Source organism: Paenibacillus barengoltzii NBRC 101215, assembly GCF_004000745.1.
Classification (GTDB): Bacteria; Bacillota; Bacilli; order Paenibacillales; family Paenibacillaceae; genus Fontibacillus; species Fontibacillus barengoltzii.
On sequence record NZ_BILV01000050.1, the window covers coordinates 1 to 49,417 of the forward strand.

The 49,417-nt window shown below is 52.3% G+C and carries 43 protein-coding genes and 1 other annotated feature; of the genes, 30 read left to right on the plus strand and 13 right to left on the minus strand.

Annotated features, from left to right (window positions below):
• The first annotated feature begins 93 nt into the window (after nt 1-93).
• Complete coding sequence (locus PBA01S_RS14445) at nt 94-768, plus strand: potassium channel family protein (RefSeq protein ID WP_016310905.1); 675 nt, start codon at nt 94-96, stop codon at nt 766-768.
• Between the two features lie 59 nt (nt 769-827).
• Nucleotides 828-1,619, plus strand: coding sequence for a TrmH family RNA methyltransferase (locus PBA01S_RS14450; protein ID WP_127576240.1), 792 nt, complete (start codon nt 828-830; stop codon nt 1,617-1,619).
• 49 nt (nt 1,620-1,668) lie between these two features.
• Here PBA01S_RS14450 and PBA01S_RS14455 read toward each other — a convergent pair whose 3' ends face one another.
• A complete protein-coding gene (locus tag PBA01S_RS14455) occupies nt 1,669-2,031 on the minus strand; it encodes a hypothetical protein (protein ID WP_085170296.1) in 363 nt (120 codons plus the stop codon).
• A 231-nt stretch (nt 2,032-2,262) separates the two neighbouring features.
• Between PBA01S_RS14455 and yunB the strand changes: the two genes are divergently transcribed.
• Complete coding sequence (gene yunB, locus PBA01S_RS14460) at nt 2,263-3,153, plus strand: sporulation protein YunB (RefSeq protein ID WP_127576241.1); 891 nt, start codon at nt 2,263-2,265, stop codon at nt 3,151-3,153.
• A 27-nt stretch (nt 3,154-3,180) separates the two neighbouring features.
• Here the strand turns inward: yunB and PBA01S_RS14465 are convergent, their stop codons facing one another.
• Nucleotides 3,181-4,221, minus strand: coding sequence for a M23 family metallopeptidase (locus PBA01S_RS14465; protein WP_304363572.1), 1,041 nt, complete (start codon nt 4,219-4,221; stop codon nt 3,181-3,183).
• 123 nt (nt 4,222-4,344) lie between these two features.
• Here PBA01S_RS14465 and lipA point away from each other — a divergent pair, with 123 nt between their 5' ends.
• Together lipA and PBA01S_RS14475 are read left to right on the plus strand one after the other, a co-directional pair.
• Nucleotides 4,345-5,283 (plus strand): lipoyl synthase, encoded by a 939-nt coding sequence (lipA, locus tag PBA01S_RS14470; RefSeq protein WP_371859533.1) that lies wholly within the window; start codon nt 4,345-4,347, stop codon nt 5,281-5,283.
• Nucleotides 5,284-5,303: 20 nt separating this feature from the next.
• Complete coding sequence (locus PBA01S_RS14475) at nt 5,304-5,666, plus strand: YutD family protein (protein WP_028538797.1); 363 nt, start codon at nt 5,304-5,306, stop codon at nt 5,664-5,666.
• Nucleotides 5,667-5,698: 32 nt separating this feature from the next.
• On the opposite strand, the gene PBA01S_RS14480 is transcribed toward PBA01S_RS14475, so the two are convergent.
• From PBA01S_RS14480 to spoVV, 3 genes are all read right to left on the minus strand, one after another.
• Nucleotides 5,699-7,192, minus strand: a complete 1,494-nt coding sequence (locus PBA01S_RS14480; protein ID WP_255315365.1) for a S41 family peptidase — start codon at nt 7,190-7,192, stop codon at nt 5,699-5,701.
• Between the two features lie 57 nt (nt 7,193-7,249).
• Nucleotides 7,250-8,053, minus strand: coding sequence for an NAD kinase (locus PBA01S_RS14485; protein ID WP_028538795.1), 804 nt, complete (start codon nt 8,051-8,053; stop codon nt 7,250-7,252).
• 111 nt (nt 8,054-8,164) lie between these two features.
• Nucleotides 8,165-9,388 carry a dipicolinic acid transporter SpoVV gene (gene spoVV / locus PBA01S_RS14490; protein ID WP_127576244.1) on the minus strand — a complete coding sequence of 408 codons (1,224 nt, stop codon included), beginning with the start codon at nt 9,386-9,388 and terminating at the stop codon, nt 8,165-8,167.
• Nucleotides 9,389-9,781: 393 nt separating this feature from the next.
• On the opposite strand from spoVV, the gene PBA01S_RS14495 reads away from it, so the two are divergent.
• Together PBA01S_RS14495 and PBA01S_RS14500 are read left to right on the plus strand one after the other, a co-directional pair.
• Nucleotides 9,782-10,159 (plus strand): globin domain-containing protein, encoded by a 378-nt coding sequence (locus PBA01S_RS14495; protein ID WP_016310916.1) that lies wholly within the window; start codon nt 9,782-9,784, stop codon nt 10,157-10,159.
• Nucleotides 10,160-10,214: 55 nt separating this feature from the next.
• Entirely contained in the window at nt 10,215-10,913 is a 699-nt protein-coding gene (locus PBA01S_RS14500) for a DUF2225 domain-containing protein (RefSeq protein ID WP_028538793.1), read from the plus strand.
• A 93-nt stretch (nt 10,914-11,006) separates the two neighbouring features.
• Here the strand turns inward: PBA01S_RS14500 and PBA01S_RS14505 are convergent, their stop codons facing one another.
• Together PBA01S_RS14505 and PBA01S_RS14510 are read right to left on the minus strand one after the other, a co-directional pair.
• Nucleotides 11,007-11,237, minus strand: coding sequence for a hypothetical protein (locus tag PBA01S_RS14505; RefSeq protein WP_016310918.1), 231 nt, complete (start codon nt 11,235-11,237; stop codon nt 11,007-11,009).
• A complete protein-coding gene (locus PBA01S_RS14510) occupies nt 11,234-11,437 on the minus strand; it encodes a YycC family protein (RefSeq protein ID WP_028538792.1) in 204 nt (67 codons plus the stop codon). Before PBA01S_RS14510 ends, PBA01S_RS14505 begins: the two co-directional genes overlap by 4 nt.
• 109 nt (nt 11,438-11,546) lie before the next feature.
• Between PBA01S_RS14510 and PBA01S_RS14515 the strand changes: the two genes are divergently transcribed.
• Complete coding sequence (locus tag PBA01S_RS14515; protein WP_127576245.1) at nt 11,547-13,349, plus strand: M3 family oligoendopeptidase; 1,803 nt, start codon at nt 11,547-11,549, stop codon at nt 13,347-13,349.
• Between the two features lie 220 nt (nt 13,350-13,569).
• Nucleotides 13,570-13,986, plus strand: coding sequence for an O-methyltransferase (locus tag PBA01S_RS14520; RefSeq protein WP_127576246.1), 417 nt, complete (start codon nt 13,570-13,572; stop codon nt 13,984-13,986).
• Nucleotides 13,987-14,065: 79 nt separating this feature from the next.
• Here the strand turns inward: PBA01S_RS14520 and PBA01S_RS14525 are convergent, their stop codons facing one another.
• Both PBA01S_RS14525 and PBA01S_RS14530 read right to left on the minus strand, forming a co-directional pair.
• Complete coding sequence (locus tag PBA01S_RS14525; protein ID WP_016310922.1) at nt 14,066-14,293, minus strand: alpha/beta-type small acid-soluble spore protein; 228 nt, start codon at nt 14,291-14,293, stop codon at nt 14,066-14,068.
• A gap of 166 nt (nt 14,294-14,459) precedes the next feature.
• A complete protein-coding gene (locus PBA01S_RS14530) occupies nt 14,460-15,449 on the minus strand; it encodes an aldose 1-epimerase (protein WP_085279621.1) in 990 nt (329 codons plus the stop codon).
• Nucleotides 15,450-15,570: 121 nt separating this feature from the next.
• Nucleotides 15,571-15,853 (plus strand) — a binding site (T-box leader).
• Between the two features lie 80 nt (nt 15,854-15,933).
• On the opposite strand from PBA01S_RS14530, the gene trpS reads away from it, so the two are divergent.
• The 3 genes from trpS to PBA01S_RS14545 all read left to right on the plus strand — a co-directional run bounded on the left by trpS (nt 15,934) and on the right by PBA01S_RS14545 (nt 18,697).
• Nucleotides 15,934-16,917, plus strand: a complete 984-nt coding sequence (gene trpS / locus PBA01S_RS14535) for a tryptophan--tRNA ligase (RefSeq protein WP_028538789.1) — start codon at nt 15,934-15,936, stop codon at nt 16,915-16,917.
• 226 nt (nt 16,918-17,143) lie between these two features.
• Nucleotides 17,144-18,082 (plus strand): heme o synthase, encoded by a 939-nt coding sequence (gene cyoE, locus PBA01S_RS14540; protein WP_127576247.1) that lies wholly within the window; start codon nt 17,144-17,146, stop codon nt 18,080-18,082.
• A 15-nt stretch (nt 18,083-18,097) separates the two neighbouring features.
• Complete coding sequence (locus PBA01S_RS14545) at nt 18,098-18,697, plus strand: SCO family protein (protein WP_028538787.1); 600 nt, start codon at nt 18,098-18,100, stop codon at nt 18,695-18,697.
• Nucleotides 18,698-18,709: 12 nt separating this feature from the next.
• Here PBA01S_RS14545 and PBA01S_RS14550 read toward each other — a convergent pair whose 3' ends face one another.
• From PBA01S_RS14550 to PBA01S_RS14560, 3 genes are all read right to left on the minus strand, one after another.
• Complete coding sequence (locus tag PBA01S_RS14550) at nt 18,710-19,069, minus strand: toprim domain-containing protein (protein WP_028538786.1); 360 nt, start codon at nt 19,067-19,069, stop codon at nt 18,710-18,712.
• Between the two features lie 128 nt (nt 19,070-19,197).
• On the minus strand, nt 19,198-21,276 hold the full coding sequence (locus tag PBA01S_RS14555) for a serine hydrolase domain-containing protein (protein WP_127576248.1): 2,079 nt from the start codon (nt 21,274-21,276) through the stop codon (nt 19,198-19,200).
• Between the two features lie 432 nt (nt 21,277-21,708).
• Nucleotides 21,709-22,878, minus strand: coding sequence for an MFS transporter (locus PBA01S_RS14560; protein ID WP_009224750.1), 1,170 nt, complete (start codon nt 22,876-22,878; stop codon nt 21,709-21,711).
• Between the two features lie 319 nt (nt 22,879-23,197).
• Here PBA01S_RS14560 and PBA01S_RS14565 point away from each other — a divergent pair, with 319 nt between their 5' ends.
• The 9 genes from PBA01S_RS14565 to PBA01S_RS14605 all read left to right on the plus strand — a co-directional run bounded on the left by PBA01S_RS14565 (nt 23,198) and on the right by PBA01S_RS14605 (nt 33,980).
• Nucleotides 23,198-23,641 (plus strand): hypothetical protein, encoded by a 444-nt coding sequence (locus PBA01S_RS14565; RefSeq protein ID WP_028538783.1) that lies wholly within the window; start codon nt 23,198-23,200, stop codon nt 23,639-23,641.
• A 44-nt stretch (nt 23,642-23,685) separates the two neighbouring features.
• Nucleotides 23,686-24,846 (plus strand): transglutaminase domain-containing protein, encoded by a 1,161-nt coding sequence (locus tag PBA01S_RS14570; RefSeq protein WP_016310931.1) that lies wholly within the window; start codon nt 23,686-23,688, stop codon nt 24,844-24,846.
• A gap of 187 nt (nt 24,847-25,033) precedes the next feature.
• On the plus strand, nt 25,034-27,070 hold the full coding sequence (locus tag PBA01S_RS14575) for a peptidoglycan D,D-transpeptidase FtsI family protein (protein ID WP_051416917.1): 2,037 nt from the start codon (nt 25,034-25,036) through the stop codon (nt 27,068-27,070).
• A gap of 99 nt (nt 27,071-27,169) precedes the next feature.
• Nucleotides 27,170-29,170, plus strand: coding sequence for a peptidoglycan D,D-transpeptidase FtsI family protein (locus tag PBA01S_RS14580; RefSeq protein ID WP_127576249.1), 2,001 nt, complete (start codon nt 27,170-27,172; stop codon nt 29,168-29,170).
• 197 nt (nt 29,171-29,367) lie between these two features.
• Nucleotides 29,368-30,342, plus strand: coding sequence for a metal ABC transporter solute-binding protein, Zn/Mn family (locus PBA01S_RS14585; protein ID WP_127576250.1), 975 nt, complete (start codon nt 29,368-29,370; stop codon nt 30,340-30,342).
• 21 nt (nt 30,343-30,363) lie between these two features.
• On the plus strand, nt 30,364-31,122 hold the full coding sequence (locus tag PBA01S_RS14590; RefSeq protein ID WP_085279626.1) for a metal ABC transporter ATP-binding protein: 759 nt from the start codon (nt 30,364-30,366) through the stop codon (nt 31,120-31,122).
• A gap of 4 nt (nt 31,123-31,126) precedes the next feature.
• Nucleotides 31,127-32,080, plus strand: a complete 954-nt coding sequence (locus PBA01S_RS14595) for a metal ABC transporter permease (protein WP_127576251.1) — start codon at nt 31,127-31,129, stop codon at nt 32,078-32,080.
• A 1-nt stretch (nt 32,081) separates the two neighbouring features.
• Nucleotides 32,082-32,975: a metal ABC transporter permease gene (locus PBA01S_RS14600; RefSeq protein ID WP_028539802.1), complete on the plus strand. Its 894-nt coding sequence runs from the start codon at nt 32,082-32,084 to the stop codon at nt 32,973-32,975.
• Between the two features lie 165 nt (nt 32,976-33,140).
• A complete protein-coding gene (locus PBA01S_RS14605) occupies nt 33,141-33,980 on the plus strand; it encodes a prohibitin family protein (protein WP_028539803.1) in 840 nt (279 codons plus the stop codon).
• A gap of 115 nt (nt 33,981-34,095) precedes the next feature.
• On the opposite strand, the gene PBA01S_RS14610 is transcribed toward PBA01S_RS14605, so the two are convergent.
• Nucleotides 34,096-35,133, minus strand: a complete 1,038-nt coding sequence (locus PBA01S_RS14610) for a LacI family DNA-binding transcriptional regulator (protein WP_028539804.1) — start codon at nt 35,131-35,133, stop codon at nt 34,096-34,098.
• Nucleotides 35,134-35,567: 434 nt separating this feature from the next.
• Here PBA01S_RS14610 and PBA01S_RS14615 point away from each other — a divergent pair, with 434 nt between their 5' ends.
• The 9 genes from PBA01S_RS14615 to PBA01S_RS14655 all read left to right on the plus strand — a co-directional run bounded on the left by PBA01S_RS14615 (nt 35,568) and on the right by PBA01S_RS14655 (nt 48,726).
• Nucleotides 35,568-36,527: an ABC transporter permease gene (locus PBA01S_RS14615; RefSeq protein WP_028539805.1), complete on the plus strand. Its 960-nt coding sequence runs from the start codon at nt 35,568-35,570 to the stop codon at nt 36,525-36,527.
• A gap of 68 nt (nt 36,528-36,595) precedes the next feature.
• A complete protein-coding gene (locus PBA01S_RS14620; RefSeq protein WP_028539806.1) occupies nt 36,596-37,477 on the plus strand; it encodes a carbohydrate ABC transporter permease in 882 nt (293 codons plus the stop codon).
• 53 nt (nt 37,478-37,530) lie between these two features.
• On the plus strand, nt 37,531-39,138 hold the full coding sequence (locus PBA01S_RS14625) for an ABC transporter substrate-binding protein (protein WP_028539807.1): 1,608 nt from the start codon (nt 37,531-37,533) through the stop codon (nt 39,136-39,138).
• Between the two features lie 125 nt (nt 39,139-39,263).
• Nucleotides 39,264-40,718, plus strand: a complete 1,455-nt coding sequence (locus tag PBA01S_RS14630) for a glycoside hydrolase family 32 protein (protein WP_028539808.1) — start codon at nt 39,264-39,266, stop codon at nt 40,716-40,718.
• A gap of 79 nt (nt 40,719-40,797) precedes the next feature.
• Nucleotides 40,798-41,688 carry an ROK family protein gene (locus PBA01S_RS14635; RefSeq protein ID WP_028539809.1) on the plus strand — a complete coding sequence of 297 codons (891 nt, stop codon included), beginning with the start codon at nt 40,798-40,800 and terminating at the stop codon, nt 41,686-41,688.
• A 108-nt stretch (nt 41,689-41,796) separates the two neighbouring features.
• Complete coding sequence (locus PBA01S_RS14640) at nt 41,797-45,624, plus strand: GH32 C-terminal domain-containing protein (protein WP_127576252.1); 3,828 nt, start codon at nt 41,797-41,799, stop codon at nt 45,622-45,624.
• Nucleotides 45,625-45,800: 176 nt separating this feature from the next.
• The gene (locus PBA01S_RS14645; protein WP_028539811.1) at nt 45,801-46,544 is read left to right on the plus strand and encodes a Cof-type HAD-IIB family hydrolase; all 744 of its coding nucleotides are present in this window, start codon (nt 45,801-45,803) and stop codon (nt 46,542-46,544) included.
• 10 nt (nt 46,545-46,554) lie between these two features.
• Nucleotides 46,555-47,040 carry a DUF456 domain-containing protein gene (locus tag PBA01S_RS14650; RefSeq protein ID WP_036645012.1) on the plus strand — a complete coding sequence of 162 codons (486 nt, stop codon included), beginning with the start codon at nt 46,555-46,557 and terminating at the stop codon, nt 47,038-47,040.
• Between the two features lie 51 nt (nt 47,041-47,091).
• Nucleotides 47,092-48,726, plus strand: coding sequence for a putative polysaccharide biosynthesis protein (locus PBA01S_RS14655; protein WP_127576254.1), 1,635 nt, complete (start codon nt 47,092-47,094; stop codon nt 48,724-48,726).
• Nucleotides 48,727-49,417: the final 691 nt, after the last annotated feature.

A 49,417-nucleotide genomic window follows, 5' to 3' on the forward strand; every position in this document is an offset into this window, starting at 1 on the left:
GCATTTCTGAGTGCATCTAGACTGTCTTCGTCCATGCTCCTTCCTGGATTGTGGTATACTAAATCGGATGGATAAAATATGGGTGGTGAGAACATGGCAAATGCAGCTAAAAAACAGTTTGCCGTGATCGGTATGGGCCGTTTTGGGTTAAGTGTGGCAACCTCACTTAGCAGCATGGGCTTTGACGTTCTGGCGATCGATGCGGATGAACATCATACGCAGGCCGTGGCGAATCAGGTCACGCACGCGGTAACCGCGGATTCCACCGATGAAGATGCGCTGCGCGCACTGGGAATTCGAAATTTTGACGTCGTTGTTGTAGCGATTGGTGAAGATATTCAGGCCAGCATTTTAACCACGCTGATCCTCAAAGACATGGGCGGGCCGCTCATTGTGGTGAAGGCGCAAAATGAATTGCATGGCAAAGTGTTGCAGAAAATTGGGGCCGATAAGGTCATTTTCCCGGAACGGGATATGGGGCTGCGGGTGGCGCATCATCTGACCTCCCCGAACGTCTTGGATTATATCGAATTGTCCGACGAGTACAGCATTGTGGAGATGCGTGTCAGCTCGGAAATGGTTGGCAAGAACCTGAAGGAGCTGGATATTCGCGCTCGGTTTGGCTGTAACGTGATGGCGATTAAGCGGGGCAGCAAAATGAACATCTCCCCGGCAGCGACGGTTCCGTTGACGGAGGAGGACGTGCTCGTCATCGTTGGCGAGAAGGGGGATTTAACGAAGCTGGAGCTGGCTTATGCTGAGGAATAAGACAAGCCGGGCTTCGTGAGCGACGGATCTTTTTGAAACCAGAGTAAGGATGGAAGAACATGGAAATCTTGTCTGCACAGAATCCCCGCGTCAAGGAATGGGCGGGGCTGCTTGAGAAGAAAAATCGGGACAAGCAGGGAAAATATCTGATTGAGGGCATTCACCTCGTGCAGGAGGCGCTTGAGGCGCGGGCAGACGTGGAGTGCGTCTGCTACGATATTGAAGGCGGCATCCCAGCCGAACTGCAGGAGGCCGCGTCCGCAGGGCTGGACGTCCATTGGATCGGCGTGTCCGCCGCCGTGATCGCCAAGTGCAGCGATACGAAGTCGCCGCAGCCGGTGTTCGCGGTCGTCCGCAAGGACCGCGGGACGGTCGCTCCGCTCCTGGCGAAGGAGCGGAGCTTGGTGGTCGTGCTCGACGGTGTGCAGGATCCCGGCAACGTCGGCACGATCATTCGCAGCGCCGATGCGGTCGCTGCGGACGGGGTCATCGTCGGCGCTGGCTGCGCCGACATCTACGGGCCCAAGGTGCTGCGCGCCACCATGGGCTCGCTGTTCCACCTGCCGGTCATGCATGCCGACCTGGCAGAGGTGCTGCCGCAGGCGAAGCAGCGGGGCATCCGGCTGGCCGGCACCAGCCTGCAGGCGGCGGCGAACTGCTTCGCCTACGATTTCACGCAGCCCGTGTGGCTGCTCTTCGGCAGCGAGGGCGGCGGCCTGAGCCCGGCCGTTCGCGAGCTCATGGACGACGGGCTGCTGATCCCGATGCGCGGCCAGGCCGAATCGCTGAACGTGGCCATGGCCGCCTCGGTGCTGCTGTATGAGGCGATGCGGCAGCGATATTATCGCTAGCGCGAAAAAATCAAACCCCGAACCAGAATCTCCGGTTCGGGGTTTTTATTTACGTAAAGCCCTTGATAGCCAGCTTGGAGCCAAGGGCTTTTTTGTTTAGTTCCAGATCCTTCATATAGTTATTAATTTTGGAGTCGAGCTGTTCGATCAAATGCTTGCGGATCTCCTCGATATGGTCTTCTTGACAGAAAGCGGAAACCGCCAGGGTCCCATCGCAATAATGTTTAGTTTCATGAACGGCGATATTCAGCTTCTCTTTGTACAGACGTTTGACTGCTCCTGGTCCTGTAATGGGTTTGATTTCGTAATAACGATTTGTTTCCACAAGCAGCTTCCATGGTATGACTCTCGATGCCAGTTGATCTTTCCTTAATTCGATGGTGACTTGGTACAGCGTTTTTAAGCTGTTCATGTTGCAGGTCCCCTTGTATATTTATGCACTGTGATGAATATTATAGCATGGTTCATGTCAGCTTTGAAATTAAGTTTCATTACAAAAATTTAATCCTAAAGAACTATACGAAATTGACCTCAAAAAATCAAGGGCAAAACCATGAAAGTGTGCCTTTTCATTTCCATTCGTGCATCCTTCTTTTTTGGCCATGTCCCGCATAACTTTGTAGAGAAGCAGGGGTGATAGAACATGCGGATACGACGACGACGCGGATGGCGAAGCCGAACCAGGCGGCCAAAGCATAGACGAACGATATGGATCGTCCTTGTGCTCGTTACGGTGATCGGCCTGCTGCAATTTGTACAGTATGTCGAACGCCGGATGACAGGGCCTATCATTCATCTGGCGCAAATTCGAGTCAAGCAAATCGCGACAGAATCCATTAATGACGCCATCACCGCGCAAGTCGCAATTCAACAACAGGTCGAAGAATTGATCGACTGGAAGATGGACGATAACGGAAAAATCACCGGGTTTATGCTCAACTACTCCGCCCACATGAAGGTCACGTCTGAAACGATTCAAACGGTGCGGCATACGCTGGTGGAGGTCGCCCGGCTATCGGAGTCCATCCCGCTGGGGCAGGCTCTCGGCAGTCCGATTCTGGCTTCCTTTGGTCCCAGTATTCCAATCAAGATCGAGCCCAAAGGGGATGTGAAGGTTGATCTGAATACACGGCAACAAGATGCCGGGATTAACATGATTCTTGTCGAAGTGTACCTTCGGGTAAAAACGGAGCTGGCCGTCGTCGTCCCGTTTGACATGGAGTCACAGACGGTTGAAACGGAAATCCCGGTGTCCTACTTGCTCGTGGTTGGAGATGTGCCGATGTACTACTATGACAGCAAAGGCAAACCGGTGGGCGAAGGCCAAGCTAATGCACCTAACATTGCTCTTCCGGTGCTGCCAAGCGAGAAGGATTCCACTGAGCCGCTGACCAAGGACAAAGGGAATCTGCCAGATGGAAATGGAGGAACGGGGAATTCCAATTCCGCTGGGAATACAGAGGCCGGGAACAAGGGATCAAGCTCGGAGGAGTCGGAAAGCTCAGAGACATCCGATACGGGGGAACATGAATAAAAGGGCGCCGACTATTTGGTCGCCCTTTTATTTTTTTTTGGAGCGTTCCGCTTGTTCCCATTTCTTCAGCAGTGGGTATGGATCAAATGCCCATTCCGTGCTTCCCGTATCCCGATAGATCCCGTAATGCAAATGCGGCGGGAATTTCCCCGACGTTCCCGGCGGGCCGTAGCCGCTGCTGCCCACCCAGCCGATCGTTTGTCCAGGCTCGACGAAATGACCGACCTCGATTCCTTTCTCATAACCTTGCAGATGTGCATAGTAGTGGTAACGGTTCTGGATATCCCGGATGCCGATGCGCCACCCCCCGTAGGGGTTCCACCCTTTCGTTTCTACAATCCCGTAGCAAACGCTGCGTACTGTGACGCCCATCGGGGCAAAGATATCCGTGCCCTCATGGATTCGGAGACCGCCCCAGCCGCGCCGATCCCCCCAGGTGTCGCGATAGGTATAGGAGCTGCGCAGCGGAAGCGGAAAGGCGCTGTCCGATAAGTCCAGCTTGCCCCAGTGTTTATACATTTTCGCGAATTGGCGAATCCGTTCGACCGCAGCATCATGTTGATAGTAACGCCATAAGGCGATGCGAAAATCATCTTCTGTATAGCCGAAGCTGGTTAAATAAGAAGCCAAGGTGTACAAGGCGTCCCGATCGTTCGTCGGGTCGGCTGCGCCATCTGCGGTGGCATCCTTCCCAACGCCGCCAAACAGTTCGATGGTGGCCGGATTTCGATCCTCAGGATCGGGATTGAGCGGCCCGGACCAGAACGCTTCCTTGAAGCGAAACCCGGTTACGCGCTGCACTTGCTGTTGCTGTTCCTTACGCGGTGTGATGGTGCGTTCATATTGATCTACAGCCGCAAGCCAATACCAGGGAACACTCGTCAACAGTTCCATCTCTTCGTACAAGGTGCGTCGTTGCTGGAATACGCTGACTAACGGCTTCTCTGTTGTTCCTGGAGCGTTCGCCTCTGCAGCTCCTATGCCTAAGATCGGTCCAAATGAGGTAATCAGCATCACACAGGCGATGCACCAGGCCGCTTTGCCGCGGGCAAACCGTTGAGACTTCAAGGCAAGTATTCCTCCTTCGCCTTTATTTTGCACGCGATTCGTGACCCTCTTAGAGTGAGGCAAATGCTGTTTTTTTATTCCATTTGCGAAGTAGGTTTTTCCAGCGGATTCATGATATAATAAATGGCGCTACAGCTTAAATCACAAGAAGGAAGGTCTTGCGCTTTGGCTAAACAAATCCAGGAACCGAAACCGGATTGGATTCGTATTAAATTGACGACAGGTGACAACTACCAAGACATCAAGCAGATGATGCGCTCTAAAACTTTACATACCGTTTGCGAAGAGGCGCGTTGTCCAAATATATATGAGTGCTGGGCCAACCGGACGGCAACGTTTATGATTTTGGGCGATATTTGTACACGGGCATGCCGCTTCTGTGCGGTGAATACGGGGATGCCAACGGAGCTCGATTTACAGGAGCCACAGCGCGTGGCGGAAGCAGCGGAGCAGATGAATTTGCGCCACTGCGTCGTGACCAGCGTAGCTCGGGATGATTTGAGGGACGGCGGGGCAAGCATTTTTGCCGGGACGATTAAAGCGATCCGGGAACGCTTGCCGTTCTGCAGCGTCGAAGTGCTGATCCCAGACTTTCAGGGGGATGCGGATGCGCTGCGGATCGTGATGGATGCGAAGCCGGATATTCTGAACCATAACATCGAAACGGTGGAACGGTTGTCTGACCGCGTTCGTGCGAAGGCGAAATACCGGCGCTCCTTGGAGCTGCTCCGGCGAGCGAAGGAAATGCAGCCGGAGATTCCAACGAAGTCCAGCATTATGCTGGGGGTTGGAGAAGAATGGGACGAGATCTTGCAGGCGATGGACGATCTGCGGGCCGTGGACTGCGATATTTTGACGATCGGACAATATTTGCAGCCTACACCGCAGCATTTGCGCGTAGAGAAATATTATAAACCTGAGCAGTTTGCAGCGCTGAAGGAAGAAGGCATGAAGCGCGGCTTCAGCCACGTGGAGTCCGGTCCGCTTGTGCGCAGCTCGTATCATGCGCATGAACAGGTCCAATCGGCCAAGAAACAAGCCGGCGCACCTGTTTCGCCGTAAACCGAAAGGAGGATGGGGCTTTGATTCAAATTGGCGGCAGAACCTACGAACTGATTAAGAATTATCGGGATGCGTGGGATCCTGAAGCGTTTAAGCAGCGTTACAGCGAAGTGCTTGACCGCTATGATTACATCATTGGGGACTGGGGTTATGAGAAGCTCCGCCTCAAGGGTTTTCTGCGGGACAACCATCCCAAGGCTAATCGGGATACCGCGTATTCCGGCATCACGGATTATATTAACGAATACTGTAATTTCGGCTGCGCTTATTTTGTTCTTCAGAAGGTGCGGGATAACCATAAGGATAAGGACGCAGCGAAGGACAAAGATGCCGGAAACGGTAAAGACGTGCAAACCCAGGAAACAGAAACGGCCCCCGAATAATCGGGAGGCCGTTTTTTTGGGGGCTTAAGGAATTATTTCATAAATAAGTTCAGTAAGCCTTGTTTATAGCTCCATGTGAGCTTCGGATATTTCTTCTGGAACTCATGCAGTTCGAGATAAGATTCACCATCGACCACTTTGACGGTTTTGGCAGCTAAGGTGAATCCGGTTTGCTTTCCTTGCAAGTCGGTGATGGTCAGCTTCCCGTTCTTGGAATTCCAGACCGGCGTTCCTTGAATCAGCGACGATAATAAACGGGAAGGGGCATAGGTGAGTTGGCCGTCCTGAATCACATCGATATATCCCGGGAAAGCCGTTCCGTTAATGTTGAGCGAGGCCGGCCCTCCGGATACGCTGATCTGCCGTACACCGGCTGCATACATCCCGGTAATTAACTGCGCTGCGGCATTGTTCTTTACTTCGATGTCCGGCTTGAGCCCCACATGGTTGAAATCCAGCTTGTTTGGCGTGAAGTAGGCTTGAACCGTCAGCTTCAATGAGCTGCCATTGGACAACGGGAATACGTTCTGAATGCGCGCCTTTCCGTAGGTTTGTTCCCCTACGACCTTAGCGATTCCGTTGTCGCGCAGCGCCCCTGTCAAGATTTCCGATGCGCTGGCGGTCAGGCCGTTGGTTAACACCACAACCGGCATCCCGATGTCTTGGCCGCCCGTGATTTCTACGGGCTGCATTTCCCCGCTCTGGCCGGAGGTGTACATTAAGATTCCCTCTTTCATGAACTGCTTGGCGATATTAGCTGCCGATTCAACGTAACCGCCAAGATTGTCGCGCAGGTCCAGAACAAGTGCACCAATTCCTTCTTTGCGAAGGGAGGCTAATTTTTGCGCAAATTCCTCATCCGCAGTATCGGAGAAGGAAGTCACGGCGATGTAGCCGACTCTGCTGGAAGGGATAACCTTGCCAGTGACGGAAGGCAAAGTGAAATGCGCTCTTGTAATTGGATATACCAGAGCCTGTCCGTTCCGGTTGACCGTAATGGAGACCTGGGTATTTTCCTCCCCTTGAATCCGGGCGACATCCTCACTGCTGGTGACCGGCTTTGCATCCACCTTGGTAATAATATCCCCTGCGAGAAGCCCGGCTTTGGAGGCTGGAGAATTAGGCAACACGTCGGTTATGTACAGTTTGTTGTTAAAGAAGCGAAGTGTAACACCGATGCCAACGAACTCCTGATTGACGCTGTTCTCGAAGCTCTCCAGTTCATCTTTAGAATAGTAATCGCTGTAAGGGTCGTCCAGCGTATAAACCATGCCGCGTATCGCATTATCGAGAAACTCTTGACGCTCAACGCCTTCGATGTTGTAGGCTTCCAGATAGTCCAATACTTCTTGAAGCGCCTGCAGGTCCGTGGAAGTTTCCGATGTTCCCAGTTGAATGATTGTCCCGGCAGCTGCGGCATCAGATGTGCCTGCCGTCCCGGCCGCTCCAACCATCTGGGGCAAGCCCAGCAAGGCGAGGGACAACACCGGGATGAATGCATACTTGCGGAATGAGCTTAAGATCATATTCAGTTCTTCCTTTACAATATTTTCGTGATCCATTGAGCTTGTCAGATCTGCCGATTAGTCCAGGAATGCATTACGGACCCGGTTCCAAAACGGGAATGGACGATAACGGACAAAGCTGATCTTCTGTTCCGATACCTGACAGCGCACGGACACTAAATCGTCCATCGGCAGGTTGACGTGGTCAATGGTCAACAATAACCGTTGTTCCTTGCGCGAATAAATGTCGCAATGATGATGCTTGGGCAGCACGAGCGGAGAACCCAACGTCCGGAACACACGATTGTTGATCGAAGCGATCTCTGTAATCTGCAGCGCTTCAATCGTGGGGTGAATCATTGCTCCCCCCAAGCTCTTGTTATAAGCGGTACTGCCGGAAGGGGTGGAAACGCAGATGCCGTCGCCGCGGAACATTTCGAACATTTGGTCATTAATGTCCACTTGGGCAACCACCGTACCATCGACGCCCTTCAGGGTAAATTCGTTTAAGCAAATGTAGGAAGAGCTGCCCGACTTCTTCTGAATCTCCAGATCGATTAAGGGGTAACGGACAATACGCGGTCTGAGCAAGCCAGGATCCGCATGACCGCTCATCATTTCCACCAGCTCGGGAATTTCGTCGGCTTTCCAGTCGGCGTAGAAGCCCAGGTGGCCTGTATGAATCCCTACGAATGCGATGGATTGAATCTGGTCGATAAACGTATGGAAGGCATGAAGCATCGTGCCGTCCCCGCCAATGGAGACGACGATGTCCGGGGATTTCGCATCCAGCTCAAGCCCATGCTGCGCAGCAAGCTTATGGAAGGTTTGGCTTAATTCCACGGACAGCTGATCGCCGCGGTCAAGTACAAAGTATCTCAAGTTGACAAGCTCCTTTGAAAAAGACTGTTCAAAAATGAACAATATTTTGAACATGCGCTTGAATGTCCTTTTGTAAAGATCATAATCAATTCGTCCGCAGAACACAACGTTTCATTTTCGATGCCGCTGGCGGCGAATGATTTCGGCCAAAAATGACAAAATAAGCAACATGGTCAGGGTCACTAAGAAGAGCCGGAACGCTCCCGGAACCGCACCCCAACCGTATAGCATCTGTCGGCCCCCAAACGCAGGGGGGTGAATTGCCCACGCCGGTGAGGCTCCCATCAAGGGGTTCCAGAGCAGCAGCAACAGCCCGGCGGAGATCACGGCATGAAGGAATCTTGCAATGAGAAAAGGCAAATAACGCAGGTCAGCGCCATTTAAGATGCTGGCCACTTGGGCATGAACCGATAAGCCGCCCCAAGAGAGAATAAAGGCGGCCGCTGCAGCTTTGAATTGCAACGGAATCCCCTCTGGCGATGCGGATGCTTTTGCGCCCAAGGTGACCTCGAACAAGCCGCCCATAAGCGGCTCAGCTAACTGGCCGGGCAGCCCCAGCAGCGGCAGCAGCTGTTGGAACCCGGTATAGAGGAAGCCCATGAAACCCGAAGCGGTGAGCACCTCCAGGATTACGGAGAAAAATACAACTAGGCCGCCAACAACGGTCATCAGCTGCAGGGAAGAAGCAACGGCCTGCCGCAGCAGTTCTCCGAGACTTCGTCCGTCTTGGATCCGGGCTTCATGCATGGCTTTAAGCGCCAGCTTCAGGCTGAAGCGCCCGGATTCATCGCCTTCACCGGGATCTGCCGGCAAGTTTCGGTCCGGACGGTAGAAGCGCATGACCAGGCCGATCAGCAGGGCCCCTCCATAATGGGTCAAAGCGAGCACCCCGGCCAGCTTCGGATTGCCAAAGAAGCCGACAGAGACCGCCCCGATGAGAAAGATGGGGTCGGATGACGTGGTGAACGAGACCAGCCGTTCTCCCTCTACTCGGGAAACGAGCCGTTGCTCGCGCAGCTTGGTCGCCAGCTTGGCGCTGACGGGGTAGCCCGAAGCAAACCCCATCGCCAGCACAAATCCTCCGCTGCCGGGGATCCGGAATAAGGGCTTCATCAACGGGTCTAGCAGTTTGCCGAGAAAATGAACAATCCCAAAGCCCAGCAGCACTTCGGAGATGACGAAGAACGGGAAGAGGGACGGGAACAGCACGTCCCACCAGATGGCGAGCCCGCGAACCCCGGCTTGCCAGGAAGCTTCCGGGTAGCAGGCCATAAGAACGGCCAGCATGAGTGCGGTAAAGAGTAATAACACAGCCGTTAAGCGTTGGAATTTCATGGGTACGCCTCCACAACAAATCATAGTGAAGTGTATGAAATGATTGGGACAAACAGCACAAAAAAATTGAGGAAGCGGTTTCAAAAAAGGGCTGATATTTTTGAGCTTCTATGCTAAAATGATGCTTAAGACTAATAATAGAACTTTAGTACCAGCTATTTGATCAAACATGGTTTGCAGCCAAATTTTGAGGATGGAGTGATGTTCATGAGCATTGTCGCAGGGATACTTGTCTGTGCTTTTGTTTATGTAATTCGAGCCGCTCTCGTCCATCCCGGCGAAGAGGATTGGCGCAGCTACTGATAGATGGAAAGACCGCAGCGAATAGAAGCTCCTTGGTAGGAGCTTTTATTTTTTTTTGATATAATAAGGAAAAACGGAGGCGGTGAACAGATGAATCCAAGCTTAAGTCTATATGACAACCTCGGCGGAGAGAAGACGATTCGGCGGTTGGTGGAAGCCTTCTATCCGCGGGTTCAACGTGATCCGTTGTTAGGACCCTTATTCCCGGAAGACATTACTCCGGTCATGGAGAAGCAATTTATGTTCTTATCGCAGTTTTTTGGAGGCCCGTCCCTTTATTCAGATGCCTTTGGCCATCCGATGATGCGTGCCCGGCATTTGCCGTTTCCCGTGACGACGGAACGCGCTGAGGCTTGGCTGGCCTGCATGAAAGCTGCGCTGGAGGAGATTGGCGTCGAGGAGCCGCTGCGAGGGATCGTGCTGGAGCGTCTGTCCGGCCCGGCTTTTCATTTCGTAAACACACCTTAGACCGATGAACTTAATGTGCCGGGCAGGGCAGATTACTGAAAGGAAGTAGGACGTTTTGGAACTTGAACCGCTTTATCAGATCAAGGTTACTTGCATCCATTGTCAGAATGAATTTTCGACCTCGCGTGTGCGTCCGAGCTTTAAGCGGGCTGTACGTACGGACACGGATTTCTGCAGCTATTACCAGAAGGAGAATCCGGATTATTACGTTGTTCGGGTATGCCCGTCCTGCGGTTTTGCTTCGACGGAGAATTCGGTACCACGATTGACCGACCGGCAAAGAACCCTATTCCAAGAGGCGATCGGCAGCCGATTTAACCAGAAGGACTATGGCGGGCGACGGGATTGGGAGACCGCGCTGGAGACGTACAAGCTGGCGCTGATCTGCGCGCAAACCATCGGCGAAACGGAACGAATTATTGCCAGCTTGCTGCATCATATTGCCTGGTTGTACCGGTACAAGAACAACGTCGAACAGGAGAAGCGTTTTCTGCAGTTTGCTCTGGAGGCTTACATCCGTGTTTACGAAAAAGAAGGCGTCGGCGGCAGCGATGCAAGGCTGATGTATTTGATCGGCGAGTTGAACCGTCGGGTCGGCAAGTACAACGATGCGGTCAAATGGTTTGGGCGCGTCATTAATGACAAGAAGATCATGGATGCGGCGATGATTCGGGCATCCCGTGAGCAGTGGGCGCTGCTTCGCGAAGAAATGATGAATGGCGGACATGAGCTGCCTGAGGAAATGCGCGGTTGACGGAACGGACAAGCAGACATCGAAGAAGGCATGACGAAGGGCCGGTTCCAGAAGGAAACGGCCCTTTCCTGTATCTTGAGCGCTAAAGGCGACCTAACGGACCACCTTATCCGTTAACAGGTAATCATTGTCACAGTCCAGGACATGAAGCTTGTTCCCGCAGCAAGGGAAGACGAGCAGCTTCTTCTTCCCCTCGTGGATCGTTTTTAACTCGCGGGGCTTCAGCGGCAGCAGCACGTTACGACTGGAGCAAAATGGGCATTCATGGACATACACGTCCCCCATGACAAGATCATAAGGCCATGTTTGGTTAAACGGGATCATGAAGGCTCCGATTCGTGACCGGCTTGATTGTCATTTCCGGGTTCTGATGGTGCGGAAGGCTGGCTTGCTTCTTCTTTGGCCAGTTCTGCGATTTTTTGCATTAAAATGTGCTGCGGCATATGCATAAGGTGCTCGACCGGCACCTTGAGTTTTGCGGCTAATTTCACGGCGGTATCCGCCGATATTTGCAACGGTTTCATGGAAATCCCCCCTGTATTTAGACAAGCGTGATAATAGAGCATCCTCTACTAGCATACACTGTTATCCCATAAGGCATCAATTCTAAACGATACGGAAAGGAAGCGAACTATGTCAAGATTCGTAGGAACCCTTCAACAAACTTGGGACTTGGAAACCATTTTCTCTGGAGGTTCTGCCTCTACGGCGCTAAGAGATCATCTGGATGCTCTGGAACGGGATATTGCCGCCTACCAGGCGAAGCTGCAAGAACTGCAGGCTCCGTCCACTGTAGAAGAGACCAAGGCATTGGACAACCTGATTGAAGATCTGCAAGCGGCCGACAGCCGTCTGTCCGAAGCCGGCTCCTTTATCGGCTGTTTGACCGCGCAAGACCAGCATGACAAGAAAGCTCTCCAGCTTGACGCGAGAGTCACTTCGTTAAACGCTGCATACAACAACGTGATGACTTTATTCTGGAACCTGCTCCGCTTGACGAGTGATGAGGTGTGGGAAGCCTGGATGCAGCGGGAAGAAATCGCTCCGATCTCCTTCCTGCTTCGCGAGAAACGGGAGCAAGCGCGGGAGAAGCTGGCGCCGGAGCTGGAAAACCTCGTGTCCGACCTGGCAGTAGACGGTTATCACGGCTGGGGACAGCATTATGATACGATCGTCGCCAAAGTAGGAGTCCCTTTTGAAGAAGAAGGGGGCGAGGTTCAAATGCTGTCTGTCGGTCAAGCAGCTAACAAGCTGGATCATCCAAACCGCAATGTGCGCGAGCGCGTGTTCCCGAAATGGGAGGAAGCCTGGACAAAGGCGGAGGACTATTGTGCCGATACGCTGAACCGCTTGGCGGGATTCCGCCTTAAATTGTACGAGAAACGAGGCTGGGACGATATTTTGAAGGAACCGCTGGACATGAACCGGATGTCCAAAGCTACGCTCGATGCGATGTGGCAAGTGATCGTCGAGAACAAGCCGAAGTTTGTGGCTTATTTAGAGCGCAAAGCGAAGCTGCTTGGGGTGGAGAAATTAAGCTGGACCGATGTGGATGCCCCATTAGGCCAAGCCTCAGGCAAAATTTCGTACGAACAGGCAGCCGAAGACATCGTCGAGCAGTTCGGCAAATTTAGCCCGAAGCTGGCGGAGTTTGCCACCATGGCGTTTAATAAGCGTTGGATCGAGGCCGAGGACCGTCCTGGTAAACGCCCGGGTGGTTTCTGCACTTCTCTGCCGCTGAGCAAGCAGACACGGATCTTCATGACATATGGAGGGAACGTATCCAACGTATACACGTTGGCGCATGAGCTGGGACACGCCTACCATCAATACGTGATGGAAGAGCTGCCGAGATTCAGTCAGGATTACGCGATGAACGTGGCGGAGACCGCTTCGACCTTCGCGGAAATGATTCTAGCTGACGCCTTCGTCAAACATGCGGAAGATGATCAACAGAAAATTGTTCTGCTCGCCGATAAGGTGCAAAATTCAATTGCCTTCTTCATGAATATCCATGCTCGCTTCCTGTTTGAAACCCGGTTCTACGAGAAGCGCCGGCAGGGCTACTTGGATGCTGCGGAATTGTGCGAATTAATGGAAGAAGCGCAGCGTGAAGCGTTCCAGGGGGCGTTGGGCAGTTATCACCCGCATTTCTGGGCATCTAAGCTGCATTTCTATATCACCGATGTGCCTTTTTATAATTTCCCTTACACCTTTGGGTACATGTTCAGCACGGGGATCTACGCACAAGCGCTCCGTGAAGGCCAAGGCTTTGCGGCTAAATATGATGCGCTTCTGCAAGATACCGGCCGCATGACGGTAGAAGAGCTGGCTGCCAAGCATCTGGGCGTGGATTTGACGAAACCGGACTTTTGGCGTGACGCGATGGCCGTATGTGTGGCCGACGTTGACGCATTCTTGGAATTAACCAAATAAACCGGGCGCTACCAGCTTCATTCTGTTACACTGTTTTAGGTCCTCGAGAGGGGACCTTTTTTGTTGAAGAATTTTGTCGGAAGAGGAAAGAAAATGTTGAGAGAAACAGACATAATTAGTCAGCTTATATCATAATGTTGATATATAGGAAAATTTAACCTATAATGTGACATAAGACCTATTTCATAGGTTGCATTCTTTGGGGGAAAGGTGGGAGAATATGCTGAAAGCCGAGCAACTATCGCTGGTTAGGCAGATCGACATGGTTTTTAAGGAACTGGAGGAGGAGCTGTCGGGGTTAACTTCGGGTACCGTATTTCTGCAGATCCGGAATAACACCATCGGGAAATTTGGCATCCGCCACAATCCGATTGCGGGTCGAAATGGGCAGCTTCGTGAAGAACCTTACGGACTTAATGCAGAACAGATCCATTCTTTTCGAAAAATGGCGATTGAAGCGCTGAAGTACAAGCGGTACTGGACACATGGCGAGATCAGCTATGAATTCGCCCTGCGCCAAGGGGCAGTCGTCGTGGATGCCATCATGGAATCGAATTATAACATGGCCAATTTGCTGATCCAACGGTATCCGCAGAAGGAGAAAGGCGCTAGTACATACCGAAAGCTGTCTTCCTAAAGGGTTCAACATTCAAGGGAAACAGGCGATCTGCTAAGCAGACCGCCTGTTTCTATAGAGGGTAATGGGAGGATGCAAGTTACAGGTTCGAACGACCCGACAACTGTTGCTCCGCCATTTGAACCAAACGTTTCGTGATATAGCCCCCAAGAGAACCGGTTTCACGGGAAGTATAGTTCCCATAGTAACCGTCTTGCGGAATTTGTACGCCCAATTCCTGAGCTGCTTCCATTTTCAGTTGTTGCAGCGCAGCAGTTGCTTGAGGAACAATAAGGTTATTACGGCTTCCGCGGCTTTGACCTGCCATGTTTGTCACCTCCTTTGGCGTTTGTGATGTTAGTATGGTTCGTAGGGTGCAAAATATGCGGGAGGCTTCAAAACTATAGCGGTGGTAATTATTTCTTCTCGCAGACAAGCTGTGGAATCATACAAAAAAACCGCCTTCTAAAGGAAGGCGGAAATTTTGAAAAAGGTTAAGCTTCGTTCTCATCGCCGGTATTCGGATAAATCATTTCTAGGGAAAGATTTAATTCCAACGTTTGTTGCGGCGTCAACTCGATCAGCCCCGTCTCACTGGCGGGTAGGTTCAAATTTGGAGCGTCCGGCAACCAAGTGTAAGGTTCAATGCAGAAGAATTGATCAGCTTCCCCCTTGGAGTAGATCACCCAAAATTTAAAATACTCAGGATCCGCTGCGTAGCGAAGGCCATAGCCGTCATCGCGCAGCATCAACGCTTCGACCGGCTTATCTCCGATTCGCAGCATGGTATCGCAATTCACGCCTTGCAGATTCATCCCTGTGTTTAATGCATCCCAGATTCCTAGCGGAGCGGTCTTCCCGGTAGGAATGTTCTCCTCGTCCAAATCGTAAAGCTCCGTCACGGGCAGCTTCACATTCCAGCGACCAGGTTCGCCGTCAATGAGAAACCAGGTATGCAGCCCCAAACCAAAGGGGGCTGGGTTTTGACCCAAGTGCGTAATTTTGAAGGTTTGCGTTAATTTTGCCCCCTGCAATCTGAGCGTCATTTCCAGCTTCAAGGGTTCGGGATACTGACGGATCCAATTGGGATCGTCAGAGGTTTTGAATTCTGTGGTGATCGTGCAGCCTTCGTCGTCTTCTTCAATATCGCTCACGCACCAGCTTTGCGTACGGTGCAGACCGTGGATGTGGTTGTCATTTGCCGTATTGCGATCAAATTGATATTCTTGCCCGGCATACGTGAATTTCCCTCTGCGAATGCGTCCGGGGGGAGTTAAGAGCGGGATGCCGAAATGATATGGCTTCTGCAGGTAGAAATCAAGTTCGTTCTCTTCTGGATGACGCAGCACATCGCGCTGCTGGACATTGTCCCATATACGAATGACGTTATTTCCTAGGCGAGGTAGCAGCGTGACTTCAAGCTCTCGGCTATGTAAGATGTACGTATCGTAACCGTTCCATTGCCCTTTGGTCACCTTTTTCATATCGTTGCTCCTTTTCCCACATAATCAGTTCCTTAGACTAGACTAATCATAACACTTTTTGCGTAAGACGAAAAATAGATTTGACACCAACGCTGGTGTTATTTATGATGATAGGCATAATGAGAAAGCGTTGATGAGGGGAAGTAAGCGAAGTTTCCGTTCCTCAGAAAGCCGGTGGTTGATGCGAACCGGTGAAGGAGCTTGTGCCGAATGGGCCTCGGAGCGCCAGGTTGAACACAAGAGGCGATGAGCCTGTTGCCAGTAGGCCGGCCGGGTCATCCACGTTACGGATTGGAAAGGCTGATCTTGTTGCGACAAACGCATCAGCGTCTTAAGTTGACTGCGTAACATTCATGCTCCAACATCAGCAAAGAAGGGTGGCACCACGGTCTCACGTCCCTTGCGGGCGTGGGGCCTTTTTGCATTTTACAATAAACCGGGATCTTACTTATGCAGAAATAGAATTAAAGGGAGGATTTTTGTTATGAAGAGAGTATTATCGGGCATTCAGCCCAGCGGCAAACTGACACTAGGCAATTACATCGGGGCGATTAAGAACTTTGTGAAGCTGCAGGATGATCATGCTTGTAACTTTATGATCGTGGATTTGCACGCGATCACCGTTCCGCAGGAGCCGGCTGCACTGACGGAGCAATCCGAAGCGGTGGCGGCGCTTTATCTCGCAGCTGGTATCGATCCGAATAAAGCGAATGTTTATCTGCAATCCCATGTGATGCAGCATGCCCAGCTCGGATGGCTGCTGACGACGCTCACCTCGATGGGCGAGCTAGAACGGATGACGCAATTTAAAGACAAATCGGCCGGGAAAGAATCCGTTGGGGCCGGGTTGTTCGTTTATCCTGCTTTAATGGCGGCGGATATTTTGATTTATAATGCGGATCTGGTGCCGGTTGGAGATGACCAGAAACAGCATTTGGAATTAACCCGTGATTTGGCGGGACGGTTCAACCATCGGTTTGGTGAATACTTTACGCTGCCGGAACCGTACATTCCTGAGGTTGGGGCACGGATCATGTCGCTGGACGATGCCTCCAAGAAAATGAGCAAAAGCAATCCGAACCCAGGCAGCTACATCGCCTTGCTGGACACGCCGGACGAAATCCGCAAGAAGATCAGCCGGGCAACGACGGATTCCGGGCGCGAAGTAAAATTCGATCCGGCGACGAAACCGGAGATCAGCAACCTGATTACGATCTACAGCCAATGCTCGGGACTGACCATCGCGGAAGTAGAGAAACGGTATGAAGGGCAAATGTATGGTCCGTTCAAAAAAGACTTGGCTGAAGCGGTCGTCAGTGTGCTTGAGCCGCTCCAACAGCGGTACCGTGATATCCGCGAGTCGGGCGAGCTGCGCAACATCTTGCGCCAAGGGGCGGAACGCGCTTCCGAAATGGCTGAGAAAACGCTGCAGGATGTTCAACGTCTGATGGGGTTTGTCGGAAAATAAGCGATATGTCAAAAGAAAGCCGCCGGCTGTGCCCGGCGGCTTATTGTGTCACTAAATTGTCATAGTTAACGCGCGATATTCCAGCGATTGTCAAACACTTCTAGCTTTTGATATGATAAAGTTTATAGCGTAAGGGTAAAAACGTTGAATTTTATGAATGATCGATAAAGGTAAGCCTAAACCTAAACTGAACTTTATTTCAAAATATAGGAGGAATGAATCGCGCGTGGACAAACCATTAAGTGTTCAGGCTTCTTCGGAATCCGCTGCGTTGTCCGTGAGACCTACTCCTCCGGGAGAGACGGCGACTTGGAGAGATTTTATCGCCTTAACGAAACCGGGCATTCTGCGTTCGAATCTGATTGCTGCGTTTGCCGGGTTTTGGGTGGCTTCCCGCTGGGAGCTTGATTATATTCAATTAGTTGTCATGTTGCTGGGAACGATGTTGGTGATGGCATCGTCCTGTGTCTTTAACAATTACTTCGACCGGGAGATGGATACGAAGATGGCCCGGACGAAGAACCGAGCCCTCCCTACGGGGAAGCTGGCTCCGAGGACGGTGTTATGGTATGCCGTTATCTTGGGAGTGCTGGGCTTATCCGTCTTGTTTATCTTCTCTGGTCTGCTGGCCGGGTTGTTTGGTGCGGTAGGGATGTTTGTCTACGTGGTGGTGTATACGCTGTGGCTTAAGCGTAGCTCGACCTGGAGCACGTCGGTTGGGGCCATCTCCGGCGCAATGCCGCCGGTCATTGGCTATGTTGCGGCTTCCGGCCGGATCGATTTGGGAACTTGGATGTTATTCGCCCTGTTGTTCCTATGGCAACCGCCTCATTTCTGGGCGCTGGGGATTCGCCGTACCGAGGAATATCGGGCCGCGGGCTTCCCGTTGTTGCCGGTCGTGAAGGGCATTCCGCGCACGAAGTTGCAGATGATCCCTTATCTGGCATTGCTGATTCCGATACCGATTTTGATGTATGTCTATGGCTATACGGGCGTTTGGTTCCTCATCATCGGCACCCTGCTGTCGGTGGCTTGGCTGCTCATGGCACTCCAAGGGTTCCGGGCTGGGGATAACGACGCTTGGGCGAAACGGGTATTTATTTTCTCCGTGAACTATTTAACCATTGCTTTAATCGTGATGATCTTGGATACGGTTAGGTTGTAATTAGGGGGATGGGAAATGGCGGTTTTGAAGAAATATAAATGGACATGGATTCTGCTGGCCATCTGCGTGATTTTAGCCGGCTATCTGCTCTGGGATACGTATGCGAAGCCTAAGCTTCCCGTGATCCGCCCTGTTGCGGATTTTAGCATGGAGAACGTAGACGGCAAGACGGTCTCGCTGCAGGATACCAATGGCAAAGTCCGGCTGTTTTATTTCTTCTTCACCAACTGTCCCGATGTTTGCCCGATCACAACCTTCCGGCTGAGCCAAGTCCAGGATATTTTGAAAGAGAAAGGCTTGTTCGGCAAGGATGCGTCGATCGTCTCGATCTCGTTTGATCCGGAACGCGATACGCTGGAGAACATCAAGGCGTTTGGGGATAAATTCAAAGCGGATTATTCCGGTTGGTATTTCCTGCGGGGGGATCAGCAGAAGACGATCGACCTGGCGATGGACTCCTTTAAAATTCTGATCGATAAGGACGCGGATGGAAACTACGTGCATATGGATCTCATCGGTCTCGTTGATCGCAAAGGCCAGCTGCGGGAAATTTACCGGCCAGAGGCGACGCCGGATGAAATCGCCGCGGGTGTGATCAGCCTCGCCAAGGAGTAACTTCATTCACAATCAAAACTTGTCATAGGTAGCCGGTGTTGGGGGATAGATGATGTATTCCTCCAGCCCGGCTTTTTCTAATTGAGCGATCAGGTATTCATCGGGTGTTCCTTCGACTCCGGCATATCCCCGTCTTGTGTAAATTTGCTCCGCATCGGGAAAAGCATCCCGAAGTACGCCGCGAATTCGTTTGCCGGAAGGATCGTTGTCGAGGAACAGAAACAACTCGTCATCCTTGACCTTCTTCCGCAAGCTCTCCAGTTTCTCATGATTTAATGTCCCAAACGTACAGTAAATGCGGACTTCTTCATCTAATAGGCGCCGCAGCTTACTGCGGTCGTTCTTCCCTTCCACAATGATGCTGATTGGCAAAATAAATCCCCTCCAGGCTAAACGTAAACCACCAAGCTGGGGTTATTACGTTCTAGTTTATACCCGGGAGGGGACTTCATGCAAAACTGCTAGAAACTAGATAAGAAAATAAGGGCTGTTCGATTCGATTAGTTCAATTCTATGCCAAAGCGCATGCCTGGATCACCAATAAACACAATCGTTCCGTTCTCAGGCAGGTTCACTTGGGTGCTGCCACTGGCTACCGAGAAGTTCACGCAAGCCCCTGCAGCATCATACACGGCAAAGGAGGCTTTGGCTGGAAGTTCCACCGTGATCGTCTTTCCTGCTGCTTTTGCCGGAATCGTGTACCAACGCGCTTGTTCAGACGGCTGCAAGGTCACCGTGGACTTCTTGCCAGGGTACAGCTCTTTGATTTGATCGCCGCTGAGGTACAAGGCGCCGCCGGCCTCCAAATATTCACTTCCACCTTGAGTGAAGAAGCGATATTCTTCGGAGTCTCGGCTGCCCGTCGCTGGAACCTGATGTTTGCCCATCAGGGTATCAGGGCCTGTAATTTGCTTGTCCATCACGTAACCGGGCAGGCTGTCCGTACGGTTCATTTGGACAACTGGCAACATCATGAAGTAGGCCATCGAGCTGTATTTTTCCGATACGAGGTAATAACTTTTCCCATCGCGTTGCTTCCAGGCTGCCTCCGCTTCCGGTGAAATGGTGTTGTCCGTAAGTTTCTCTGCGGAGTACAGATTGAGGGCGAGCTGGCCTAATTCAGGAACGGTGGCGTATTGTCTTTCCCACAGATAGGTGCGTCCGTTCTTCTCTTTCACAAAGCTGACTTTCAGTGATCCGTCCTCGCTGACGAAGGTTCCGTCTTTCGTATACACGAGCTTAGGAAGTCCTAACGATTCGCCAGGCGCAAACGGGGACGTGATTTGGATTTCCCCATCGGCGACATCGATGCGGATCAGCTGGTTGGTGGCTCCATAATATCCGCTGAACTGCTTGAGTTCTTCAGGCATGTCCGCTTGTTCCGGCGTACCAAAGGATTTGGCTGGCTTGAGCTCGGAAATCGTCCCCTTCTCCTTTAACGCTTGGAGCAGGATTTCGTTCGCAAGCAATTGGTTCAGCGAGCTGGACCCGCCGGAGGAGAGAACCGCTGCTGCCATTTGTTGCTCTGGCAACACGACCAGCTGGGCATGATACAGCAATGTATCGCCGCCTTTGGCCAATGCTTGGATACCGTATTCATTAAAAGGAAACAGTTTTACACTGTCCCAGCCTAGACCAAAGTCGACGCTGTTGTCGTTATCCTGAGGCCAGATCCCTCTTTTATACTCCGGTTGTGTCGTCGCTTTAGCTGCTTGCTTGGACAAAATGTTGTCGGCTTCGCCCGTAAACAAGCCGGCGAATTTCACCAGATCTTCAGCGGTCGAGTAAACGCCGCCCGTCCCGATTACATTCACCGTTTCCTTCGGTAATGGCTGTGGATTTCCTGGTGCATAGAGTGCGGCAAGCTTGTCAAAGTCGAGACCGTCCTGCGGCGTCAACGTATGCTCCATCCCAAGCGGTCCGGTGAATTCCTGGTGGATAAAATCCGTAAAATCCATCCCGCTGACACGTTCGACTAAAATTTCCGCCAGTGTAAATCCGTCGTTGCAGTATACGGAATACGCTCCTGGGTCAGCCTTCAGGGATTGATTGGCCAGTTGGTCAAGCAGCGTATCATGCGCATAAGGGTCGTTGTCTTCGAACAAAAACGCGTTGGTGAGACTGGATCCCCTTAAACCTGAGGAATGGTTCAGCAGCATGCGCGGCGTGATCTGCTTGTATCGCTCATCGTTCATCTTAAACTCCGGGATATAATTAACCAACGGCGAATCGAGGTTGATTTTACCTTGATCGACCAGTTTCATAACGGCAGCGGTCGTAAACATTTTGCTGGTCGATCCGATGCCATATATCGTTTCAGCGGTCAGCGGGATTTTGTCTTCAGGATCATTCTTTCCGGCTTGTCCTGAAACGAGGAGTTTGCCATGGTCGACCAGGGCGTACTGAACGCTGGTTGTTCCGTACGTCTCGGTGAGCAATGCGGCCTTCGCGGCGGCGATTTCCTCCAATCCTTGCGGTGAGGTGTTGGCCGGCGGCGCCTCTGCCGCCATAACCGTTCCAGGTAACCATAGCGTAAGAGTCAGAATGATGGCTAAAATCGAGTTTCGTTTTTTCTTCAACTAGAGCCCTCCCTTAAAATTTGTTCTATCTTTTAGTACGTTAACAGAGGAAGGGAGGGTTCATCTTTTTCGGTAGATGATGGAATCTTGTGCTGCAAAAGCCCCCTTAAACACAAGCGGCCTGCCCGAGGGCAGACCGGTGTGCAGGGGTCAGTAACGATTACAAGAATTAATAAAAAGGAGCACGGAGGATGATTACCAGTAAGATGTACAACACGAGGATCGTCCCCGTCGTTGTCCAGAATCCATAGCCAGGAACCACCGGGCCCGGTCCGCAATTGTCAATGCCGCCCATTCATGTTCACCCCGCTTTCAAACATGATCGGTTACTACACGATTATCTTATGTAGGACCCTATCATGTGCCCTGTGCGGCAGCCTAACCTTGGATGAAAAATCCGTTGCACTTGTCCCGTAGGCTTAAGGACATGGATCAGTGGTGTCCGGTGCCCGCGCCAACTGGGGGCGGCAGGGTTGCGGTGAACTTTCTGGGCGGGACGATGATGATGGCAAGCATCAGCACGAAAAAGGCTAAGAAGTAAGGGGAATAGCTGCCGTGCATCGCTCCCGCGACAATCGGGCCGATAAAGGAACCCAGCGACATGGCGATCGATTGCAGTGAAAACACGGTACCCAGCCGTTTTCCGCCGCTTAAATCGATAAACAACGAAGCTATGGCCGGGTACACGACCCCTTTAGCCATCCCTAAGACCACAAGCACGACGGGAAGCGGAATGAACTCAAATGCGGCCAGGGCAAAGAAAGATAAGGCGATCCCCAGAACGCCGATGCTGGCTCTTAAATAAGGGGAATAACGGCTCAAAAATAACATCGACAGCGTGACCAGCGCCCCTAAGCTGATAATGGAAAAATAGAAGCCTGTATTCATGATCCCCTCGGCTCCGCCGGCTTGCAGCGGCAGTTCAAAAAACAAAATGCCCTGGGAGCAGGCGACGGCGAGCGGCAGCACATAATAGCGCAAAGGGATCACATTGATCTTCACCGGTACCCGTGACTTCACAGAGCCCGATTTGGCCAGACCTTCCGCAACCAAACGGGGAGGCTCCTTGATCGTAAAAATGGCAATGATGCCCGTCGAGATCAACAGCCAGCCCAGCATTTGAAAGGCGATGGAAAAGCCGGATTGGGCGACAAGGAAAGCGCCGGCGGCCGGTGACACGACGGAAGCAACGGTATGCATCACCCCGTGACCGGCCATCAGCTTACCTTGCTGTACCGGATTTTTGGACAGCGAGGCGAGCATCGCCAGACAGGCCGGGGACAGGAAGGCGAGCACAAAACCGCTGATGGAGCGCAGCACGAGCAGCTGCCAAGGCTCCGTTACATGGGCTTGAAGCAGCAGAACCCCGCCGGCAGTCACCAGGCTGAAGATCATGTACGGCTTGCTGCCGTGACGGTCGACGCCCTGGCCGGCGAGCAGGTTGCCCGGCAGATGCGTCAGCGCATAAATCCCCATCATCCAGCCGATAAACGTCGGCGCGGCTCCCAGCGACAAGGCAAACGGAGTTAGGATCGGGTACTGGGCGTGCAGATCGAAGAAAGCCAGAAACATAAAGAAGTACAGCCAGAAGGCGATTTTCACGCGTCGCCCCTCCTTTGCGTAGAATGAACGTTAGTATTACTTGTACGCTCCCATGGACGAACTTATTACCCGATCGGCTTTCCATCACGAAGTAGAGGCGGAGATGCTGTTCGACTTCGAATCTTGAATTCACCTTGTCTCTTCGTTGCTCACGTAGCTTCCAGCTACGCTCCGCTACTCGATCCAAGTTTCATCCAAGCTTGATTTCCGCGGGATTGGGGGTTAAGCTGACATGGTCTTGGGCCATCATGTATAATGGGTTAGAATCAAAATACAGAAATCAAAAATCATGGAAAATCTAAATATGGAGGATTCATCAATGTATGACGTACAAGTATGGACTGAATTTCTGAAAGAAAATTGGCTGGTGATTGTTGTAGCACTGGTCATTCTCTTCCTTGTGCTCAATTTTGTGAGAACGGTTGTCAAATGGGCACTGGTGCTGGTCATCGCCGCATTTATCGTGATTTACAGCGGGATCACGCTGAAGGATATCGGGGAGGCAGTAACAACGGTGAAGGAACAAGCCCTCGACATCAGTAAAACCGAAGCGTTGAACATGATGAAAAATGAAGCGAAGGAAGCCCAAATCACGCAAAATCCGGACGGTTCGTTTACCATTACGACCCCGAATCTGGAAGTGACCGGACAAGCGGGCAGCGATAAAGTGAAAGTATCGTTCCGCGGCGTTTCGTTGGGTGAATGGTCGATGAACGACACGCTGGAGGCTTTCATCCAAGAAGCGAAACGGAATTCTCAATAACCTAAGATAATGACGACTTACACCTAGATTGGACGGAGGAGCTTATGAAGCTGGACATGACGACATTGCTGCAAACGCTAAGCGAATATAACTGGATCACGGTGCTGCTGCTTGCCGTGCTTCTCAGCTCGGTGCTGCAGGGATTGGTGCGCGGAGCCTCCCGTTCGGCAGGCCGTCTGTTCACGCTATTAAGCGGCGGCGTCTTATCGCTGGTTGGCATTGCCATCGCCATCCCGTTAACGATGTGGTTATCTCCGAAGGTTCAGACTTGGCTGACGGAGCTGCCGTTGCCGGATCGAGAGCTGGCGAAGTGGGAGCAAGTTCTATATATGCTGGTCATGGCGGTGCGGGATTTTCCGCTGATGCGATTTGCCGTCGTTTTTCTTCTGCTCTATTGGATCATACGTACTTTGGCGGGCTTCGCGATGCTGTTCGTTCGCGGGGGAAGCGGTCTGTTCGGCTGGCTGTTCTCCGGCGGGGACCGTCCGGCTTCGCTGCTGAGCCGTTTGGCTGGCGCAGGAATCGGCGCGGTGATTGGTGCGGCGCGTTGCGTGATGCTGATCGCCATCTTATTTATTGTCGTGACGTTGTATCCCAACAGCGGGTTCAGCCGTTACGTAGAAGCCTCGCCGGTCTATCAACAAGGGGCAAGAACGATTATTGAGCCGATTACCGGCAATTTGATCAAGGAGAAGCTGCCGGTATTCACGCGCAGCGTAGAAGCAGAGCTTGGCAGCATCCTGCAGCAGAAATACGAAGTGATTGATGCCAACATTCCCGAATCCATTGAGTTGGCCGCTGTAGAGATCACCAAAGGCGCTGACACGGATGAAGAGAAGGCCCGGCGCCTATACGACTGGGTTGGAACCCGGGTGTCATACGATTACGATAAAGTGAAAGACTATGAGGAGAAAGGCATCTGGCATGAGCAAACGCCGCAAATGACGTTTGATACCAAACGCGGGGTGTGTATCGATTATGCCCGGCTCTATGCCGTCATGGCCAGAACCGTTGGACTTCAGGTGAAGGTCGTGACCGGACTTGGATACGACGGGCAAGGCGGGTACGGTCCTCATGCCTGGAACGAGGTATACTTGTCCGAGAAAGACGCCTGGATTCCGCTGGATTCGACCTGGGCCAAGAGCGGCGACTGGTTTAATCCGCCGGCATTCAGTGAAACCCATGTCCCTAACAAGCTGATTTAAGTATGTGCTGCAATTTAAGTTGGTGCGATGAAAAAATACTGGAAAGGGGGCGTAACTTCACCGCCCCTTATTTCGTTATGGTACTATAGAGAAGTTGACTGCAAGAAATGAGGATTTAAGGGATAGAAAGTAGGGAAACGCCTTGAAAAGCACTTATGCGAAGGATCCGCAAGAACAAGAAATCGCAATGCAACGCCATTTTAACATTCGGCTTAACATGTTTTTCTTTAGTGCTTTTGCCATATTTACCGTGATCATCGTACGTTTGGCCATATTACAGTTCGTAGAAGGTCCAACGTTGTCTAAACAGGAGAGTAATTTGCGCGTTAAGGATGTGCCGCTTGCTCCAACCCGCGGAACGATTTATGCGGCGGGGGGCGAGAAGTTAGCCTATTCCACGCCGGTTCAATCGCTGTATATCACGCTGCAGAAAGACTACAGCAATTCCACGGATAAGGGAAAAGCCAATCGTCCGGAAGCATTGGCACTTGCCAAGAAGCTGAAGGAAGTTTTCGATAAATTAGGTTCGCCGGAGACCCAAATGACGGAAGAGGACATCATCAAGGCGATGGACCTTGATTACCGGCAGTATAACGGGTTTACGCCGCGTCGAATTAAAATCGATTTAACGCCTGCGGAAGTTGCTTATTTCTTGGAACGGAAAAGTGAATTTCCGGGGATCGACATCGTTGAGGAGAGTATCCGCCATTACGATCCTGATACCGTAGCTGTGCAAACGATCGGCTATATCCGAAAGTTTAAAGGGGCATCTACATCGCTGGAGAAGTACAAGCAGATCCGGGAAGCGAAGAACGATGATCCGGCACTGCAATATACAGAAACTGAGGACGTCGGATACGACGGCCTGGAGCTGTACTATCAGGACGAGCTGCGCGGGAAGAACGGCTATAAGAGCGTGCCGATTGATCCGCGGAACATGGCCACCGGGATCCCGGAAATTACGCCGCCGGAAAAAGGCCATGATCTTCACACGACGATCAACAAGAACATTCAGATGGTCGCTGAGCAGGCAATCCTTGATCAGATCGAATGGGTGCATACCCACCCGGTATCCGGGAAGGTTCATCCTAATGCTAAAACCGGCTACGCGGTTGCGATGGAAGTCGAGACCGGTAATGTGGTGGCTATGGCCAGCATGCCGGACTACGATACCAATGTGTGGCAATCCGGCGGGATATCTCCTGAGAATTGGAGCAAGATCTCTTCCAACTATCAGAACGGGGCGATCACGCCGATTAGTTCGGGGCGGTCGGGGCATGACTTGGAATCTGTTATTTTGTTGGGTTCAACCATTAAGCCGTTATCGGTGTTGATCGGCTTGAATGAAGGTTTGTTTACAACAAGTACCTATTATAACGATACAGGTATTGCCTACTTTGGGAAGAACAATTCTGCAAGTGTCCGGAACTCCCAACGCCATGCTTATGGTTCCATCGACCCGGCTGGCGCGATCCGTCATTCTTCAAACACCTTTATGGTTGATATGGTGGGGGAAAGACTCTACAACAAATACGGATCGAAAGGGATTGAAATTTGGGACAACTACATGAAGCAGTTTGGTCTAGGGGTTTCGACGGGTGTGGATCTGCCAAAAGAATATTTGGGCAATCTGGAGTATACAAATGAATCGGAGACAGCCTTATCAAGGCTAGTCTATGCTTCCTTTGGACAACAAGGGAAATACACCGCGATGCAGCTCGCCCAATATACAACGGCTTTGGCTACGCGAGGGAAACGCATGGAACCGCATCTCGTCAGCAAAATTACCGATACGGACGGCAATATCGTAAAGGAATTTAAGCCGGTAGTTCTCAATGAGGTCAAATTTAACGATGCTTATTGGAAAGAGGTCATCAGCGGTATGGAGACCGATGTCTCCATGGCTTTCTCGGGATTCCCTTACGATTTTGCTAGAAAAACCGGGACCTCGGAGCAATGGGCTGATGGTGCCAATCGCGATAACGGCGTATTTATCGCTTTCGCCCCTCGGGAGAACCCGAAGCTGGCGGTAGCAGTTGTTATCCCGGAAGGCGGCTTTGGTGCATACAGCGCCGCGCCGGTTGCCCGTAAAATTTTTGATGCATACGATCAGGAATATGGCTTGGACGGGGTTCCGAAAAAGACCAAAAACCAAAATCAGCAACAGACAAACAATAATGCTTCCCAGCAAAACGGAAATCAAACCGAGCAAACGAATCCTTAATTGAATCCAATGACAGCAACGACCTTTTCACAGCGATGTTGAAAGGGTCGTTTTTCTTATGGAAGGACGATTCATCACTAACAGGGAGGCGTAAAGTGGATGAACAAATTCGTCATTGAGGATCCCCAGGAACAGCAAGCCTCCATGCGGCGGCATTTCTATATTCGGCTGAATCTGTTTTTCTTCAGTGCCTTCGCGTTGTTCACCCTCATCATTATCCGACTTGCCATCTTGCAGTTTGTCGAAGGACCATCAATCTCTATGGAAGAGGTGAAAATGAGGTTCCGGGATGTCCCGATGCCGCCGGTTCGAGGATCGATTCTGTCCGCCGATGGAGCGAAGCTGGCTTATTCCACGCCAATCCAAACCTTATATTTGACTTTACAGAAAAGTAACTATGATTCTACAACTGAAACGGGCAGAGCCAATTTGACGGAAGCTGAGGCCCTGGCGAAAGAATTGAAGAAGGTGTTTGATTCGTATGGCGATCCCAACGCGCAGATGACGGAGGAAGAGATTCTGGATGCGATGGATTTGAAATTTCGCCGCAGCAGCGGGTTTGCTCCACGTCGAATCAAGAGCAACCTGACGGAACAAGAAACCGCCTATTTCCTTGCTCAAAAAAGCAGGTTTCCTGGAATAGACATCATTGAGGAGTCGGTGCGCCACTATGACCCTGATTTGGTTGCGGTGCAAACGATCGGTTATCTAAAGAAGTTCCAATCCACATATGATTTGGCTTGGTATCAGCCGATACGGGAACAACGAAATGCCGACCCGGCGCTGCAATACACGGAAGACGAGTTTGTCGGCTTCGATGGGTTGGAGCTATATTATCAGCAGGAACTGCGGGGGAAAAACGGATATAAGCGCGTGCCGATTGATCCGCGGAACATGGTGAATGGCGTTCCCGAAATCGTACCACCGGAGAAGGGGTACGATCTACATACGACAATCAATAAAAAGGTGCAACAGGTCGCAGAACAGGCGATTCTGGATCAAATCGAGTGGGTTCATCAAAACCTAGTATCCGGTAGAGTGCATCCTCACGCCAAAACGGGTTATGCCGTGGCTATGGAAGTCGACACTGGAAACGTCATCGTGATGGCCAGCATGCCGGATTATGATACGAATGTATGGCAAACTGGCGGAGTATCCAATGAGGTATGGAACCAAATTTCGTCAAATTATCGGAATGGCACGGTATGGCCGTATTCCTCCGGGCGCTCCGACCACGATTTTGAGTCCACCGTGTATCTGGGTTCGACGATCAAGCCATTGTCGGTGTTGATCGGCTTAAACGAAGGTTTGTTTACGACCAAGACGAAGTACAACGATCGAGGGATCGCTTATTTCGGCCGCAACGATTCAGCGAGTGTGCGGAATTCCTCCGGGCATGTCTACGGCCCCCTTTATCCGAAAGATGCCATTCGCGTATCGTCCAATGCATTTATGGTCGATATGGTCGGGGAGAAGCTGTACAACAAATATGGAGCCAAAGGGATTCAGGTTTGGGACGATTACATGAAGCAATTTGGGTTAGGCGTCCCCACAGGAATCGATTTGCCTGATGATTTCCGAGGGATCTTGGATTATAAAGACGAATCGCAGACGGCATTGTCCCGCTTGGCTTATGCCTCCTTCGGGCAGCAGGGCAAATATACGACGATGCAACTGGCGCAATATGCCGCAACGCTGGCCAATCGGGGAAAACGCATGCAACCTAGACTTGTGCAGAAGATCACCGATGCCGAAGGCCAAGTGGTGGTTCATTTTGAACCGAAGGTGCTTAACGAAGTGAAAATGAAGGACGCCTATTGGGATGAAGTTATTGAAGGGATGCGAACAGCCGTGAATGCCTTTGAGGGGTTTCCGTACGATTTTGCCCGCAAGACGGGAACTTCGCAGCAGGATTACAGAGGAGAACTGTTGGATAACGGCGTGTTTATTGCGTTCGCCCCAAGGGAGAAGCCGAAGCTGGCGGTGGCGGTTGTAATTCCCGAAGGAGGCTTTGGGGCTTACAGCGCGGCACCGGTTGCTCGGAAAATTTTTGATGCATATGATCGGGAATACGGTTTGGGCGGTAACCCTAAGAAGTAAATATAGGATTAAACGAAGCCTTGCTCGCGATGAGCAGGCTTTTTTTGTTTTATGGGAAATTCCTCTTGCTTTTTGGGAATCTTTTGCTTAGAATTTGCCCTAAGGAAACATTTTTATATAAATAAAACAAAAAGAGATTAAGTAAACAAGTGTTCTCATGTACAACATTAATCAAATTCGAGGAAAGGAGTAGCGCAATGGACGAAATGAAGATCAAGAAAAGCCCGTTTGAACGGGCCAAAATGACGCTCGGCGTGCTGGCGTTCATCGTATTAGTGGCTTGTTCCAAAGTACAAGATCAGGTTGATCATGTTCGCGCATCAGCTAATAATTCCCCTGTTAAGGTGGTGACTACGATTGGCATGATCACAGATGTCGTTCAGGAGGTTGGCGGCGAGCAGGTTGAGGTCATCGGTCTAATGGGGCCAGGAGTGGACCCGCATTTATACAAGGCGTCACAGGGGGATATCGAGAAGCTGGATCAGGCGGAGGTCGTGTTTTACGGTGGATTGCATTTGGAAGGGAAAATGACGGAGATTTTCGGGAAATTGGAGCAGAAGAAGCGGACTGTGGCGGTCTCGAAGGACATTGATCCTAGCGAGCTGCGCTCTGGCGCAGATGCCGGGGGGACGCAGTACGATCCGCATATCTGGTTTAACGTACGGCATTGGATCACAGCCACGCAAACGATCCGCGACACGTTGTCGGCCTACGATCCAGACCATGCCGACGTCTACAGGGAGAACGCCGAGGCGTATATTGCCGAATTAGAGAAGCTGGATGCGGAAGTGAAGGAGCGGATCGCAGAAATTCCTGAGCAGGACCGGATACTGGTCACGGCTCATGATGCTTTTGGCTACTTCGGAGATGCCTATGGCATTCAGGTGATGGGTCTGCAGGGAATCAGTACGGCGGCCGAATACGGTTCAAGGGATGTTGCCAAGCTCCGAGACTTCCTGGTTGAGCATAAGATCAAAGCTGTATTTGTTGAGTCGAGCATTCCGACCAAATCAATGGAAGCGGTGATTGCCGGAGCTGCAGAGCTGGGGCATACGGTAAAAATCGGCGGCGAGCTGTATTCCGACTCGCTGGGAGAACCAGGTTCAGAAGCGGATAGCTACATCGAGATGATCCGTCATAATGTCAACACGATCGTTGAGGCCTTGAAATAACTTTAGAGAGGGTGATCCAAAATGAACGTTTATCCGCTTGAGGTGAACCGATTAACCGTTGCTTATCAGAAGAAGCCGGTGTTAAGATCGGTTTCTTTTCACATCCCGGAAGGGCAGTTGATTGGGATACTAGGTCCTAATGGAGCGGGGAAATCTACGCTGCTAAAAGCTGTACTGGGGTTGCTTCCAACTCTGGACGGTGAAGTTCGCATCTATGGGAAGTCCTATCGGGAGCAACGCAAATTGATTGGCTATGTGCCGCAGCGCGAATCGGTGGATTGGGATTTCCCAACGAATGCGCTGGATGTTGTGATGATGGGGCGTTACGGCCAGCTTGGCTGGTTTCGCCGCCCCGGAGTCAAGGAACGGCAGATCGCGCTGGAATGTCTCGCGAAGGTGGGGATGGCGGAGTACGCCGGGCGTCAGATCAGTCAGTTATCCGGCGGACAACAGCAACGTGTCTTTCTGGCGCGGGCTCTGGCTCAAAATGCGCACGTGTATTTTATGGATGAACCGTTTGCTGGCGTCGATGCCACTACAGAGAAAGCGATCATCGCCCTGCTGCACGAATTAAAGGAGCAAGGGAAAACGGTGCTGGTGGTTCATCACGATTTATCTACAGTACGGGAATATTTTGATCATGTGCTGCTGCTGAACGGTGAGTTGATTGCCGCCGGACCTACTGAGGAGACATTTACACCGGAAAATTTGCACAAGACGTACGGCGGGAAGATTGCTATGCTGGCCGATTTTGGCGCGGTGCCTGCGGGGAAGGTGTGACGCGATGCTAACGACATTATGGCAATGGATCACGGATCCGAACCTGCAGTGGATTCTGATGGGATCCTTGTTGCTTGGCTTGGGCAGCGGCGTCATCGGCTCTTTCACTTATCTTCGCAAGCAAAGCCTGCTTGGGGATGCGTTAGCGCATGCCGCGCTGCCAGGAATCTGCATCGCTTTTATGCTAAGCGGCGTCAAATCCGTGGGGCTGTTTATGCTTGGGGCCATCCTCGCCGGGATGGCAGCGACGTTTGGTATCTCCGCCATTACCCGCTACACGCGGATCAAGCAGGACGCAGCGCTGGGCATCGTGTTGTCGGTGTTTTTTGGCATCGGCATCGTGTTGCTAACCCAAATCCAGCATAGTGGCAATGGGAACCAGAGCGGGCTCGACAAATATTTGTTTGGTCAGGCGGCTTCCATGATGTTGGCTGACGTTTACTTGATGGGCGCGGTGTCCGTGTTGCTGATTTCGATATGCGCGTTGCTTTTTAAGGAGTTGAAGCTGGTGAGCTTTGATCCCGGGTTTGCCCGGGGCATGGGGCTTCAAGTAGCTTTCCTTGAACAGTTGCTGCTAATGATGACCGTGGTGGCGGTTGTCGTGGGCATTCAAGCCGTGGGCGTGGTGCTCGTCGCCGCCTTGCTAATTACCCCGGCTGTGGCTGCGCGGTACTGGACGGATGCGCTGGGCGTGATGGTTGTGCTGGCCGGCGTGTTCGGAGCACTGTCAGGGGTAACCGGTACGCTGATCAGCTCCACTTTATCGAACTTGCCAACTGGGCCGGTGACGGTGTTAGCGGCGACCGCTTTGTTTTTCGTCTCCGCTGTGTTTGCGCCAAATCGGGGTTGGCTGGCTAAGTGGATACGACGCTGGCGCAGCCGCAATGAAATCCAGCAACCGATGGAGCTGGCGATGATCAAGCAAGCCGGGAACACGGTCGAAAGGGGGGCGGAATAACATGGCGGATTTTTGGATTATATTGACTGGTACGCTGGTTGCGGCGACGTGTGGAATCTTGGGCTGCTTTTTGGTCTTGCGAAAAATGGCCATGGTTGGGGATGCCATTAGCCACTCCGTGCTGCCCGGCATCGCCATCGCGTTTCTGGTCAGCAGCTCGCGGGACTCCTTGCTGATGTTAATCGGGGCCGCTGTGCTGGGGCTGATCACGGTGTTCTTCATCCAGATGCTGCAACAAAGCGGCTTGCAATCCGATGCTTCGATTGGCATTGTGTTTACAGCGCTTTTCGCCGTTGGTGTCATCCTGATCAGCCGGAACGCTTCGCATATCGACCTGGATCTGGACTGTGTCTTATTTGGTGAAATCGCCTATGTGCAATGGGATACCTGGATATGGAACGGCTACGATATGGGGCCGATCGCGGTCTGGATGCTGGGCGGGACGCTGCTTATCGTGCTTGCAGCCATTTTGCTCTTCTACAAGCAATTTAAGCTCTGTGCCTTTGATCCGGCATTGGCGGCTGCAATAGGCATTCCGGTTGCATTGTTCCACTATCTGCTGATGGGGCTTGTTTCGCTGTCGACGGTGGCCTCTTTTGAGAGCGTAGGGGCGATTCTGGTCGTCGGCATGTTGATCATTCCGGCCTCGGCGGCATATCTGCTGACCGATCGACTGAGTGTAATGATCGGTTACAGCGTGCTGATCGGGGCGATCAGCGCAGCCGGCGGTTATTATGCGGCCAAATGGCTGGATGCTTCGATCGCCGGTTCGATGGTCACGGTTGCCGGTGGGTTATTCCTGCTGGCATTCCTCTTTTCGCCGAAGCATGGTTTGATCGCTCGATTCGGGAGGAAGCAGCGGAAACGCGATGAACTGTATTCTGCGGCCGCTTAAGTCGGCAAGAAACGCAATATAATCGTGAAAATCGCTGGTTAACACAAATATGGCACGTTTTTGTCAAGTTTTTGCCACCAAGCGGCGGTCTTCTCCGTATTACTTAATATAGTTAGCCGGTCAATCGTTCCGGTTAGACCACATATTAAGGGGAGAGGGATTCATATGGAGACAGGTACGCAGCAGCAAACCAAGAGGAATATGTCCGCGGGGAAATGGATTTCTACGGCCATTATCGTCATCGTCGTCCTGATCGTCGGATCCAACAGTTATGCGCAGGTCGAATATGGTCATGTCGGCTTGTACAAAACGTTCGGGAAGTTAAATGATAATATTTTAGGCCCGGGCATGCATTTTAAAATACCGTTTGTTCAAACCGTCATTCAGGTGAATACGCAGGTGACCAAAACGGAAACAGATACAACCGCATCATCGAAGGACCTGCAGCCGGTATCTACGCATGTTGCCGTGAACTATTCGGTGAACAAGGAGTCGGCTTACAATCTGATGAACAATATCGGTGGCAATTACGATACGGTCATTATTAACCCGGCGGTGCAGGAGATCGTCAAAGAAGTGACAGCTCGTTACCAAGCTGAGGAATTGATTGCCAAGCGTGACGTTGTAGCCGGGGAGATCAGCGAGCATTTAACCTCCCGTTTGGCCAAATACGATTTAATCGTTAACGAAATTAATATCGTCAACTTTAAGTTCTCCGACGCGTTTAACCAATCGATCGAAGCGAAGCAGGTAGCTCAGCAGCAGGCACTGAAAGCGAGCAACGACCTGAAGCGGATTCAGATTGAAGCGCAGCAGAAGATCGCTCAGGCGGAAGCTGAGGCAGAAGCGCTGAAGCTGAAGAAGCAGGAGGTTACACCGGAACTCGTGCAGCTGAAACAGATCGAAGTGCAGGAGAAGGCGCTGGAAAAATGGGACGGCAAACTCCCGCAAGTTACAGGCGGCGCCACACCGTTCATCGATATTGAGTCGTTGACCAATCAATAATAATCGCATCAAATAATATGGGCCCTCGCTCTTTATAAAGAAAGGGGGTTCAGATCATCCGGGCCGCCCTTGAAGGGCGGCCTTTCTATTACCTCAAGTATAATGGGAAAGAGCCTCAGATGATATTCGGCGTGGAATCCCGGATAATTGGCTTGGTGTAGATATGGGAAACCTGATAAGGTTGATTCGGGTTGTTAATCCGCGAGAGAAGCATTTCGGCTGCCTTTATCCCCATCTCGTTGCTGAAAATATGGACTGTCGTCAAATGAGGTTCGACAATCACGGATTCGGGGCCGTTGTCGAAACCGCAGATGGCGATATCCTGCGGAATCGACAGTTTTTTGTTCTTCAAAGCCTTCATGACACTGACAGCAATGTAGTCGTTTGCGCAGACAAAAACAGAAGGGAGATGCGGTATCCCGGCCATCCGCTCGTCCATCCATTCGGGATGAGAGAAGAATCGGTCGTCGTCAACCACGCACTGGGACAAATCAAGGGTTATGCCAGCTTCAGTCAGCGCACGATTAAATCCGGTCCATCGCTCGTTAAAGCTTCGGCAATGGTTATAATCGCCGACGAATCCGAAAGTTTTGTACCCGCCATCAATCAATTTCTTGGTAAGTTGATAGGTGCTGTGTTCATTCTCCATCAGCAGCACGTCGGCACGAAAATCTGGATAGCAAACGTAAGCCGAGCAGTCGATAAAGATGGTCGGGATGCCAAGCTCGGTGATGAGCTTGCTGTATTCCAGGTCAAACAACTCGATGCAGATGATGCCGTCCACATTGGCCGCTTCGAAGTTGTTCGGTAGCGACAGCGACTTTTGCTCGATTTCCCTGATGATATGAATGGACAGGTTATACCCTTCAGCACTGATTCGTTTTTCCAGGCCGCTGATCAGGGGTGAACCGAAATGGGAGGTGTTCGGCAAGTTCTCCGTCAACAACGCAATGTTGCCCGAACTTTTGGACAAAAGGCCGTCGCTGCCCATAAAGGCAAATTGCTTGTATTTCAACTCAATGGCTTTTCTGATTACTTTATTGCGTGTTTCAGCTGGGATGCTTTCGCTTCCGTTCAGCGCTTTGGACGCCGTGTTGCGGGAGATGCCCAAAGCATCGGCGATATCTTGAATCGTTACTTTTTCCTTTGCCATCATTTCACCTCTAAAGTATCCTCGACTCACGATGCATAAATAGCGAGTATTTAGCAGAGATTTCCTATCCCCAATGTATAATAGATCGAGAAAAATATCAATATTTATTTTACAAATGTAAAGTCCGGTTTTACATTTCTAACAGAAAACAAGTTGAATTGATGTGAATTCATTGTATGACTTTTGACTTTATAATAGTGAATAGAATATCTGTTTTTTGCAAAAATCGATTTTTATAGCATATTGTGCAAAAAAGAATGATTATTTTAGTCAAATGCACAATAATAAATTTACAAAATTAATTGACTATAGGGTGTGTATTTGTTAAATTGTAAATGCATAAGGGTGCGAATGTAAAAGATAGATCTTAGTGAAAACCCTTACTCATGGGGGAATGTAAACGTAAACTTAACGGGAGAACGGAGGTAACAGAATTGCAAAGTACTATAAAAGCCGAACAAGGAAAAACAGCACTTAGGAGATCCCATAAACAAAGCCTCTTTGAATATTTGCGGAAGTACGGCTTCCTCTACCTGCTGCTTGCCCCGGCTCTTATCCTCACCTTGGTCTTCAAGTACGGACCGATGTATGGAGCAGTGATCGCGTTCAAGGACTTCAGCCCGATCAAAGGCATTTTGGGTAGCGATTGGGTGGGGTTCAAAAATTTCGACAAGTTTCTGTCATCGCCCAATTTTGAAGTCATCTTTATGAATACGCTTAAATTGAGCTTACTTGGGCTTGTGCTCAGCTTTCCTGTGCCGGTACTACTCGCGCTGATGCTCAATCAAATCCGCCGGGCCGGATTGAAAAAGAATATTCAGTTGTTTTTATATGCCCCCAACTTTATTTCCGTCGTGGTTGTCGTCGGAATGTTGTTCATCTTCCTGTCGCCAACAGGGCCCGTTAACCAGTTGCTCGTTTGGTTTATTGACGAGCCGATTATGTTCATGTCCCGTCCCGAGTATTTCCGGTGGATTTATATTTTGTCGGATATTTGGACGGGAGCGGGCTGGTCCTCAATCATCTATGTGGCCGCGTTGGCCAACGTGGATCCGGAGCAACACCATGCGGCTCACCTGGACGGCGCCAACCTGCTACAGCGGATTCGCCATATCGATCTGCCGACGATTCGCCCGATTATGGCAATTGTGTTCATTCTTGCTGCAGGTGGGATCATGTCGATCGGTTTCGAGAAGGCTTACTTGATGCAGACGGCCATGAACCTGCCGACCTCGGAGATCATTCCGACATACGTTTACAAAATCGGCTTGCAGTCCGGAGACTACGCTTACTCTGCCGCCGTCGGGTTGTTTAATTCCGTCATCAACGTCATCCTGCTTGTGACCGTGAACTTTGTGGTCAAAAAGCTAAACGAAGGTGAAGGCCTCTATTAAGTCTATCTTCCCGGTGCTGAAACCTGACTTATTGAACGCGTAACTGTATTGAAAGGAGCAAAACTGACATGCCCATCAAACATTCGAAATTCGACCGTTTACTGCTGTTTTTTAATGCAATTGGCTTAGCGTTCGCCGTTTTGATCGTGGTCGTGCCGCTGCTTTATGTCGTCGTGGCCTCGTTTATGGACCCATCCGTACTGCTTAGCCGCGGCTTGTCTTTTAACGTTAAGGATTGGACCTTGGACGGCTACGAGAAGATCCTGACGAATCCGGCGATGGTCCGGGGATTCGGTAATGCGGTGCTGTACTCGACTTCTTTTGCTTTGATCACCGTTACGGTGTCGATTTTCGCAGGCTACGCCCTGTCGGATCATAGGCTTGTCGGCCGCCGTATTTTTATGACTTTGTTTTTGATCACGATGTTTTTCGGCGGCGGGCTGGTGCCGACTTACCTGCTGGTCAAAGAGCTCGGCATGATCGATACGGTTTGGGCGGTGATCATTCCTGGCGCGGTCAACGTATGGAACATCATCTTATCCCGGACGTTTTTCAAAGGTGTGCCGAACGAGCTGAGAGAGGCTGCCAACGTTGACGGCGCTTCCGAAGCGATGATTTTCTTCCGCATCGTGCTGCCTCTGTCCAAACCGATCGTTTTCGTATTGACGCTGTACGCCTTCGTCGGCCAATGGAACGCCTATTTCGACGCCATGATTTATCTGGACAATCCGAACTTGCATCCGCTGCAGCTTGTGCTCCGGTCGATTCTGATCCAGAACCAGGTCGATCCTGGCATGATAGCCGATCAATTGGCCATGGCGGAGATGAAGCGGCTGTCCGAGATGATCAAATATGCGGCAATTGTAATTTCTAGCCTGCCGCTCGTTGTGATGTATCCGTTCTTCCAGAAATATTTCGAGAAAGGTGTTATGATCGGCTCCTTGAAATAATGCCGACTGCACATAGATTACCTAAAGCACAAAAACTGGGAGGTCAAAGAATAATGGAAAAAAGCCAAAAGCTCGCTTGCAAAGCCGTATTCGTCTCCGTACTTGCTTTCGCACTTCTCCTGTCCGCCTGCGGCAACGGGGGAAGCAAAAACTCGTCTAGCAACGAACAGGATCCGAGCGGGAAGATCACGCTAAACATGATGACGCAAAGCTCGCCACTAGCGCCTGCGGATCCAAACGACAAGCTGATCTTCAAACGACTGGAGGAAAAAACGAACGTCCATATCAATTGGAAGAACTTCACGAAAGACGTGTTTGTGGAAAAAAGAAATCTCGCCATGGCCAGCGGTGATCTGCCTGACGCGATCTTCGACGCCGGTTACAGCGATTACGAGCTGCTCAAGCTTGCTAAGGACGGTGCGATCATTCCGCTAAATGATCTGATCGAGCAGTATATGCCGAATTTCAAAAAGGTGTTGGAGGAAGCGCCGGAATACAAGGCGATGATTACCGCGCCGGACGGCAACATCTATGCTTTTCCGTGGATCGAAGAGCTCGGTACGGGGAAAGAGCGGATTCAATCCGTAGACGCAGTTCCGTGGATCAATGTGGAATGGTTGAAAAAGCTTGGTCTTGAGATGCCGAAAACAACGGAGGAATTGAAGCAGGTGCTGATCGCCTTCAAAACTCAGGATCCGAACGGAAACGGGCAGGCTGACGAAATTCCACTGTCTTTTATCAACAAGCCGGGGGCTGAGGATCTGGTGTTCCTGTTCGCCTCGTTTGGATTGGGTGAAAATCCCGATCACGCGGTGGTTACGAACGACGGTAAAGTTGTGTTTTCACCTGGCGAGGAAGGCTACAAAAACGCTGTCAAATATATCAACGAGCTATATAAAGAGGGACTCATCGATATCGAAGCATACACGCAGGACTGGAGCACATATCTGGCCAAAGGCAAGGACCATCGATACGGCCTCTATTTCACCTGGGACAAGAGCAACATTACAGGCGATAATGACAGCTACGAGGTCATGCCGCCGGTAGCGGGGCCGGACGGTGAGATCAATGTAGCTCAAACGAACGCACGGGGCTTCCATCGCGGTCGGATGATCATAACGAGCACCAATAAAAATCTGGAAGCGACGGCGAAATGGGTGGATCAGATGTACGATCCGATCCAATCCGTACAGAACAACTGGGGCACTTACGGTGACGAGACACAGCAAAATATCTTTGAATATGACGAAGCAAGCAACAGCCTGAAGCATTTACCGCTGAACGGAACCGCTCCGGTCGAACTGCGCGAAAAAACGAGCGTCGGTGGCCCGCTGGCGATCCTGGACAGCTATTTCGGCAAATATACCACCGTACCAGATGACGCCAAGGAAAGAATGCGAATCGTCAAGGAGGTTATGGCACCACATATGAAGTCGGAGCAGGCAATGCCCAACGTATTCCATTCGATCGATGAGTTGGACCGACTGACGACGATCGAAACAGATCTATTTGCTTATGTATTGAGAAAGCGCACCGAATGGTATCAAAACGGCAAAATCGATCAAGAATGGGGGAGTTATTTGCAGGAGTTGGATCGACTTGGGCTGCAGGAATGGTTGAAAATCAAGCAGGACGGTTATGACCGAGCCATGAAGAAGTAATCGGGAAGCATTAACTACATCGAACTAAGCATCCGATTTAACGAAAAAATCCAGAGAACTAGAAAACGATAGGACTTATAGAGATAACCGATTTTATTGTGGAGGCAAAAAGGAGAGATGCTGGAATGTCTACAATCGCCAAGCAAAACTACAGAGGCAGATATCATTTCTCACCGGAGAAGAACTGGATGAACGATCCGAACGGATTGGTTTATTTTGCCGGAGAATACCATCTGTTCTATCAATATTATCCACACGGAACGGTCCACGGGCCAATGCACTGGGGTCATGCCGTAAGCGAAGATCTGGTTCATTGGGAGGAGCTTGACATTGCGCTCTTCCCTGACGAGAACGGAACAATTTTCTCGGGAAGTGCGGTAGTGGACTGGGACAATACCACAGGCTTTTTCGGAGAGGAGCCGGGGATGGTCGCGATTTTCACACATCACCTTGAATCGGAAGGAACAACTCCCGTCCAGACTCAAAGCATCGCCTACAGCAAGGATAAAGGCAGAACATGGACGAAATATGCGGGAAATCCGGTGTTGAGACATGAACGCTTCGTTGATTTTCGCGATCCCAAGGTAATTTGGCATAAAGGTACCCGGCGCTGGGTTATGATCATAGCTTGCGGGCAGACAGTCTGTCTGTATCATTCTCCTGATCTAAAAACATGGACGTTCGGTAGCGAATTCGGCAGCGGAATCGGTTTCCATGAGGCGGTTTGGGAATGTCCCGATTTGTTCCCGCTGGCGGTTGATGGGGATGCCTCCCGACAAAAATGGGTGATGCTGGTCAGCGTGGGCGATCATCCAGCTTATGCGGAAGGGTCGAGAACGCAGTATTTTACCGGGGATTTCGACGGCGTGACATTCACGCCCGACGAAGACTCGCGGAATGTCCGCTGGCTGGACCATGGCCGGGATAATTACGCGGGCGTTAGTTGGTCCGATATTCCAGCAGAGGATGGCAGACGGTTGCTGATTGGCTGGATGAGCAACTGGAAGTATGCACAGCTGACACCGACGGAATCATTTCGAGGCGCGATGACGGTACCGCGGGAACTTGCGTTAGAATCCCGTAACGGAACGACCGTTCTAACGCAGAGACCAGTTCGAGAACTGGAGCGTGTGCGCCGAACGGTGCTCAGCCTGGCGAATGTCGCTGCCGGGGAAGTGGAAGTCGCACTGCGTTCCTTGCGGCTGGACAGCTTCGAACTGGTTGCAGAAGCTGCACCCGGCGCGTCCTTTGCCTTTAAGGTCAGAGCGGGGGATGGCCAGGAGACGGTTGTCGGCGTGAACGCGGCTTCCGGTGAGGTCTATGTAGACCGCACGAAGTCGGGGCAGCATGAGTTCCACGAGCAATTCCGCGGCGTACACTCAGCCAAGCTGCATTCCGCAGGGGAAAAGCTCGAGCTGCGCATTTTCGTGGACCGAGCCTCCGTCGAAGTGTTTGCCAATGCCGGGGAGGCGGTCATTACCGATCTGATCTTCCCTGGACCGGAGGCCACCGGCATATCTCTGGCGGCGGAAACGGAATTTGTTCTGAAGTTGCTGACGATTTATGAGCTTGCACCATAAGCGGTCGTTAAATGAGGCCGATGAAATATACAAGATGCGGGACCACCTTAGTACTGTATCAAAAAAGGAGACAACGACAATGCGCATAGGAGCAATTGAGGCTGGCGGGACAAAATTCGTCTGCGGCATTGGGGATGAGTATGGTGTGATTGAGGACAGCATCAGTTTTCCAACAGAAAGTCCGGAGATTACGCTTGGCAAAGCGATTGCTTATTTGAAGGACAAACGGGTGGAGGCGATTGGGGTCGGGTCATTTGGCCCCATCGATCTTCGGCAAGACAGCCCCACCTACGGCTATGTGACCACAACGCCGAAACCCGGTTGGAGCCGGTTCGATTTCCTCGGCGCGCTGCGCCGCGAATTCTCGGTCCCCTTGGGCTGGGATACCGACGTGAACGCGGCCGCGCTGGGGGAAGCGGCGTGGGGGGCCGCCCGGGGCCTGAACAGCTGCCTGTATTATACGGTGGGAACGGGCGTTGGGATCGGCGTCTATCTGGAAGGCCGGCTGGTGCATGGGCTGGTTCATCCGGAGGGCGGCCATGTGCCGGTAAGGCGGCACCCGGGCGATGATTTCGCGGGCCGCTGCCCGTATCACGGCGATTGCCTGGAAGGCATGGCGGCGGGGCCGGCGATCGAAGCCCGCTGGAAAACCAAAGGGTATGAGCTGTCAGGGAATCATCCCGCTTGGGAAATTGAGGCGTTTTATCTTGCCCAGTCGATTACGGGGGCGATGCTCTTGGTCTCGCCGGAAAAGGTCATCCTGGGCGGCGGGGTCATGCAGCAGCCCCAACTGTTCCCGTTGATCCGGGAGGCGGTGCGCCGAAATCTGAACGGATACTTAAACGCCGGCGAGATTTTGGAGCGCTTGGAGGAGTATATCGTGCCTCCCGGCCTTGGGCAGCAAGCAGGGCTTTGCGGCGCTTTGGCATTGGGGCTGAAGGCGTTAACGGGGCCGCTTCTTTCTTCTTAAGCGCAAGCGAAGAAAGCGTGCCGGAGGGAGGCGGTGGCCGTGATCCATGGCCTCCTGCGCCGGAAGCCAAAACAAGTATGTATCTCTTACAGGAAAAGAGGGTGTATCATGGGTAAAGGAAAATCCGTATTATCCATCCTTTTGTCCTCCGCACTTATTTTTGCCGGGCTTGATGCAGGGATAGTCCGGGCGGCAGGTGCGGAGACGGAAACGGGAAAGGAGGCTAACGCAATTTTTGAAAGCGCAACCAAATTAGAGACGAATTTGACTGGCTGGCGAATCGAGGGAAAAGGCCGAATGGAGACGGTGGAGCAGGGGCTTCTGCTCGTCTCGGAGCCGAGGGAGAACGTGATGGCCCTGACGGAAACCCGGGCGGCCGATTTTATCTATGAAGCCGACGTCATGGTAACGGAGAGGCAGGCGGACGCCACGTTGGTATTCCGCTCCAATCAGGACGGTTGGTCCTCCTACATGCTTCAACTCGTGCTGAACGCGGGGTTGATCCGGCTAAAGGACGCGAGCGGAGAAGGCAAGCTGCGGGAAGAACGGCGGGTGGATTTGGCCGAGGGAGAAATCTATCATCTAAAGGTCAAGGCCGAAGGAAGCCGGCTTCAGGTGTATTGGGGAGACCGCTATGAACCGTTAATTGACGTGCATGATGAGGCTTACGCTTCCGGGTATTTGGGCCTCAACGTCTGGGACGGCTCCGCGCTGTTTCAGAATGTGAAGGTCAGCGAACTGAACAGCAATTTAGGTGCGGCGATCGCGAGTTCGGGAGCTTGGCAGCCGGACCTGCGAGGGGAACTGGGAACGGCGGACGGTTCCCGGCGGGCTCTGCGGATATATGAGGGTTATGAACGGGATCTCGTGCTGGAAGGAAACGTGTCTTTTGCCGCCGATCAGGGGGATGCTGGTTTGCGGTTCAGAGCGAACAGGCAGGGGACGAACGGCTACGAGGCGGTATTGCGAAAAGACGGCGGCCAGGTTTGGGCGGAGCTGAGAAAAGCGGACGGCCGCGTCATTGCGGCCTCGGAACGTGCTTACCCGTCGGCTTCCAAAGCAAGGCACCATCTGGAAATCCATGCGCTCGGGAGCCGGATTCTGGTCTATGTGGACGGATACGCCGAACCGGCCGTGGATGCCGTTGACAATAGCTATGCGGACGGTCACGCGGGATTTGCGGTATCCGGGGGAGCGGCGTATTTTCAGGACGTCTATTTGACCGCGGCCAGTGATTATTATACGGAAAAATACCGCCCCGACTACCATTATTCGCCTGCCCGCGGGTCGGCAAGCGATCCGAACGGACTGGTCTATTACGAAGGGGAATACCATCTGTTTCATCAGGACGGCGGAACTTGGGCGCACGCGGTCAGCACCGATCTCGTTCATTGGAAGCGGTTGCCCATCGCTTTGCCCTGGAACGATCTGGGCCATGTCTGGTCGGGTTCGGCCGTCGCCGATCTCCATAATGCCTCCGGCTTGTTCGCGGATTCCGGGGGAAAAGGCCTGATCGCCTATTATACTTCCTATAATCCGGACCGCCCGAACGGCAACCAGCGCATCGGACTGGCGTACAGCAAGGATCGCGGCCGCACCTGGGAATACGCCGCAGAGCGCCCGATCGTGATCGAAAATCCGGGCAAGCAGGGGGGCGATCCAGGAGGATGGGATTTTCGCGATCCCAAGGTCGTGCGGGACGAAGAGCATAACCGCTGGGTTATGGTTGTGTCCGGCGGCGACCATATCCGCTTTTTCACTTCGACCAACCTGATCGACTGGACGCTGACCGACAACTTCGGATACGGGGCTTATGTCCGCGGCGGCGTGTGGGAGTGCCCCGATTTGTTCCATCTGGCCGTGGACGGTACGGTCAAGAAAAAATGGGTGCTCATGATCAGTACGGGTGCCAACCCGAATACGCAGGGTTCGTCGGCGGAGTATTTTATTGGGGAGCTTACTCCCGAAGGCAAGTTCGTTAACGACAACCCAGCCGGCAAGGTGCTGGCGACCGATTACGGAAAAGAGTACTACGCCTCTATGTCTTTTGCCGGTATGCCGGATGGACGCAGGGTAATGCTGGCCTGGATGACGAACTGGGATTACCCGTTTGCTTTTCCGACCGAGGGTTGGAAGGGGGTTCTAAGCATTCCGCGCGAGTTAACGCTGCAGAAAACGAACGAGGGAATCCGCCTGGCACAGGCGCCGATCCGTGAGCTGGAATCGCTGCGCGGCCAGCTGCTGTTTGCGGCGTCGGACCGCCTCGTCCAAGCGGATAGGGAGAATTTACTGAAAGGCGTGTCCTCCGGAGCCTATGAAATTGAAGCCGAAATTGAAATTCCCCAGGCCAGCAATGTGAGCGAATTTGGTTTCCGCCTCCGGGAGGGAGCCGGAAAGCGGACGGTCGTCGGGTACAAAACAAAAGAGAACGAGATTTACGTGGATCGCTCCCTTTCCGGCGACACCGGCTTCTCCGACCGGTTCAGCACGCTTCATCAGGCGCCGCTTCAGCCGGACAACCGGCGCGTGAAGCTGCGGATTTACGTGGACGATTCCTCGCTGGAGGTATTCGGAGGGGATGGCCGCGTAGTATTTTCGGAGGTGATTTTTCCCGATCCTGCGCACCGTGAAATGAGCCTTTTTACTGTAGGTGGAGAGGTGAACGTGGTTTCCTTGAAAGTGCACGCACTAACAAACGTATGGAACAAGGCGGCGGAGAGCCAAACCTCCATCGTGATGGACACGAGCCCGCAGCAAATGGGGCTGGGGGACACCCGGACCTTGTATGCGGCGGTGAACGGCGGCGTGAAAGGCGGGTGCAGCGGCGGTTCGGACGTCAACCAAAATCAGCCGATCCGCTGGGAGACGAGCGATCCGCAAGTCGTGGCCATCGCCTCGTTCGATCAGCGGCAGGCGGTGATTCGCGCGGCCGGCCAAGGAGAGGCGGTGATTACCGCCTCCACCGCGAACGGGAAAGCGTCGGCCAGCGTACCGGTGAAGGTGTTTGCCGGGGAGTTCCATACGAATCTGATCGGCTGGGCTCCCGATTTGGCGGCATCCTCCTGGGTGGCGACGGAGCGGGGCATCCGCGGCAGCTACTGGAGCGACGCTCACTATGTGGCGGAGGAGACGGCCGGGGATTTTGTATATGAGGCCGAAATGACGCTGGACGAAAAGGGCGGAGCGGGCTCAGTTCTATTCCGGGCGAGCCGGGACGGGCGCAGCGGGTACTATTTTAATATCGATCCGAATATGAAAGCCTTCCGCTTGTTTTACAAAATCGATGGCGCATTTGCCGACCGCCAGGTGCTGGCCAACGTGCCGGCATTCATCCAGCAGGGAAAGAAATACGCCATCGTTATCGAAGCGGACGGGCCGCGTATCCGGATTTCCGTGGATGGTGCAGGGATCATTGACCTTACCGACGGAACGTTTGCGGAAGGGCATTTCGGCCTTCACGTCTTTGGCGGCGCGGCGTATTACCAAAACGTCAACGTCAGCCGGGTGGAGCAGGCCAAGCTGCGGAAGACAAGCTTCGTTAACGCCGGCGCGAACACGTCGCTGTATGCAGCGAAAGCGGAAAACGGCGAACCGGTCGCGCTGCTCCCGGCCGGGGATGGGGAGGCGTCCTCCCGGACTTGGGTTATGGTGCCGACCGGAGACGAGTTGGGCTCCTATTCGATCCGCACCTCCGCGGGAGGCAAAGCTTTGGACCTCGATACCGGCCAAAACAAACTCCAACTGTACGATTATCTCGGTTACGACAATCAGCGCTGGCTGCTTCGCGACAATGGCGACGGCACGATAGCCATTCTGTCGCTTCACAACCGGCAAGCGCTTGAAGCTTCGGCGGACGGCGGTTCCTTGTACCTGAACGAGCCGGATCCGGCGCTGGACCGGCAAAAATGGCAAGTGGTCGATGTCGGTGCTCCGTGATGCTTCGGTTTTTATAGTTATAGCTTCCGGATTGGTTAATTAAGGGTTCCCAATTAGCGGAGAATTTTCTTCTGCTTGGGAGCTCTTTTTGTTGGGTTTCCGGGATTATGATAAAATGGCGATATGCTGTTTAGAGAGTCAAGAACTTCTTTGGGGATGGGGGGAGCTGTCTGTTGTTGAAATATAAACTGTTGGCGCTCGATATGGATGGAACTTTGCTGAACGACGATCTACAAATCTCGCCGGAGACCGAACGTTGGATCCGGAAGGCGGCGGCGGCAGGAGTCCACGTCTGCTTGTCGACAGGAAGAGGCTATCGGGAAGCAGTTCCGTATGGCAATCAACTTGACCTTGGGACGCCGATGATTACGGTAAACGGTAGCGAAGTGTGGAAATCCCCGCATGAGTTGTACCGTCGGGTGCTGCTTGATCGATCACTCGTTTCGCGAATGTACGACATTTCCCGGGAAAAGAATGTCTGGTTCTGGGCCTATGCCGTGGAAGGCAGTTATAACGAAGGGAACTGGCAACCGGAATTATTGGAACGGAATCATTGGATGAAGTTTGGTTATTTTACCGAGGATGATGAGGTGAGGGGAGAGATTTTACGGGAGCTGCAAGAGATGGGCGGCCTTGAAATCACGAATTCCTCCCCGCACAATTTGGAGATCAATCCGAAAGGGATCAGCAAGGCCAGCGGCATACAGACGGTGTGCGGGCTGCTTGGGCTGGAGATGTCCGAAGTCGTCGCGATCGGAGACAGCTTAAATGACTTGGCTGCGATTGAAGCCGCGGGTCTGGGGGTTGCGATGGGGAACGCCCAGGAGGCCGTGAAGGAGAAGGCCGATGTCGTGACCACGTCGAATAATGAAGATGGCATTGCCTGGATTATTCGGGATTATATTTTGACAGGGGTGTGAGAAAATGGCGCTGTCCGTGATTGGCTGGATTTTGGTGATTGCCCTGTTTGCCGTGGGGATGGCCGGAGCGGTGTATCCCGTATTGCCTGGGGTGCTCGCCATATATTTTGCCTTTTTTGTGTACGGATGGTTTTTCTCGTTTGAGTCGTTTGGCCCCTTCTTCTGGATTCTACAAACGTTGATCGTGGTCGCGCTGATGGTGGCGGATTATGCGGTCGGGGCTTGGGGCGTCAAAAAATTCGGCGGCAGCAAGCTGTCCGTCTGGCTTAGCACGATCGGTATCATCATCGGTCCGTTTGTTATTCCGGCTTTTGGTCTGGTACTAGGGCCGTTGCTGGGTGCAATGATCGGGGAATTGATTAAGGGCGAGTCGCTCACCAAATCGTTTAAAGTGGGCATTGGTTCCGTCGTTGGCTTGTTTAGCAGCATGGTGGTCAAGGTGATTTTACAGCTGGTGATGATCATCGTGTTTATCATTTGGATCGTTGCATTTTAGTTTTCATTCTAGTTAGCACTTATATGGATTGCGGGAAAGAAGGAATTGCTTTTGTCCAAGAAGGAATCGTTTATTAAAGGCACGTTAATTTTGGCGGGAGCCGCGCTGATCGCAAGGGTGCTTGGCTTGTTCCAGCGCGTTCCGTTGGAGCACATCCTTGGAGATATCGGGAACGCGTCGTATTCGCAAGCGAATGCGGCGTATTTCATGCTGTTAACTTTAGCAACGGCGGGGATCCCGAGTACGCTGAGCAAAATGGTGTCGGAGCGGCACGCGCTGAACCGGCCGGAGGAGGCGCGGCGCGTGTACCAGGCGGCGCTGCTCTTTGCCGGTGTGGCGGGCTTGGTCATGTTCGTGCTGATGTATGCCTTGGCGCCCTATTATGCGGAAGCTTCCGGCGTTCCGGAATCGGTGGTGGCCATTCGTGCCCTGGCGCCAGCCTTGCTGCTGTTTCCGCTGATCGCTATGATCCGAGGTTACTTGCAAGGCCGGAATATCATGATCGCCGGAGGCGTTTCACAGGTCATCGAGCAGATCGTGCGGGTGGCGGCCGGCATTATTTTGGCGTTCGTGTTGTTTCACTGGGGCTATTCGGGCGAAAAGATCGCGGCCGGCGCGACGTTTGGCGCGGTGCTCGGCGGGGTTGCCGCGCTGATCGTGATGTTGGTGTACAGCATGAAGCTGCAGCGGAAAGACCAGGCCGCGGGGCGAGGAAAGCCGCGGGGCGATTCCGGTCGTCTGCCATTTAAGCGGATCTATGCGGAGATCTTTAAGCTGTCGATTCCGATCGTGCTAACCGCGCTGGCGGTACCGGCGGTCAACTTCATCGATAACTCGATCCTGAAGCCGTTGCTGACCGGGCAAATCGGCTCCGGACAAGCCACCTACATCCTCGGGATTCTCGGCAACCGGGCGCAGATGATCGCCGGGATTCCGCCGATTCTGGCGATTGCGCTCAGCCAATCGCTGGTGCCGATCATCTCCGCCGCATACGCGCGGAAGGACCAGGAACATCTGCAGCGTCAGGTCACCTTGGCGATGCGAGTCGCAGTGTTGAGCGGGATGCCGATTATCCTTGCGCTGGGCACGGCGGCTTACTCTGTGAACGGGCTGCTGTTCAGCACCCGGGACGGCAGCAGCATCGTGGCGTTGCTGACGTTTGCGACGATTTTTCAAATTACGATGATGACCAGTAACTCGATTCTGCTTGGGGTAGGCAAAGCCAATTTGTCGATGGTGCACGTGGCCATCGGGATTCTCGTGAAGCTGGCGGCCAGCTATGTGTTTGCGCAGTTTTGGGGGATATATGGCATCATTATCGCCACCGCCCTCTGCTTCTTCGTTATCACGCTGCTGAACGTTCGGGCGATGAAGCAAATCGTGCCGTTCTCGCTCATGGGCAGCCGCTGGGGCGGTTTCCTGGTGACGGTCGTGGTGTTGTCCGGTGTCGGCTACGGCCTGAACCAGGCCGGAATTCAAATGGTGGACCTGATGCCGGCGCGGGTCGCCTTCTTCCTGACCTGCTGCATCGTTGGCGTGGCAGTTGTCGCGCTCTATCCGGTGCTGCTCATCCTGCTGCGCGTCGTCCGTAAGGACGAGCTAGCTAGCTACCCAGCCCCCCTCCGCAAAATACTCTCCCCGCTAATGCGTTTGCAACGCGGCGGCCGAGACCGCCAGGTGGGCTAATATTAGAAATCATGAAGCAAATTTAAGCGACTAGTGGATGCGCATGTGTCTGCTGGTCGCTTTTTTTTGCACCATTATCCCCTTGGTTCAGGGAAGTAGAAGTGCGGGGGCGCATCAATCAGGTGGATCTGGAGGGGATTAGGTCGTGTCGTGCGTGTCACGTAGGGGTGTGGTTGTATGGTTGTATCCCGCTGGGAACTTTTGCACGATTATCCCTTTCGGTCAGAGAAGGTAGAAGGTAGAAGGTAGAGGGTGCGAGAGAATGCATCGTGTGGTTTGACAGTGGGTGGGCGGCAAGTCGTTGGGGAAAGCTCGATGCTCCAAGGGTGTGCGGCTAGGCGCTTTTACACCATTATCCCTTTGGTTCAGGGGAGTTGGAGTGCGGGTGGATCATTGAGGGGATTAAGTCGCCGTGTATAGCATGTCTAGTAAGGTGTGGGTGTATCTCGCTGAGAGCTATTGCACGATTATCCCTTTCGGTCAGAGAAGGTAGAAGGTAGAGGGTGCGAGGGGAAGCATCGTGTGGTTTGACAGTGGGTAGGCGGCAAGTCGTTGGGGAAAGCTCGATGCTCCAAGGGTGTGCGGCTGGGCGCTTTTGCACCATTATCCCTTTGGTTCAGAGACGTTAGAGGGTTATCCCCTTGGTTCAGGGGGAGTTGGGTGTGAGATGGGTATGAAATAAGTAGGTAAT

What these genes read in the sequence shown, in the direction of transcription:
- PBA01S_RS14455 (WP_085170296.1), bottom strand. Translation starts at nt 2,031, where the DNA reads ATGAACAGCTTAAAAACGCTGTACCAAGTCACCATCGAATTAAGGAAA.
- PBA01S_RS14510 (WP_028538792.1), bottom strand. Translation starts at nt 11,437, where the DNA reads ATGAAACCGTTGCAAATATCGGCGGATACCGCCGTGAAATTAGCCGCA.
- PBA01S_RS14580 (WP_127576249.1), top strand. Translation starts at nt 27,170, where the DNA reads ATGAACAAATTCGTCATTGAGGATCCCCAGGAACAGCAAGCCTCCATG.
- yunB (WP_127576241.1), top strand. Translation starts at nt 2,263, where the DNA reads ATGCGGATACGACGACGACGCGGATGGCGAAGCCGAACCAGGCGGCCA.
- PBA01S_RS14445 (WP_016310905.1), top strand. Translation starts at nt 94, where the DNA reads ATGGCAAATGCAGCTAAAAAACAGTTTGCCGTGATCGGTATGGGCCGT.
- PBA01S_RS14480 (WP_255315365.1), bottom strand. Translation starts at nt 7,192, where the DNA reads ATGATCTTAAGCTCATTCCGCAAGTATGCATTCATCCCGGTGTTGTCC.
- PBA01S_RS14635 (WP_028539809.1), top strand. Translation starts at nt 40,798, where the DNA reads ATGCGCATAGGAGCAATTGAGGCTGGCGGGACAAAATTCGTCTGCGGC.
- PBA01S_RS14595 (WP_127576251.1), top strand. Translation starts at nt 31,127, where the DNA reads ATGCTAACGACATTATGGCAATGGATCACGGATCCGAACCTGCAGTGG.
- PBA01S_RS14600 (WP_028539802.1), top strand. Translation starts at nt 32,082, where the DNA reads ATGGCGGATTTTTGGATTATATTGACTGGTACGCTGGTTGCGGCGACG.
- PBA01S_RS14585 (WP_127576250.1), top strand. Translation starts at nt 29,368, where the DNA reads ATGGACGAAATGAAGATCAAGAAAAGCCCGTTTGAACGGGCCAAAATG.
- lipA (WP_371859533.1), top strand. Translation starts at nt 4,345, where the DNA reads ATGGCGCTACAGCTTAAATCACAAGAAGGAAGGTCTTGCGCTTTGGCT.
- PBA01S_RS14625 (WP_028539807.1), top strand. Translation starts at nt 37,531, where the DNA reads ATGGAAAAAAGCCAAAAGCTCGCTTGCAAAGCCGTATTCGTCTCCGTA.
- PBA01S_RS14450 (WP_127576240.1), top strand. Translation starts at nt 828, where the DNA reads ATGGAAATCTTGTCTGCACAGAATCCCCGCGTCAAGGAATGGGCGGGG.
- PBA01S_RS14620 (WP_028539806.1), top strand. Translation starts at nt 36,596, where the DNA reads ATGCCCATCAAACATTCGAAATTCGACCGTTTACTGCTGTTTTTTAAT.
- PBA01S_RS14495 (WP_016310916.1), top strand. Translation starts at nt 9,782, where the DNA reads ATGAATCCAAGCTTAAGTCTATATGACAACCTCGGCGGAGAGAAGACG.
- PBA01S_RS14520 (WP_127576246.1), top strand. Translation starts at nt 13,570, where the DNA reads ATGCTGAAAGCCGAGCAACTATCGCTGGTTAGGCAGATCGACATGGTT.
- PBA01S_RS14610 (WP_028539804.1), bottom strand. Translation starts at nt 35,133, where the DNA reads ATGGCAAAGGAAAAAGTAACGATTCAAGATATCGCCGATGCTTTGGGC.
- PBA01S_RS14525 (WP_016310922.1), bottom strand. Translation starts at nt 14,293, where the DNA reads ATGGCAGGTCAAAGCCGCGGAAGCCGTAATAACCTTATTGTTCCTCAA.
- PBA01S_RS14575 (WP_051416917.1), top strand. Translation starts at nt 25,034, where the DNA reads ATGCAACGCCATTTTAACATTCGGCTTAACATGTTTTTCTTTAGTGCT.
- PBA01S_RS14505 (WP_016310918.1), bottom strand. Translation starts at nt 11,237, where the DNA reads ATGATCCCGTTTAACCAAACATGGCCTTATGATCTTGTCATGGGGGAC.
- PBA01S_RS14515 (WP_127576245.1), top strand. Translation starts at nt 11,547, where the DNA reads ATGTCAAGATTCGTAGGAACCCTTCAACAAACTTGGGACTTGGAAACC.
- PBA01S_RS14605 (WP_028539803.1), top strand. Translation starts at nt 33,141, where the DNA reads ATGGAGACAGGTACGCAGCAGCAAACCAAGAGGAATATGTCCGCGGGG.
- trpS (WP_028538789.1), top strand. Translation starts at nt 15,934, where the DNA reads ATGAAGAGAGTATTATCGGGCATTCAGCCCAGCGGCAAACTGACACTA.
- PBA01S_RS14590 (WP_085279626.1), top strand. Translation starts at nt 30,364, where the DNA reads ATGAACGTTTATCCGCTTGAGGTGAACCGATTAACCGTTGCTTATCAG.
- PBA01S_RS14630 (WP_028539808.1), top strand. Translation starts at nt 39,264, where the DNA reads ATGTCTACAATCGCCAAGCAAAACTACAGAGGCAGATATCATTTCTCA.
- PBA01S_RS14530 (WP_085279621.1), bottom strand. Translation starts at nt 15,449, where the DNA reads ATGAAAAAGGTGACCAAAGGGCAATGGAACGGTTACGATACGTACATC.
- PBA01S_RS14570 (WP_016310931.1), top strand. Translation starts at nt 23,686, where the DNA reads ATGAAGCTGGACATGACGACATTGCTGCAAACGCTAAGCGAATATAAC.
- PBA01S_RS14640 (WP_127576252.1), top strand. Translation starts at nt 41,797, where the DNA reads ATGGGTAAAGGAAAATCCGTATTATCCATCCTTTTGTCCTCCGCACTT.
- PBA01S_RS14565 (WP_028538783.1), top strand. Translation starts at nt 23,198, where the DNA reads ATGTATGACGTACAAGTATGGACTGAATTTCTGAAAGAAAATTGGCTG.
- spoVV (WP_127576244.1), bottom strand. Translation starts at nt 9,388, where the DNA reads ATGAAATTCCAACGCTTAACGGCTGTGTTATTACTCTTTACCGCACTC.
- PBA01S_RS14545 (WP_028538787.1), top strand. Translation starts at nt 18,098, where the DNA reads ATGGCGGTTTTGAAGAAATATAAATGGACATGGATTCTGCTGGCCATC.